We start from the raw sequence: 52726 nt of genomic DNA on the forward strand, positions 1-52726 counted from the left end.
GTCCGACCCTCAACATCACCGCTCACAGCTACGCCGTTCACAGTCATCGAAACCTTCATCAGATTTTCCTCCCTTTAATTTTCGGTTCAACCACTGAACAGGCGCTTGAACCATCCTTTTTTCTCTTCCGGCGGCGGCGCTGCCGGAGCTGGCTCAGGCGACACTTCGGACACAGCAGCGGCCGCTGCCGGTTCGGGCGCAGCCTCGGTAGGCACGGGCTGAGGTTCTTCCTCGACCGCATTCTGGAAATTTTCAAAGAACTGGTCGGCCATTTTCTTGGCCACACCATCAATGACCCGCCCCCCTAGCTGAGCCAGCTTGCCGCCCACACGCGCATCGACATTGTAGGCCAGCAATGTTCCCTCGGGCGCATCCGACAAGGTGACATCTGCTGCACCCTTGGCAAATCCGGCGGCTCCGCCTTTGCCTTCCCCAGATAACTTGACGCTTTCCTGATCCACCATGTCCGAAAGGGTCACTTCACCTTTGAAGGTCGCCTTTACGGGTCCGACCTTCTGCACCACTGTCGCGGCAAACCCATCTTCGGCTGTTCCCGACATTTCTTTGCAGCCGGGGACACATTCTTTCAGAATGTCGGCCGATAGCAGTGCCTCCCAGACTTTGGAACGTGGGGCCGCAATGACGCGGCTGTCATGTAGTTCCATGTCACTCCCTCCAGTATTTTCAGTTAAGCTACGCGGTGATCTGCCCGGTGCCTATAAGACCTTGGGTGTAGTCACCGCAGTTTCGGGGGCGAATGTGTCAGGCCATATTCCGCAAAGATATTAGCAATACGCCCGTCCTGAAGCGCTGCAAAAATGGCGTCATCCACGGCGTAGCTGAGGCCGCGATACGCAAAGTGAACGGCGACACCATTCGTCCAGGTGCTGACAGCAAACCCAGGAAGCGGTGGCGCATGGACTCCCAAGTCGGGTGTCAATCCGGTCTCAAGCTGGCCCCGAGGTCCCATAGCAGCCATGGTTTCGCCTGCCGCCAATGCCTCCATAGCTTTTTCGGCTGTCTTGAACCGACGAATGTTGCGCGAAAGTTGCCCCCCCGGAAAGGCGGATAGGTAGAAATCCGCGATTGAGTCATTTTCGACCGCTACCGAATCGAACCGGAAATAAGCCGGGACCGGAGGATCCTCGGGGTAGGCATCCCGACGATAGGCAATTGCGATTTCTTCGTCGTGGTACTGGCCAGTAAAAACAACCTGCTCGACCCGGCACGCGAACTCGCTGTCGTAGGGGATATGCAACATCACATTTGCAACTCGGCCGTTAATCAGCGGGCCTTTCCAGATCCAATTGCGCAAGTCGGCTTCAAGGTTCTCTCCGGCAGCGACCAGATTGAACCGAGCTTCGACCCCTAGATCACTGGCGATGAGTTTTCCAATCTCAATATCGACACCTTGGATAGTACCGTCTCTCTCAAACGACCAAGGGGGAAAGTCTTCGTAGGCTGCGAATTCAATATAACCGCGGTCGATTATGGTATCGAGATCGGCACCGACGATATCTCGGCTTGCGTTCTGAGGTTTGGGCTGGGGCACATGATCTTCGCACCTGGCCAAAACCGGTCCTGAAAACAGGGTGGTGGCCAACAGGGAGAAAACGAAAACGTACTTGATCATGCGCCCCATTCTGCCGCGCTACTGCGCGGCGGACAATCCAATGGTAAGTTGTTCAGCGGCTTCGGCGAAATTGGGTGCATTCCCAGATATCAATACCGCCGCACGCAGAGCCACGCTGTCGGCCACGGGCGCGCCGGATCCGGTTTCGATAGTTTCGGCGATCTGGGTCAATTCCGATTGAAGCGCTGCCGTGTCCCCCTCGGCGCCGCCGGCCATTGCTGCCAGAAGATCCCTGATTTCCTTCAGGCGGTCCGAGTGATCGTCCAGCGCGCCGTCATCCGGACGCGTTTCGATATAGGTTCGAATGGCCCACGCTGCTTTTTGTCCTAACAATTCGCCAAAGGCGGGCATCTTAGTAATACCGTTTTGCGTATAACCTTCGCGGAACCGCTCTACATACCATTCGTCGCCATATTCCTCGGCTTCAAGATACCGCAAATCAGGGGCTAACCCGCCCGATACGACACCAAGACCATGGCAACGGGCACAATTCTGGTTATAGCCGGAGTCGCCTATTTCGATTGCAGCCTGCCATACCTCTTCGCCCCGGTCGCGATAGGGGTTTTCAATCAGCCACTCTTCTCCAACATCGGGAAGGATGTCTGTGTTGACTGGTTGTGGGGCGACATCGCCATGGGCCAGCGCCATACCTCCGGCAACAAGGCCGCCCAGCAATGTGCTGTGAAATCCAAGACGCATCTTCTCCTCCTTTACGATGCTTTTCACGGTCATACCGCAGCAAGACTCAGCGTGAAATTCGACCTTGGTTGCACATCCGTGCAGGTTTGCGACTAAGGTCTTATGGTGGGCTGCATTTTGGCCGTTTTTACTAAGGCGGCGCAGGAGGAGGCGCGAAAATGATTAAGATGTTCCGTGCGGTAGCGGCACTGATACTTCTGCCTGGCACTGCGTTGGCAGAGATTGGTATTTCAGTGACTTACCTACAACAGCAGGTCGCGCGTCCACCCGTTTTATCCAACCTTGATCCGATTCCAGATGATCTTGGTTCGGCGGGTGCCAAACTGGCGCTGGAAGACAATCTGACGACCGCAAAGTTTCTGGGACACGACTACACGCTTACAGTCACTACCGTTTCTGACGGTGAGGATTGGATTACAGCAGCGCGTAAGGCATTGTCGGACAGTCCGTTTCTAATTCTTGATGCGCCTGCCTCTGCTCAGTTGCAGGTCGCGGACTTGGCCGAGGCCGATGGTGCGGTGCTTTTCAATGCATCTTCCCCTGAACTTTCCATACGCGAGCAGGACTGTCGGCCGAACCTACTGCACACTTTGCCGTCGGGGCTAATGCGCACGGATGCATTGGCTCAATTTCTGGTCAAACGCCGCTGGCAGGATCTGGTTCTGATCTCTGGAAACCACCCACAAGATCAAGCTTTTGCCGACGCGCTGAAGCGGTCATTGCAGAAATTCCGTCTTGACCTGATGGCGGAAAAGACCTGGGTTTTTGATGCTGACCTGCGTCGCAACGCAGCGCAAGAAGTTCCGTTGTTCACGCAGGAATTCGGCGACTATGACGTCCTGTTATTGGCCGATGAATTGGACGATTTCGGCCGCTACGTCGAATTCAACACCTGGAAGGCGCGCCCTGTTGCTGGTTCCGATGGTCTTAAGCCCGTCACATGGTCGCGCGTGGTCGAACAATGGGGTGCGGCCCAGATGCAGAATCGGTTCTTTGAGCAGTCGGGCCGCACCATGATGTCCAAAGACTACGCCGCATGGGCGGCATACCGGACGCTGGGCGAAGCCGTGACACGTACCCAGTCCGACGATCCTGCGGTCTTGCGTGATTATATTTTGTCGGATGAATTCGAACTTGCCGGGTTCAAGGGCAGGGCGATGAACTTCAGGTTTTGGAATGGGCAATTGCGACAACCAATCCCTTTGGTCACAGACCGCGCGGTGGTCGCCATGGCGCCGCTGGAAGGCTTTCTACATCAGCGTACAGAACTGGATACGCTTGGAATTGATGAGGCGGAAAGCCAGTGTCAGGCATTCAAGGAGTAACGGGCATGAGACTAGCGACACTATTGGCCTCTGCTGCATTGTGCGTTCCCGCAGCAGCGGATGAGATGTGGATCAGCAACGAAAAAGACGACACGCTCAGCGTGATCGACATCGAGACGCTTGAAGTCATCCGCACAATCGAAACTGGTGAGCGGCCGAGGGGAATTACGTTTTCGAAAGATTTCTCGGTGCTGTACATCTGCGCCTCTGACAGCGACTCGGTTCAGGTCATGGATCCCGAAACCGGAGAGATACTGCACGACTTGCCATCTGGCGAAGACCCTGAGCAGTTCGTTCTACATCCCAATGATCGTCATCTTTATATAGCCAACGAGGATGACGCTATCACCACTGTGGTCGATACTGAAACGCGAACGGTTATCGCGCAGATCGACGTCGGGATCGAACCCGAAGGCATGGCGGTGTCGCCGGATGGAAAAATCGCAATCACGACTTCTGAAACCACCAATATGGCTCATTGGATCGACACGGAAACGCAAGAGCTTTTCGCCAATACTCTGGTCGATTCCCGCCCACGCCACGCCGAATTCCTTAAGGATGGAACCGAGCTTTGGGTGAGTTCCGAGATTGGCGGTACTATCACTGTCTTTGATGTGGAAACCCAGACTGAAAAAGCCAAGATTGAATTTGAAGTCGAAGGTGTGCATCCTGATCGAGTTCAGCCCGTGGGGTTTGAACTGTCTAACGAAGACAAAACTGCCTTTGTCGCGCTTGGACCTTCGAACCACGTCGCAGCGGTCAATCCCGACACCTATGAGGTTGAGGATTACATCCTCGTCGGTCGTCGGGTTTGGCACATGGATTTCAACGCGGACAAAACACTCTTGTTCACCACAAATGGTGTGTCCGGCGATGTGACCGTCATCGATGTTGCAAAACGTGAACCAATCAAAACCATCAAGGTCGGGCGGTTCCCATGGGGCGCAGCGTTTCGTCCGACAAACTGATCAGGGAGAATTCAAATGAAGCGTTTATCCACGCTGGCAATTGCTGCCGCGATGATCTTACCCAGCGTCGTTAATGCCGACGATGACTCGGGGTTCGGCTTGGCCGGGTTGTTGTCGGCCAAAAACAAGGAAGACCTACCGCCCATCATCCTTTCAGCCGGAGAACCCTTGGCCGATGCTCCATGGGAACTAAAATCCGGAACTTATTACGAGTTCGAAATTCAAGGTGACGGAAGTCAGGAGCTTGCCATCATCGGCCCCGAGTTCTTTCGTGCCATCTGGGTCGATGAGATTGTGGTAGAAGGTTTAGAGATCCGGCCGCTGGGTTTGGATTCGATCGAATTCGACGAGGCCGGTGAAATGGAAATAGGCTTTGTCGCGATCAAGCCGGGCAGCTACTATCTGAAAGTGCCGGGCAGCACCGGTGAGACACAGCGGCTGGAGATTACCATTAAGTGACAGGGCTAACGGTCCGAAACGTCAGCTATGCCTATGGCGAGAAACGCGCTCTTGATGATGTGAGTTTTCACGTCCCGCAGGGCGCGTTTTGTGCGTTGCTGGGCCCGAATGGGGCAGGTAAGTCAACGCTGTTTTCCCTGCTGACACGGTTGTTCACCACCAGGCAGGGTGAGATTGAAATCGCTGGAATTGACATCGCGAAACACCCGCGGAAAGCCTTGGCTAAGATAGGGGTCGTTTTTCAACAGCCTACGCTTGATCTGGACCTGACGGTTCATCGAAACCTCAGTTATTTTGCCGCTTTGCACGGTCTGTCCGGCCGCCAAGCTGAGGGCCGCATCACGGCCGTACTAGAGCGTCTTGATATGGCTGAACGTGCTACTGAACGTGCGCGTGATCTGAATGGAGGTCATCGCAGACGGTTGGAAATAGCACGATGCCTGATACATGTGCCTTCGGTCCTTTTGTTGGACGAGCCAACCGTTGGGCTTGATGCTGCGTCACGTCATGCCATCACCAAACATGTGCATGACCTGTCTTCGCAAGACGGTTTGACGGTTTTGTGGGCTACCCACTTGACCGACGAGATCGGGCCAGACGACCAAGTGGCGATCCTTCATCGTGGTAAGTTGCTGGATCAGGGTATTTGCCGAGACATCACTGGCGGCGCTCCAATGCAGGATACCTTTTTGTCGATGACCAGAGCGGCTTCATGATCGATGCAATGATCGCTTTGCGCGCAATCTTGATCCGAGAAGCCTTGCGGTTCGTGCGGCAACGCAGCCGGTTTGTTGCGGCGCTTGTACGTCCTCTGGTTTGGCTAGTGGTCTTCGCTGCTGGTTTTCGCGCAGCATTAGGTTTGTCGATTACTCCGCCGTATCAGACCTATATCACCTATGAGATCTACATCGTCCCCGGCCTGTGCGGCATGATCATGTTGTTCAATGGCATGCAAAGCTCTCTCAGCCTGGTTTACGACCGTGAAATGGGGTCGATGCGGCTACTGCTCACCAGCCCTTTGCCGCGGTGGTGGTTGCTGTTTTGTCGCTTGTTGGCAAGCACGACGATATCGATCCTGCAGGTTTATACTTTTCTGGCGGTCGCTGCGGTTTACGGTATCGACATGCCCTGGATCGGATACGCGTATGTGTTTCCAGCGCTGATCGTCGCTGGATTGATGCTGGGCGCGTTGGGTTTGGCTTTGTCCTCGGCGATCAGGCAGCTTGAGAATTTTGCGGGCGTCATGAACTTTGTGATCTTTCCGATGTTTTTTTTGTCTTCAGCACTTTATCCACTTTGGAAGATGGCAGAAAGTTCGGCCTTATTAAGAGATATCTGCGCGCTTAACCCTTTTACGCACGCGGTCGAGCTAATCCGTTTCGCGCTCTATGGGCAGTTTAATGCTGTGGCATTGGGGTGGACGATATTGGCGGGTATTGTTTTTCTTGGGTTTGCTTTTTGGGGCTACGATCCGGCGCGTGGCATGAAGCGCGGCTAAGCATCTACTACCAATACCACAGTGAAATCGTAGGCCGACTTCTGTACACTGCCGAAAACCGGAGGGTACTGCCATGATCCGCATTGCTGCGTTTTTTCTGCTTTTGGCGTCTGCAGTCACGGCTCAGACCGTTGAGGACGAGTACGGAACGCTTAACCCGCAGGACACGGGCTGGGGCAAAGTCCTCAGCAACATCGACAATGGCGTAACCGACATGACCACCTGCGCTTCGGGTTACTACATGACAAAGTCAGGCCGCCACGATCTGGCGCGACGCTTGTTTCGCACCTGTGCCGAAGCAGGGTACACCGGTGCCATGACCTGGATGGGTCAGTTGGATAACAATGGGCTGGCCGGACCCTATGACCCTGATGCAGCGGCGGCGTGGGACAAGCGCGCCGCCGATCTGGGCGATCCGGTGGGCAAGTTCAACTATGGTCTCAACCTTTTGCGTGGTCACGGTGTGACAAGGAACGAGGAACTGGGTCGGGCCTATGTTGACGAGGCCGCACAGGACGGCCTCAGGATCGCCAAACGCCTAAGGGATTCGGGCTATGATCCTAACGAAGTCACACCCGACGCTGACGAGTGGAAATACGCACCTCTATTCTGAACCCAGTTTTTTTTCTGAGAACTACGACTAAAGGATGATGCTCTTCCTCGGTTTTCTTGACCCACGTCAAGCCGGTATCGATGGCCGCGGATTTACAGTTCGGCCAACGTTAGGAGGACCACGTGAAACATCTTACCCTGCTACTCGGCCTCGCCGTCAGTTCCGTTTCGACAGCGCCAACACTTGCTCAATCCACATTCGACCGAGTCAAGATTGAGGCGGGCGAGATGCTCTTTTTCTCTGAATGCCGACGCTGTCACGCGCCAGATGCAACTGGTCCAAGTTATGGTCCGCAACTTGACGGTGTCGTTGGGCGCAAAGCAGGTACTGTAGAAGGTTATCAGTATTCGGATGCTCTGGCTGGTTCCGGTATCGTTTGGACACCGGCCGCTCTGCGGGCATGGATGGAAGACAACGACGGCTTCATGCCGGGCACCAAGATGCGGCATGTCGGCATAGATGATCGCACGGTTCAAGACTTTATTCTGGCATATCTAAGCAGCATCTCAGACTAGAACCGAGCGTTGGCCGAAGCTGGTCAGGAAAACTGGTTTATCCAGAATAATTGACGATCGCGCTTGAAAGCCATGATTTCCGCCCTACGACCATTGTGCAATTTCACCACGAGTTCTGCCCGCCAATAATACTCTCGCCTGCAATCCCGATGCGTCGGAGATTCGGCGCGGAGGAAAGACATAAGTCTAGGGAGGACACAGATGAGCCGGTTTATCATGGCAACTGTTGCAAGTGTGATTGCAGCAGGCGCGGCCTATGCAGAAGTTACCGAAGACGATCTGGCCAATGACCAAACGATCACCACGCAAGTCGTAACCAACGGTATGGGGCGGCACCTTCAGCGCTATAGCCCACTGGACATGCTTAACAAGGACAACGTCAAAAACCTGCTGCCGGCCTGGGCTTTCAGCCTTGGAGGGGAAAAACAACGCGGACAGGAAACCCAGCCGCTGATCTACGACGGCATGATGTATATCACCGGCTCTTACTCTCGCCTGTATGCGATTGATCTTGAGACCGGTAAAGAGGTCTGGCAATACGATGCCCGTCTACCCGAAGGTATCCTGCCCTGTTGTGACGTGGTTAATCGCGGGGCCGCAATATACGGCGACAAGATAATCTTCGGAACGTTGGATGCACGGATTGTGGCGCTGAACAAGGACACTGGAGACGTTGTCTGGCGTGATAAGATTGCCGACTACAAGGCGGGATATTCCTATACCGCTGCTCCATTGATCGTAGATGGACTGGTGATCACCGGCAATTCCGGGGGCGAGTTTGGCATCGTCGGGGCTGTTCAAGCGCGCGATGTGAACACTGGTGATCTGGTCTGGGAACGCCCGGTGATTGAAGGCCACATGGGCACGTTGAATGGTGAAGAAAGCACTATGACCGGAGAGCTGAACGCAACGTGGCCCGGTGACATGTGGAAAACCGGTGGCGGGGCGACCTGGCTGGGTGGGTCTTATGATGCGGACACGGATACGCTGGTCTTTGGCGCGGGCAACCCAGCGCCTTGGAACTCGTGGCTGCGGGACGCTGGAACTCCGACTGAAGGCAACAAAGGCGACAACCTCTATGCCGCCAGCCGTATTGGGATCGACCCAAAGACTGGCGACATCAAGTGGCACTTTCAAACCACCCCGCGCGAGGGTTGGGATTATGACGGTGTCAACGAAGTCGTGGCCTATACAGACCGTGATGGCAACAAGCGTTTTGCCACAGCGGATCGCAACGGTTACTTCTATGTTCTGAACCGCGAAGACGGTGCTTTCGTCTCGGCGACGCCTTTTGTCAAAGACATTACTTGGGCCGATGGCGTGGATGACACGGGTCGCCCGATCTTTGTCGAAAACAATCGTCCCGGTGACCCGGCTGCAGCAGCCGATGGTAAGAAAGGTGAGGTTATCTTTGCCTCGCCGTCCTTCCTGGGCGGCAAGAACTGGATGCCAATGGCCTTCTCTCAAAACACCGGTAATTTCTATGTGCCTTCAAATGAATGGGGTATGGATATCTGGAACGAGCCGATCACCTACAAGAAAGGTGCCGCCTATCTGGGCGCGGGCTTTACCATCAAGCCCAATTACGAAGACCACATCGGTTCTCTTAAAGCCATCGACCCGGATACCGGGGAGTGGAAGTGGGAGTACAAAAACGACGCGCCGTTATGGTCAGGTGTGATGACCACTGCTGGTGGCTTGGTGTTCTTTGGCACACCCGAAGGCGAGTTCATCGCGCTGGATGATGAGACCGGCGAGAAACTCTGGTCGTTCCAAACAGGGTCCGGGATCGTCGGCCAGCCTGTGACATGGGAACAGGACGGCGAGCAGTATGTCTCGATCATCTCTGGCTGGGGTGGCGCAGTTCCGCTTTGGGGCGGCGAAGTGGCAAAGAAGGTTAACTATCTGAACCAGGGCGGCACGCTTTGGACTTTCCGATTGCCCAAGGAGCTGGCCTCGGCAAATTGATCTTCTTCGCAACTCATGACTTTAACGCGCGCCTCGCTTGGGCGCGCGTTTTTTATACGACTTTCCGCCAGTTGGCGTGACTCTGTTCTCTTGCTACGCTTTGGTAGGTTGGGCAACATGATTGCAAAGGCCAATGCGAATGCTTGCAAATGCCGTCGGGCAAAACGATTTCGAGAATGTGCTGATCGTCGATGATCATCCTTTGTTTTGTGACGCTTTGTCGATGACATTACAAAGCGTGGCTCATATCCGTGAAATCCACACCGCGGACCGTCTGGAAGATGCGCTTGAGATGATTGCAGGAGGTTTGAAGCCTGACGCAATCATGCTGGATCTGAACTTGCCTGACGTTGACGGATTGGATGGGCTTGTCCGTCTGAAGGCCGTCGCAAATGCGCCTGTGATCGTTGTGTCTTCAATGACGGACAATCGGGTGATTAGCCAGGTTATTCACGCGGGTGCGTCTGGGTACGTTCCAAAACACAGCCAGCGTGACGTCTTTCGAACCGCGTTTGAAACCGTTCACGCGGGCAATGTCTTTTTGCCGGATGGATGCGTTCTGATCGATCTGGACGGCGCAGATGAACAAAGCGATGCAGTCGGGCGGCTTGCAACGTTGACCAATCAGCAGTCCCGTATTCTTCAGCTGATCTGTGAAGGCAAGCTGAACAAGCAAATTGCCTATGACCTTTCGATCGCCGAAACCACGGTCAAAGCGCATGTCACTGCAATCATGCGCAAGCTGGGTGTCCAAAGTCGTACGCAGGCCGTTTTGATAGCAAAGAAAGCGTCCTTTGCCAGTGTCTTGCAAGAGTCGAGTTAAGCTGCATACTCACAGAAAATCGTCGCGCTTTAGGGAGGAGGCTCGATGGACCAAGCTGTCGGGTGGGCAACGGCTCCGACCCGCGCGCCAGGTATCGTAAGAACTGCATGTGTGCCATACGACACCGAAGACGCGGTCACCGGACTATTGAAGACTTTCGGTGCCGGAGAGTTATCTCTGGTCATTCTTTTTGTGACGGACAGAGCTGACGCTGCATCGGTTATTGCACAGGCAACCGAAGCCTTTACGCCCGCGCCAGTGGTTGGTTGTACAACAGCCGGTGAATTGGCGGGGGCCGGCTATACCGAAAACCAGATCGTGGCCATCGGCTTGCCTGCATCACATTTCGACGCTCGCATCTTGCCAGTACCTGATCTGGATACATTTTTGGCTAAGGATCTGATTCATCAGATGATCCGAAACCGCAATGAAATGACGGAGGCAAACCCTGACTGGCACCACGAATTCACCTTTTTATTGATTGATGGGCTTTCAACAAAAGAAGACGCGCTGACCTCAGAACTCGCGTTGGGGCTAGGGCCAGTTCCGTTGTTTGGGGGTTCCGCCGGGGATGGAACGGATTTCGAAACAACTTACGTCCTGCACGACGGACAGGCATTGGAAAATGCTGCAATCCTGGCGCAAATACGAACTCGATGTCCGATCAAGGTTTTCAAGACAGATCATCTGGTGCCAACAGCTCAACGGATGGTCGTGACCAAAGCCGACCCCGCCCGGCGGATCGTTCGTGAGATCAACGCAGAACCTGCCGCGCGCGAATACGCCCGTATTCTGGGCAAAGACCCCGAACAGTTGACGACCTTCACCTTTGCTGCGCATCCGGTCGTCGTACAGATTGGCGGGCAGCATCACGTTCGGGCCATTCAGCGCGTGGATGAGAACGGGGATTTGGTGTTTTTCTCGGCCATCGACGAAGGATTGGTTCTGACTTTGGCTGAACCTCGCGACATGGTCGAGCATCTCGAGCAAGAGATCGAGGGCCTAACAGAAGCCGAGGCTCCGGATACTATTCTTGGGTGCGACTGTATCCTCAGGCGTCTGGAAGCGCAGGAAAAACAGATGACGGGTGCTTTGTCTGCAATCCTCGCCGACAATCACGTGGTTGGGTTTTCTACTTATGGCGAGCAATTCAATTCGATCCATGTCAACCAAACGTTGACGGGGGTTGCGATTTACCCGCCGGAAGAGGATTGACATGATTGAATCCCTGATCAACCCGGACGATCCACCAGACCGGCAGAATGAAAAGCTGCTGAAGATTGCCGAGGCACTGATGCGCAGGGTTGAGGAATCGACTGATGCAAGCGGCGCAGCTTACGCACAGTTTCAAAGGGCTGCAGTGCTGGAACAGGAAGTCCGCGCTCGGACATTCGATCTTGAACGTGCGCTGGATCTGCTGAACGACTCCAATGCTCGTCTGGCTCAAGCCAATCAGGCAACAGAGGCGGCGCGGGCGGACCTCGCGAATGCAATAGAAACGGTGCAAGAGGGCTTTGCCCTGTTCAACTTGGAAGAGAAGCTTGTGCTGTGCAACAGCCGCTTTGGTATACACATGCCCGATATCCAGCCTCATCTGGTGCCTGGTTTGCAATTTACCGAGTACGTTGAACTGGTTAGTCGCTCGCGGTTTTTGTCACTCCCCGAGGCAGTGTCGCCGTGGGACTGGGCAAAACGTCGTATCGCGCGCCATGCGGATGACCACGTTGTTTTTAACGTCAGGTTGAATGGCAATCGTTGGATGCAAGTCTCTGAACATCGGACACCCGACGGTGGCACAGTGATCTTGCAAACTGATGTCACGGATATCATGCGTATCGAACGTCAGGAGAGGGACCGCATTCTTGACGACAAGGCCCGACTTATCCGTGCTACTCTGGAACATATCGATCAGGGTGTATGTATCTTTGACAGTAAGCTGAGGCTTATTGGTTGGAACAACCGGGCCAGTGAATTGTTGGCAATCCCAAATGCGCAGTTCCAGATGGGTGCGCAGTTCAAAACTCTGTTCAATCGCCTGAGCACCACAATCCGCTTTGCACAGGGCGTAAGTGACGCCGACCTGCTTGCGTGGGTTAACCGAACGTCCGAACGGCCACCGTTGAGGTTCGAGATGCATAGCGGTCGGGCAAAGATCCTGTCTGTTTTCGCGCAGGAAATGTCCGACCGGGGATTTGTGATTTCGTTCACCGATGTGACCGCCGAGCGTAAATCTGCCCAGGCGTTGTACGACTCCAAAGCCTTGCTGGAACAGCGCGTCGCAGCCCGCACCGAAGAGCTTGCGGATGCGCTTAAGGACGCGGAACGGGCAAATGCTTCGAAATCGCGCTTTGTTGCCGCCGCAAGCCACGACCTGCTGCAACCGCTGTCGGCGGCTAAGCTCTACGTTGCCACTCTTGGAAGTGGGTTGAACGAAACAGACGCGAGGGACGTGGCCGCCAAGGCGGAAAGTGCACTTAGCAGCGTTGAACATATTTTGGATGCGCTGCTTGATATTTCTAAACTGGATTCAGGACGGGCAACTGTTCATTTGTCGACATTGCCAATAGATGACGTGTTTTCGCAGCTCGAAGATTCCTTTCGTCCGGTTGCACAGGCCAAGGGATTGGAGCTGCGCGTCGTCTCTTGCGGCGCGCTGGTTCAAAGCGATGCAAGTTATTTGAGGCGCATCCTGCAGAACCTTCTGTCAAACGCCATTCGCTACACTGAAGCAGGCAAGGTACTGGTTGGCGCCCGGCGTCGAAAAGACTCTATCGTGATCGAGGTTTGGGATACCGGTATCGGAATTGCACCGGATCAGAGGGATATCATCTTTCAGGAATTCCAACGGGTTCATTCGGATGCCAGCGCTGCCGAAGGAATGGGACTTGGGCTGGCTATCGTTGAGCGCGCGTGTGTCCTGTTGAAACATCCTATGGAGTTACGTTCCGGATTGGGAAAGGGGTCGGTCTTCTCGGTAGAGGTGCCTTTGGCTAAACCGGCGTCTCATTGTTATGGCCGGTCTGCTGATTTGGCTTCGCCAGACACCAAGGTTCTGACACGCGCGGTTGTTTTGTTGATTGAGAACGACGAAAATCTGCGCACGGCGTTGACCATGACAATGGAATCCTGGGGCGTGCAGGTTTTGGAATGCGAAAGTCAGGCACAAGCGGTTGGCTTGCTGCAGGAAATTGGCATTCTTCCGGATATTGTGGTTGCCGACTACCAGTTGAACAAAGGTATGACCGGAACTGAGGCGATAGACGTGTTATGGCAGGAATTCGGTCCATTACCTGCCTGTGTGATCTCGGCCAATCGTTCGCCAGAATTGACCGAGTATTGTGAGGATGTGGGTCTGCCTTTGCTGCGAAAGCCGATTGACGCTCGGCACCTGAAATCAATTATCGAAATCGCACTGAAAGGCGCGTCCGCCGCTTGATTGTGCCAAGGTTTAACGACCGCGGGCAGAGAGTTTACTCTGCCCGCGCCTGACGTCTATCCGTAAACAATGTTTGGTAACCAGGTCACCACCCAAGGGAACAGCATACAGATCACCAACCCGACAATTTGAAGGAACAAGAACGGCAAGGCGGCTTTGAAAATGTCCGTCATTGGGATCGACGGTGGCGCTACTCCGCGCAAGTAGAACAGCGCATAGCCGAAAGGTGGTGACAAAAAGCTCATCTGCATGTTCACAAGATACAGAACTCCGAACCACAAGACCAAATCATTGGGATCATCAAACCCAAAGGCAGCCGCACCCAGCGCCTTGATGATCGGTACAAAGATCGGGACACACAGCAACAGGATGCCGACCCAGTCCAGGAACATGCCCAGAACCACCAGCAGAATCTGCATCACGATCAGGATACCCCAAGGGCCCAGACCCGCGCCTTGCATCGTCTCTTGGACGAATTGCTGACCGCCTTCCAGAACGTAAAGTCCCACAAAGATCGTTGCACCGAACATGATCCAAATCACCATAGCCGAGGCTTTCAGAGTGGTCAGACATGCCTCGCGCACTGTGGGCCAGTCCAGCTTGTTGTGGATCGCGGCCACGATGAAGGCGCCGAAGGTGCCGATACCCGCCGCCTCAACCGGGGTTGCAACGCCCGAGAAGATCACGCCCAGAACAATTACGATCAGCGCAATGGGCGCGGACATCTTGCCCAGCAGGCGCATTTTTTCGCGGTTCGAGATACGCTCGTCAACCGGGATTGGCGGGCCAAGCACCGGATTGATATAGGACCGCACCACCACGTAGATGATGTACATACCCGACAGCATTAGGCCGGGAATGACCGCGCCGATGAACAGCTCCCCAACCGATTGTTCGGCAACAACGGCGTAGATAATGGCCAGAATGGAGGGCGGGATCAGGATGCCCAGCGTCCCCCCGGCCATGATCGAACCCATGGCGATCTTGGTGTCATAGCCGCGTTTCAGCATGGCGGGCAGGGCGATGATGCCCATCGTCACCACAGCTGCGCCAATCACACCCACCATCGCCGCCAGAACGGTCGAGGCGATGATTGTTGCCGCAGCCAGACCACCTTTAAGCCCACCGAGCACCTTGTAGATCACATCGAACATGTCGTTGATGATCCCGGCCCTTTCCAACATCGAGGCCATAAAGATGAAAAGTGGAATTGCGGATAGCTGATAGTTCGTCATCAGTGGGAAAATCCGGCTGGGCACAATGTTCAGTGCACGCGCATCCCCCAGAACGAACAGGAAGACACAGGCCAGACCTCCGGTCACAAAGGCCAGCGGCAGACCTGCCATAAGCAGGACCAGAAGCGAACCAAACATAACGAGCGTCAACAGCTCGATGGACATATCAAGACCCATCGGTCAGTACCCCCGTGCAATCGTTCGGATGTCTTTGGACAGTTTCGACACCCCTTGCAAAATCAACAGAACCGCGCCTACGACCATCATCCATTTCATTGGCCACAGCGGGATTTCCCATTCGTTAAAGCTGATTTCACCCCAGCGAATATTCGGATCGGTCCAATCGCCAAAAGTCAGCGCTCCGAACATCTGGAAAAAGCTCATCTCTCCACGCGCCCAGTCCGAGACAACCGAGTTGCCGGTCGGAACCGCAATCGCATCCATCGCGAAGATGTAGGACGTCACCAGCAGTGTTCCCGCGAAGATGAAGAAGAAGATTGAGGTGAACAGGTCCGCCCACGCCCGTTTCGGCTTGGTCAGCGGTGCATAGAAGATGTCCACACGCACATGGCTTTCGGTCAGCATCGCATAGGACCCGGCGATCAGGTACTGCATCCCGAACATCAGATACATGGATTCATGCGCCCAGTTTGTGGGGGCGTTGAACACATAGCGCACGATCACTTCGTAGTAGTAGACGAATACCGCGATTACGGCCCAATAGCTGACGAACTCACCTGCATAGAGAGACAGGCGGTCAATCCAGTTCTCGGCATAATCCTGGTCCGCCTTGCGTGCACCGGGGTCCATTTCTGCAGCCCGTGCAGCAGTTTCTTCATCAATCTCCATTTCAGGCTCATGCGGATCCGCAGCAGCCTTGGCGCGCGCACTTGCCACTAGTCGCGGTAGCATCAGAGCATCGATCGCCATAAAGGCCAGAATTGCATAGAACGCATAACGTGCTACCGAACTCCACAAAGCGCGGTTTGCACCGCTGGCCTCGGCCAGAGGTTGCGCCTCGGCTAGGGCGGTTTCGGATTCGGCCAGACGTTCGCGCCCGGTTTCAATGGCCTTCTCGGCCCGCTCCAGAGCACGCTCGGCTCGGCGTTTTTGCAATGCTGTCCCATCCTGCGCAGCCTCGGCGGCGGCGCGCAGTTCTTCCAGCCCTTCCTCGGCGGTTGCAACCCGTTCGGCTTCGCGCGTGATCGTACGCTCGGCCTGACGGACGATATTGACCGCATTCGAGAATTCGTTGCGGGCCGTTCGCTCTTCGCCATTGGCGTAGAGGATCAGCAGGAAAACTGGCAGATAGACCAACCCCAGCAAGCTGCGCAAATAAAAGCGGTGCAGGCCCAGCATTCCTCCGGTGACAAGGATCAGATAGCCCAACGGTAACCCGTAGGTGCGCTGTTCAGGTTGGGCTTTGCGTGCCAGCACCATGGCCAGGGCCGGAAAGGCGATCAGCCCGACCCAATATAGCCAGTGCGGCAGCGTGAAATCGACGCTCGGCATAGTACGTTCCGAATTCCAAGGAAAAGGCATGCCCGCGCGAAATTCGCGCGGACTTTTGGTTAGGCTTCAGCGGACTACAGGTCCAGCGTATAGCCTTCGATCATTTCAGGCGTCACATAGCCCAAGGAACCCGACATCATGTAGTCAAGTTGGATCTTGAAGACCCGCGCCGCATCTTTGTCGCGGTTGGCATATTTGAACCAGATCGGCACGGCGACCTCGGTCATCAGCTCGACATCGTCCTGCGACAGGCGAGTGATCTCGGTGCCTTCCGCTTCGAATTTTTTCCAAGCTTCCTGGTCGGCGGCCTGAATGGCGGCGTGGTGCAAATCCGAATAGACGTGGGTTTCCATTTCCACGAATTCCTGCATCTGTGGGCTCAGCTTGTCCCACGCGGCCTTGCCCACGGTGATGTCCATGATGTCGACCGGCTGATAAACTGACATAAAGCCCGGAGGGCCCATGACGATATAGTCCGTCACCTGGCTGAAGCCCAAGGCGTGGTTCACGGCGGGGCCCACAAAGTCGGCCACGTCGATAGTGCCCTTTTCCAGCGCCGGGAAGATTTCCGAGCCCGGTAGAACGGTTGTCTCAGCACCCAGTTCCGAGAAAACCTCGGCAACCATACCGCCTGGCAGGCGCATCTTGCGGCCCGCGAAGTCGTCAACCGAGCGGATCGGAACCTTCGAGTGGATGATGTTCGGCCCGTGATGCACCGGCCCCACAAAGTGCAGACCCTGACGGCCCAGCAGCTCGCGCGCGATGTCGATGCCGCCCAGACCATAATAGAACGTGTCGTATTCATGCGGCTGACGCAGCCCCAGCGGGTATGAGCTGAGGAAAACAGCGGCAGGGATGATGCCCTGATAGTAGATGGTGAACGGGTTGATAGCGTCCAGCACACCGTTCTTCACCGCGTCGGCCAGTTGGAAATCCCCAACCACGTCATTGGCGCCAAAGGCCTGGAAGGCCAGCTCACCGCCGGTTTTTTCTTCGATCGTAGCGCACCAGTCTTTGAACGTCTGTAACCCGATGCCCCCGGGCCAGGATGTCTGTATCTTCCAGGTGGTGGTTTCACCCGCTGCGGTCGCGATATGAGGGGCCGCCAGCGTGGCCGCACTTGCACCTGCAATAGTTCTAAACGCGCTGCGGCGCGTGATTAGCTTTTTGGTCATTTCTTCCTCCCATTGATCATCGCCATGCACGTGTCAGGCCATGTCGATGCGAGGATAGCATAACCTGTGACCCAGAAATTGGTAATATTTTTTTTCCAATTAGCACTTTGCTCACTGTTGTGTGAAGAACTGAGGGCTTTGCTATCGATTACATTCGGGCATTCCGCCCGGCGTAGACGACGCGACCAATAGCTATGCCGAAAACGTGTGCGACAGTGTGGATTGGGTGTTTCGTTGCCGCTTGCCAAGTCTAAGGCCCCTGTATAACAGGGCACATCCCGGTCGCAGCCTACCCGGGTAACAAAACAAGGGTTCAAAATATGAAAACGATCGTAATCTGCTCGGGCGGGCTGGATTCGGTATCTTTGGCGCATATGATTGCGCAGGATCACGAATTGGCGGGCCTGATCTCTTTCGACTACGGCCAGCGTCACCGCAAAGAGCTGGACTATGCTGCGCTTTGCGCGCTGCGCCTTGGCGTTCCCCATGACATCATCGACCTGCGCCCCGTTGGGGCGGTTCTGACCGGTTCGGCGCTGACCGATGATGTGGATGTGCCTGACGGGCACTATGCCGAAGACAGCATGAAAGTGACCGTGGTGCCCAACCGCAATGCCATCATGCTGACCGTTGCATTCGGTGCCGCCGCCGCCCGTGGGGCGGATGCCGTGGCCACTGCAGTGCACGGTGGGGATCACTTTATCTATCCCGATTGTCGCCCCGCTTTCACCGAGGCTTTTGAAGCGATGCAGAAACTGGCGCTGGACGGCTATGCCGATGTCTCGCTGTTCACGCCGTTCGTCCATCGCAGCAAGGCCGACATCGTGACCGAGGGCGCGCGGGTGAATACCCCCTTTGCGCAGACATGGTCCTGTTACAAGGGTGGCGACAATCACTGCGGGCGCTGCGGTACCTGTGTCGAGCGGCGCGAGGCGTTCCATCTGGCCGGTATTACTGACCCGACAACCTATGCCGATCCCGATTTCTGGGTGGCAGCCACGGCTGAAAAGGAAAGCGTCTGATGTACCGGATTACCAAGGAATTCCACTTTTCTGCCTCGCACCAGCTGAGCCATCTGCCCGACGATCACCAATGCGCGCGGATGCACGGTCACAATTACATCGTCGAGGTTGAACTGGCTGCCAAGGACCTGAACGCCGACGGGTTTGTCCGAGACTATGGCGAGCTGAAGCCGCTCAAGACCTATATCGATGAGACGTTTGATCATCGCCACCTGAATGATGTGATGAATATCCTGACCACGGCTGAAAACATGGCGCGTCATTTCTATGACTGGTGTGCTGCACGTTGGCCGGAAACCGCCGCCGTTCGGGTCAGTGAAACGCCGAAAACATGGGCCGAGTATCGCCCATGAATCGCCTGCGCATTGCCGAGATTTTCGGCCCCACGATTCAGGGCGAAGGCGCGCTGATCGGTGAACCAACTGTATTCGTGCGTACCGGCGGATGCGATTACCGATGCAGTTGGTGCGACAGCCTGCACGCGGTTGATACTGCCTATCGCCATGACTGGGCGGCGATGACCACGAATGCGGTCTGGAGCCGGGTGCGCGACCTGTCGGGCGGGCGGCCTTTGACCGTGTCGCTGTCGGGTGGCAACCCGGCCATTCAGGACTTTGCCCCTCTGATCGCGTTGGGACGGACAGAGGGTTATCGGTTCGCCTGCGAGACGCAGGGCTCCATCGCAAAACCGTGGTTCAGCGAACTGGATACGCTGGTTCTTAGTCCCAAACCGCCCTCCAGCGGGGAGACGGTAGATTGGGCTGCGTTCGACGCCTGCTTGTTGGCTGCTGGAAACGGCCCCAAAACAGTGATGAAAATCGTGATCTTTGACGAACGTGACTACGCTTGGGCCCGTGCCGCGGCGGATTGCTATCCGGCGCTGCCACTGTATCTACAGCCGGGCAATGAGACGGTCGACCCCACTCAGCCTGTCGATCCGCAAATCCTGTCGGACCGGCTGTTGTGGCTGGTCGATAAAGTCACCGCAGATGGCTGGTTCACCCCTCGGGTGCTGCCGCAACTGCATGTCCTTTTGTGGGGCAACAAACGCGGGGTCTGAAACCCCATCTGGAGAAGACAATGGAAACCATCTACAGCGATCTGACCCAATTGGGCGGGAAAACCGAACTGCCTACCTCGCCCGAGGCGGCAGAACTGGAACGGGTACAGAACCCGCAGGCCGATATCGACTATTGCGTGCGGTTCACTGCGCCCGAGTTTACCTCGCTGTGTCCGATGACGGGGCAGCCGGATTTCGCGCACTTGGTGATCGACTATGTGCCCGGTGATTGGCTGGTTGAATCAAAATCGTTGAAGCTGTTTCTGGGCTCGTTCCGCAATCACGGTGCGTTTCATGAAGACTGCACAGTATCCATCGCACGTCGTTTGGTTGATTTTCTGAACCCGCGCTGGCTGCGGATTGGTGGGTACTGGTATCCGCGCGGCGGCATCCCCATTGACGTATTCTGGCAGACCGGAGCCACTCCAAACCATGTCTGGATTCCCGATCAAGGCGTGCCTCCTTATCGCGGACGCGGCTAGTTGCCAGACACGCGCCACGGAATACCCAAGCGCTCCGTGGCGCTTGTACTCCTGAGAATTCACAGCGTGGTTGTGGCTAGACGATCCAGATGGCTGTCAATAATGCTTAGAACTCGACGCAGATTTGCCGCAGGCTCAGCCTGGTTTAGGCGATGAATATAGAATTGACCGAAAGGTTTGAGCCTATCGTCAATGTAGTGCAGGTCACTGGCCACAGGTAGATTGTGAAGAAAGATATCCCCTACATACCCCAACCCAACGCCAGCTTGCACCGCATTCAGATAGTTGCTCAGGTTTTGAGTCTGGTAGATCGGCCGAAACCTGTATGATGATTTTTCGAAATACGCCGAGAAAATCTGCGCCGGCTGCCATTGTTCGTGCCAACCAACGATAGGGACAATGGGACGCGCCAGAAGGTCATCTACATCGACAGACTTGGCCGCGACCCAGCGAACGTCAAATGGCCAACTTTTTTGGGTCAGCGGGCTGGGCACCTCACGATTGCAAACATAGCACGCATCCAAATTGCCCTTTTCCACGGAAGCCAGCAGGTTTTCCGTGTCATCTGTCGAGATTGAAAGTGTCGTGTCAGCCCGGCCCAAACCGAGGCTTGCGATCGCTGAGCTCGAGCACAAGTTTTCCAGGCTGGCGGACACACCGATCCGGATGACTTTCCCGACTTGGGTTTGCGTCAGAACCGAGATCTGATCCAACTCATTCTGGATCGAAAGGCATCGTTGATACAACAGCTCGGCCTGCGCGGTCAGCCCCGAGTGCGGTGTCTTATCCTTGAACAGTGCAAATCCAACTTGATTTTCCAGCAAGCGAATCCGATTGCTGATCGTAGGCTGAGACCGTCGGAGCATCTTTGCGGTTTCTGAATATGACTTCACCTGACACAAGGTCACAAACGCTTTTACGAGGTCAGTCGATATTGGCATCTTTTTATTTCCTGATAGGGATGTGATCTAAAAAGACGAATCAAAAAAACATTTTGATATTATGAGTAAAACTATGCGGTATTGTGTTCATGTCTTTCTCCATCCCAATTACGCTAATATAGTTCCAAAAAAAATGATCCTTTTTTCTTTTCAAGGAAGCGGTCAATATAGCCCTAAAACAGATCAAACTACTTTGCGCAAATAAATAAACACGCGAGAACCAATATATATTCACGTGCAATCGAAAAAAAATTCAAAATAATTATAAACATAAACTTATCATACAGTTAGACTGCAACTCCTCCGAGCCGGAAAGCAAAGACAAGCAAAGTTTTTGATGTCTGGGGCTGGGTTAAAGTTTTTTCAATACCTCATTCAACTTTCGAATTTGACTGCTGCAGTTGCTTCGTAAAGTCTTGCCTAAAATCTACGCCACTTTTCTTTCACAAAGTTGTGGAGAGCATATGTGGTCACCTGGGTGGAGAAGAAGATGACGGTTATGCAGAATATGAACCAGCACAGAGATGGTGAAATAACTGCTTATTCTTCAAATGAAGGACCGTCTTTAATTAGCGGTTCCAATTCGAATGCGGCGGGAAAATACGGCGAGAACGAGAGATTTAAATGCCAGCAAATTGGAGAGATTTGCTTGGTATTGTCCCGTTCGCCCCACTACGCACGGATGCCCCTTCGGCACTTGGGTGAACGTTTCCTCTTTCCGATGAGCATTGGTCAAGGTCGTATTTTTAAGGATCGGAATGGAAAGCCATTTGGCATTCTGAGTTACGCCTGGTTGTCCGATGAGTTGAGCGAAAAAATGAGGCACCAGGGGCCGTTTGAGCTGCGGCCTGAGGATTGGAATTCGGGCAGTAACCTTTGGTTTATGGAATTCGCAGCGCCTTATGGGGGTACTCGAAAAATGACTCGGGTGATGCATGACTTCGTGCGCGACACGTTTCCCGACGTTCAGTTTGTTTTGGCGCACAGAGTTAAAAATCAAGGGCGCGATATCCGCGTCGCCAAGTTCCACATCATTCGAAACTAAACAACACACCACGGACACGGCCTGGCTGCGGTGATGCTGCTCACCCGTCCAGAGCGTTAAGAAAAGGGATACGGTATAATGGGTTCTTCCTACGAGTCATTCTACAGCACGACCTACGACAACGGCCGCTACGCGCATATCGACGACGTGGGCGATATTTATGTTGAACACTACGGCAGCAACAGCACCATCAGGATCACCAACACTTTCGACATCGAGAACCTGATCATCCATGGTGACAACAACATCATCTATCTGGATGATGTTGAATACATTTACAATTTTGACGCCCGGGGCAACAACCTGGACATTGATATCAGCCGTATTCGTGAAGATAATATCTCGCAGGCCGACGCCAATATCGAGCTGTGGACATCGGGGTCTGACGTTAACCTTGTGGACGGCTTCAACCTGGAGCTGTGGTTTCATGACAATGGCGCCAATGGGAACAACAATATCAGTATTGTCGACTTCTGGAATATCGATGTCGACCTTTGGGGCAACAATAACTCTCTATATGCTTACGACGTTGATGATGTATGGCTGGATGCCTATGGGGGTGGACAGACGATTACCATCATCGACGCCTTCGATATCGAACGCCTCTATATCTCGGGCGGTGACAACTATGTTTACCTTAACGATGTAGAGTTTGTGACTGTTGATATTCGCGGCGGCAACAACACCTTGAATCTATATAACGTCGCTGAGAACGGGATCTCGTTTGCAAATTCTGACGTTGATATCTACGGCGGCAGCAACACCCTGAACGTAGACGATATCTTTGACCTAGACTTGGATATTCGCGGCGGGTTCAACACCATCAGTGTCAACAACGCCACCGATATTGACATCAACTCCCACGGCTATGGCGAAAACAACATCACATTGACCGATGTGGATGACGTGGCGCTGCATTTGGTCGGACGCAACACCACCCGTATTCACTCGACAGCCGAGTTCAGCGCCGATATCACCGTGCATGGCGGTACCGGAACGAACCACATCACCACTGCGGGCGGGTTCGAGGCGACAGTCAACACCTATGGCAATACCGATGATACTGTCATTGCAGGGGCTGGTGGATCTTATATCTACACGCATGGCGGGAACGACTATATCGACTCGACCGGAGCGTTTAAGATCAATGTCTATGCAGGGGCAGGCGACGACACGATCATTGCCCGTGGAGCGGATGCCTATATTGATGCAGGCAGCGGCAACAACACGATTACCGCCAGTGGGGTCGGTGTGGGCGTTGTTGCCGGGTCGGGAAATGACACGCTGACAGTTGATGCCGCCATCGGTTACGCCAGCCTTGGCGATGGTCACAACACAGTGAATTTCAACGTGGGGGTTGGCTCGGTCACGGTTGGGTCCGGCGACGACACAATCAACGTCAACGCGGCAGGTGCTGCGATCAACGCGGGCGAAGGCAACAACACCATTCGTTTCAACGGCTTTGCCGGGGATATATCGGTGGGCAGCGGCAATGATACGGTTCACGTCAACGCAGCGGGTGTCCGCCTGAATGCTGGCGAAGGGGATAACTCGATCCATTTCAACGGGTTTGCGGGCGATATCACCGTTGGTGGGGGCAACGACAGAATCTATGTGAACGCTGTGGGTGTCGGCATTGACGCCGGTGAGGGCAACAACCATTTCGACGTGCGCGCGTTGGGGGCAAACCTGACTGCAGGCAGCGGGAATGACAGCGCTTATGTTGGTGCCGCTGTTGGTGTTCTGGATTTGGGTGAGGGCAACAATACGATCGAGTTGCACGCCATCGGAGGATCTATCCGAGTCGGGTCTGGCGACGACACGATCCTTGCGCGGGTGGTCGGAGCCTCGATCGATGCAGGTCATGGGAACAACCTCTTTGACGTTCAAGCCGCGGGCGCAAGCCTGACTGCGGGCGATGGCGACGACACCGCGTTTGTTGGGGCTGCTGTTGGCTTGCTGAACCTGGGCGGGGGGAACAACGTTGTCGAACTGAATGCAGTTGGTGGCAACATCACGGTAGGCGATGGCGACGACACATTCGTAGTCAACGCTTTGGGCGCGGATCTGAACGCGGGCAACGGTGACAATATCATCACCGCAAAGGGCTTTGGCTTTTCGGCGGAAACCGGGTCAGGCAATGACCGTATCTGGTCCTTGGGCGTAGGCGGACAAGAAATTGACAGCGGTGATGGCAATGACATTGTCACCGCCTATGGCGGAGTCAACGTGGTCCATGCCGGGCATGGCCACAATCAGGTCGAGGTCGCGGGTGGCCTGAACGTCGTACAAGCAGGCTACGGCAACAACGTGATCGACGCTTATGGCGGCGCAAACGTGGTTCTGTCGGGCCACGGCAACAACGATGTAGACGCCTTTGGCGGCGCCAATGCCGTTTTCCTTGGGGATGGAGACAACGAAGTCGTCGCCGGCGGTGGCCTCAACATCATCGCGGTAGGGGATGGTGAAAACAACATCTTCGCCGCAGGGGGTCTGAACATCATCCTCGCGGGCAACGGAGATTCCAGCCTGAACACTCGCGCGCAGGCGGTCACCAATTCGGATCGCGGCGCAAATCTGGTCGAGAACGGCTCGTTCGAGCTTGGCACCGATATCGGAACCGGTATCTCTTTCCGCGTCCCTGAAGGTTGGACGCAATCCTTCGGCCAGTTGGAAATTCACGACACTTCGATCTTTAACGATCAGGTCAGCCCGTATGGGTTCTCAGCTTCGGGCAGCGGACGGCACATTCTGGAACTGGACGGCACGCGGAACTCGGGTGTGTACCAGGATATCGACACCCGCGGCGGGGCAACCTACGAGATCACGCTCAGCTATCGCGGGACGACCACCGTGTCGGTGGAAAGCAACACGATCGAAGTCTGGTGGGATGGCGAAAAGGTTGGCGAGATCGCCTCAACCCATACCGATTGGCGCGACTATTCCTTTGCGGTCACTGGCGCCGACACCTCGCGGCTGGAACTGCGCGCAGCAGGCAACTCGGATCTGCTGGGCGGAGCCGTTGACAACGTGCGCGTGAATGAAATCCTGGGCACCCGAGACATCGGTGACGGCGTTTTGGATGCGGATTTCAACGCAACCGCCGCTGAAAACGTGCAGGACCTGTCGGAAAACATCGTTCAGAACGGGTCGTTCGAGCTGGGCACGCAGGCAGATACCGCCATTTCGTTCTATGTGCCGACGGGCTGGACACAGTCCTTTGGGCGACTCGAAGTCCACAACACCAACTTGATCAATGACAGCATTAACCAGTTTGGCCACAGCGCATCTGGCCATGGCGACCACATTCTGGAATTGGACGGAACCGAGAATTCAGGAATTTACCAGGACATAAACACGCGGGCTGGTCTCGAATATGATATCACCATCAGCTATCGCGGAACGACAACGGTGTCTGCGGAAAGCAACTCGATTGAGGTTTGGTGGGCCGGGCAACTGGTTGGGACGGTTGCAGATACCCACACTGATTGGCGCGACTACACTTTCCGGGTCACTGGGGAGGATACATCACGTCTTGAATTCCGGGCGGCGGGAACATCCGACCTGTTGGGCGGAGCCATTGACAACGTACGGGTTGTTGTGAATTCGCAAGCAACCGACGGTAACCTTCTGACCAACGGCAGTTTTGAACAAGGTAACTATGGCGATGCCAATTTCGGTCTTGGCCTGCCAGACGGCTGGACATCGTCCTTCGGCACACCCGAGTTCATTAAACTGGCAAATGCAGGGTACGGAGATGCCGCCGACGGCGACTATATCATCGAACTGGCCGGCGGTGCGGTCGACGGTGGCTTTGGTTCGGGCATTTACCAGGATGTCGACACCAATTCGGGCAGCACCTATCAGGTCTCGCTGAATTTCCGGGGACGGGATGGTGCAAATGGGGCAGACAACGCCATCGAGGTCTGGTGGGACGGCGCAAAGGTCGGAGTGATCTCCGAGGCGCATTCGGACTGGCGGACTTACACGTTCGACGTGAACGGCGCGGCCGGGGATACGTCGCGGCTGGAACTGCGCGCAAATGACAGCACTCATCTGGGCGGGCTGATCGACGATGTGCGCGTCGTCGAGACCGGCGAGCTGAACGCAAACCTGACCGCTGGCCTGAGCAATCCGGGCGCGGGTGACAATCTGATCACCAATGGCAGTTTCGAATTCGGCAATTACGGCGATGCCAATTTCGGACTGTCTCTGCCCTATGGCTGGTCCTCGTCCTTTGGCACGCCTGAGTTCCTGAAAACCAGTACAATTGGTCTGGGTGCTGCTGCCGACGGAGAGTTTGCTCTTGAACTTGCTGGCGGTGCAGTCAACGGCGGATTTGGCTCGGGCGTTTATCAGGATGTCGACACCAGCTCGGGCGAGACCTACCAGATTTCGCTAAATTTCCGAGGCCGGGATGGCGCAAACGGTGCGGATAACGCGATCGAGGTCTGGTGGGACGGCGTACAGGTCGGAGTGATTTCCGAGGCGCACACGGATTGGCGGACCTATACATTCGAAGTCTCGGGCGCGGTCGGTGACAGCTCGCGGCTGGAGTTGCGCACAACTGACAGCACCCATCTGGGCGGGCTGATCGATGATGTGCGCGTCGAGCGTTTCGTTGACGGTGCGCAGCCTGCAGCCGATGAGCCCGGCAATGACATTCAGGCTTACGGCGTTGGTAACCTTGTGGTTAGCGGCAGCGGCAGTGACCGCATCGTTGCGGGAAGCCTGTTGAACCTGGCAGCGCTTGTTGCAGTGGATGCCGCTGCCGCCAGCGACGATAGCGGGCTGGTCGGCAGCCTGTTCGGTACGTCGGATGGCACGGCCTTTGGAGAAGATCAGGCCGGGTCCATTCTGATCAACGCGCTGGCCAGCGTGACCAACCTGGCCAACGTGGTCATCGCGGGCAATGGCAACAACCAGATCAAGGCTTATGGCGGGCACAACCTTGTGCAGGCTGGAGAAGGCGATGACGACATCACCGCGATCGGCAATGCCAACCTTGTGGTGGCCGGTAATGGCAACAACGATGCGCAGCTTGTCGGCTCGCTCAACGCCTATTGGGGCGGCAGCGGCGATGATGAGATCGACCTGATCGGTGGAAACAACATCCTGCTGCTGGGCACCGGCGACAATACCGTGACTGGTCTGGCGCTGGGGCAAAACCTGATCGTGGGCGGCGGCAATGCAGGGGATACCGATGACATCGTGATCACCGGCAGCTCGAACTTCCTGTTCTTGGGCAGCGGCACCAATAACGTGCTGACCATTGGCCAGAGCAATATCGTTCTGGGCGGCGACGGCGAGGACACGATCTTTGCACTTGGCAACTTCAACTTTGTCAACGCAGCCAGCGGCACAAACAGCATCGCGGTGGCCGGTGTCACCAACTATGTGCTGGGTGGCGATGACAACGATCAGGCGCTGATCCTGGGCGGCAACAACGTCTCGTTGCTGGGTAATGGCAACAACGATGTAATCACGCTGGGCTACAGCAACGTGGTTTTCACCGGATCGCACAGCGACACGGTTTATGCCGGTGGCCGATACAACGCGATCTCGACTGCGGCAGGCGAAGACACGATCATTGCCGCGGGTCAGGCCAATGTGGTTCTGTCCGGTGCCGATGACGATTTTGTCACCATCGCAGGCCAGCGCAACTTTGCCCTTTCAGGCACCGGAGATGACGTTGTCGTCTCAGTCGGCCAATACAATATCCTTTTGACCGAAGCCGGGGACGATACCGTTCTGACTGCGGGCAAGGACAATTTCGTGCTGACAGCCAGCGGTGATGATACCGTTGCGGCCTTTGGCAAGTTCAACCTTGTGGCTTCAGGCAGTGGCTCGGACGTTGTGATTGCCTTTGGTCAGACCAACTTTGTTGTGACCGACAACGAAATCACGATCGACCCGCAAGAGATCGCCGATTACCAAAAGCGCGTCAAAGACAAGAAAGAGGCCGACAAGGCCGCAGCGGATGCGGCTGATCGAAAAGCTAAAGGCCTGCCGGAAAAAACTGCGCAGGAAACACCAACCAGCTCTACCACCAACACGGCCAATGCCACGGGTGTAAGCACCAAATACGAAGACAAGGATATCGGAGCCAGCTTAACAGCCGGTATTGCGGTATCGGGGTCGGCTTCGGTGCTGTTTCCTGATCTCGAATTCTCGACAGAAGGGGTGCCGGATGTCTACATCCCGGGGTTCAGCACGCCGCAGATCAGTCTGGATATTCCCGATATTCCGGAACTGCGCAGCCGGCCTGATTACCAATATGGTGAGTTGGGCGCCTATGGCCTGCCAGAAATCAGCCTGCCGAACCTGACAATCCCCGACCTGACGGTCGCCGGGCAGGCTCTGCCCAGCTTGTCGCTGCCCGATGTGTCAGATTTCGGGTTCCGCGATGACGGGTTGGATTTCGACTTCACGCTGGATATCGACTTTAACCCCAACGCTTACGCCGAAATCAGCAATGTCTACAAAGACCTTGTCGGCGTCGAAAGCGCGGACGGGAAGGCGGGCATCTTCAACTCGTCCAACGGAATTCGCCTCAGCCCCAACAGCGGCAATGCGGAATTCCAAGCCTACACCGAACAGCGCGGCGATGTCGGGCCTGCAAGCGGGGGCAACAACACCTTCTTTACCGGTACCGATCTGGCAAATTCGCCTTCGATCACGGGCAGTGCCAATGGCGGGTATCAGGCACTACAGACCGAGGAAGAGTTTGACGTTCAGGTCAATCCTGCCGAAGCCGCGCCAGAAACCGCTGCACCCACGACAATCAGCCTGCCAACCTTTACGCTGCCTGAAATCTCGGTGCCCTCTTTTGCCATCGGCGGAGCAGATCTGTCAGGCCTGTCGGATATCGACACCATTTTGGGAGGACGCGAGTTCTTTGGTCTGTCGATACCCGAATTCGACATTCCGGCCGAGTATCTGGAGATACCCGATTTTGATCTGGACGACTTCGCCAGCCGCGATGCGGTGACGCTTGGTGCGCAAACCTTCAAGATCCCGGAACTGGCCTTGCCCACAGTTGCAGGCGTCAACTGGGCGCAACGGTTCGGCAGCTTTAACCAAACCTACAACTTCCTGCAAACCGATGCGGATGGAGGCGAAGGTGACATTGTAGTGGTCGGTGGGCGCGAAAACCGTGTCTACACCGGCGGAGGCGACGACGCGGCGTTGGTTCTTGGCAAAGCCAACAGTGTCTATCTGGGCGCGGGCAATGACGCCGCCGCCGTGTTCGGGACCGAGCGCAACTTTGTCAACGCAGGCGCCGGTGCGGATATCTTGCTGGCCGTAGGCAAGACCAACAGCCTGAATGGCGGTGCGGGCAACGACATTGTCTTTGCCATCGGGGAATCCAACACCGTCCGCGGCGGCACTGATCCCACACCTGGCGTGACCGACGACAACATTCTGATCGCCATCGGTAAGAAGAACGACATCGACTCGTCCAACAATGGCAATGATCTGAATGACGGCATAGACGTGGCCATCGGAATCGGGGCGGAAAACAAAGTCCGCACCGGAGGCGGAAATGATACCGTCCTGAGTGTCGGGGTGAAAAACGACATCGACTCCGGTGGTGGCAACGATATCGTGGTCAGTATTGGCCAGGAGAATACTGTCAATCTGGCGCGCGGCAGCGATGTGGCGCTGGTGCTGGGGGTCAAAACCGAAATCTCCGGCGACAAACAGTCTGACTCAAATGGCGATGACATCATCTTTGCCTTGGGTGGCCGCAACAAGATCGAAGGCAACGGAGGCAATGACAGCATCTTTGTTGCTGGTCTCTATAACACGGTACTGGCTGGCGGGGACGATGATCTTGTGGTAAGCACTGGATCGCGAAACCTGACCTCGTTGGGCTCGGGTGATGATATCGGCATCACCATAGGTGTGGCCAGCCTGACAACCGGTGGTCTAGGGGATGACACCATCATCAATGTAGGCGCGCGCTATGCCAGCCTTGGGGGTGCTGGGAACGATGTGTTCCTTGGTATCGGCAACGGATACCTGGATGGTGGCGACGATCAGGATGTCTTCCTGAACTTCGGGACCGGGACGTTGGACTTCCTGTTCAACGCGGGGATTTCGGTTGTGTCGGAAGCGCTGGCAAATGTGGTTGGCGCCCTGGATACAGTGCTGGAATCCTTCGAAGTCAGCGGCTCAGCCGCGTTGGGCGGGGTCTTCAGCTTTGTCGAAAACTCGGTACTGAACGGCGGCGCGGATAGCGATGTGTTCGTGGCCGGCTTTGGCAACTCGGTGGCCTTTGGTGGCAGCGGCGCGGACCAATATATCTATACGCTGGGCAGCGGGCGCTTTGCGGTCAGCGATCAGATCCAGACCAACCTGCAGGACAGCGCATCTGCTCTGACGGGGACAACCGCCGAAGGTCTGTCGCAATTGTCCAACGGCGATGACGCAGCATTCGGCACCTATTTCGACGACGTCGAAAACGGTGTGCTAGGAGATGCCTCGGGGTCCACGGCATCGGTTCTCAGCAACGATGCTTTTGTCGATGTGCTGATCTTCCGTACTGCCAACGGGGATACCACCGATATCACTACCGACAACCTTGTCTTCTCGGATGCGGATGACACGATTGACGTTGTGGTTGACGGGGCCTCGCTGGGTCAGGTGCAGATCAACCAGTTCGGCAGTGAGGACATAATCCGCGTCGTGGATCACGACAGCACCTCAGAGATCACGTTCGGGCAGCTCATTTCAAGCTCGACTGATGCGCAAGACCCGTTCACCGAGTTTGATGTCGTTGCCGCAATCCAGTCCGGAGTTGATGCAACGATCGCGTATCTCAGTGAAGGCGTGGCCGATCTTGCAGCCAGTAACACTTCCGCAACACGCAGTATCGAAAACGGTGCTTTCCAGGAAGTTTCGTCAATATACGACGATCTGTCGATCCTGAGTAGCGACAATCTGGTCTTTGTCTGATCCTCCCGGCTCGGCGCGTTGTCCTGCGCCGGGCCACTAACATCCCTCTGCGTAAGGAGCGTTAAATGCAACACGCTTATATTGATGGCATCACGGATATCTCGACGATCAACGGAGTAGTACGTGTCACTTGTGGGTGTCTGAAAAAATCCGCGACCGAGGGGGAAGCTCCGGCAAGCGAAAATACCCTGATGATCAACATGTCGCTTCATGCGCTTTTGCAATGCCATGCGCAGATTTCAACCATGATCAAGGTGCTTGAAGAGAAAGAAATCTACAAACACGTGGAAAAAACGTCCGAAACCGATGCCTAGGCGGAGTTGGATTTTCAAAGGTTTGCGGGCAAAGGGCTCTGGCAAAGCCAGTAAGATCTTTCTGGTTTAAGGTACTGAAAAGACAGGGCTAAAAAATGGCAGGTTCAGAGGCCAGGCAGATTCAGGCGGGGCGCGCCGAATTGCGCGGTGCACGGCGTCAAAGCCGTGGCCTGTTTTGGTGTGTTGCCATTTTTAGCTTTTTTGCGAACCTGTTGATGCTCACTGGCCCGCTATACATGCTCCAGGTATATGATCGCGTCTTGGGTAGCCGCTCGGTCGAAACACTGGTCGCCCTCTCTGTGCTGGTGGTCTTCCTCTACGGTATGATGGGATTGCTGGACTACGCGCGAGGTCGACTTTTGGGCCGAATAGGCGCGCGGTTCCAATCCGACCTTGATCCTCGTGTTTTTGATGCGGCGCTGCGTAGGGCGTCAGGTCCGGGGAAATCAGATAACACTGCCGGTCCAGCTGATCTGGTTGCCATTTCGCGGTTGTTCTCGTCTCCAGTTTTCGGAGCGGTTTTTGATCTGCCCTGGACCCCGGTATTTTTCCTTGGAATTTGGGTTTTCCACCCATGGCTGGGCATACTGGCCCTCGTCGGTGGGGCCGTTCTTATTGCAGTAACCGTCATCAACCAGGTCACCACGCGCGCACCTAGTCAAGCGGCCAACCGGGCTTCGGTCGAGGCGCAAGTCATCTCGGACCAAATGCAAAATGAAGCCGAAATGGTGCAGGCGCTGGGAATGCGTGGCGCAGCCTTTACAAGGTGGAGCAAAGCGCGTGACAACGCATTGTCCGAACATATGCGCTCGGCCGATCTTGGAGGGACGTTCACCACCACGACAAAGACATTCCGACTGTTCTTACAATCTGCAATGCTGGGGCTTGGCGCACTGCTTGTGCTACGGGGTCAGATGACGCCAGGGGCAATGATTGCAGGTTCGATCCTGATGGGTCGTGCCCTTGCACCTATCGAACAGATCGTCGGCCAATGGCCAATGGTTCAGGCTGCTATGCGAGGCTGGGGACAACTGGCCGAGCTTTTGGGCACGGTTCCAATCGAAACAAAGCGAACATCGATACCAACGCCGAAAGCTCGACTTGAAATACGTAACCTCACCATTGTTCCACCCGGTGAAACGCAAGCCGTCCTAAAAGCTGTCAACTTCGCTGTTTCACCAGGGCAAGCCGTGGGGGTAATCGGTCCGTCAGGTGCTGGTAAATCAAGCCTCGCAAGGGCGTTAACCGGCGTATGGCCTTCGGCAGGGGGGTACATCCGGTTGGATGGGGCCAGTCTTGATCAATATACGCCAGATGTTCTGGGGTCGCACATCGGGTATCTGCCGCAGGAGGTGACCTTGTTTGACGGAACCATTGCCGAGAACATAGCTAAACTGGCCCCGGACCCCGAAGCTGAAAAGGTGGTATCAGCTGCGCGCAAGGCGGATGCGCATGAAATGATCCTCAAATTGCCAAGGGGTTATGACACGCCTGTCAGAGCCACGGCCAATCGTCTGTCTGGTGGTCAGATTCAACGCATCGGTCTGGCCCGAGCGATGTATAGCGATCCTGTCATTCTTGTTCTGGATGAGCCGAACTCGAACTTGGACAATGAGGGCAGCGAAGCAGTGAACAAGGCGATCCGGGGGCTCAAGGCTGATGGCAAGTCCCTGTTGATTATCGCGCACCGGCCGGCCGTTCTGGCAGAATGCGATCTGTTGTTAATGTTGGATGGCGGAACTGTACGGGCGTTTGGGCCCCGAGACGAGGTTTTGCGAAAAGTGGTCAGGAACAGCAGTGATGTCGACCGAAAAGATGCGCAGGGAGGTGTCCAGTGACCCGACCGGTTCAGCAAAACAACGGGCAATGGTCCGCGAAGGGGCCGTTAATTCTGGGCGTTTTGACACTGTTTCTGTTACTTGGAGGTTTTGGCGCCTGGGCGGTACTTGCCCGTATCTCGGGCGCGATCATCGCTAGCGGACAGATTGAGGTCGATCAGAACCGTCAGGTGGTTCAGCACCCCGATGGTGGCGTGGTGGCAGAAATTCTGGTGGATGAAGGAGACGTGGTCAGGGCAGGTGAGACCCTAATTCGTCTGGATCCAAGCGCTTTGGAGTCCGAGTTGGCCATCGCTGAAAACCAGCTCTATGAGTTGATGGCCCGCCGCGGACGGCTAGAAGCTGAAAGGGATGGGCGCGAATCCATCCGGTTTGACGTTATTCTGTCGGAAGCTGCGGCCAAAGACTCAGATGCTGCGGATCTGATTGCGGGTCAAAAGCGGCTGTTTTCCGCGCGCGCGGCATCGACGCGCAACGAGATCGCCCAACTTGAGAAGCGCGCCAATCAGATAAAGAACCAGATAGATGGTCTGGCGGCACAGGAGGCGGCGCTGTCCCGGCAGCTTGAATTAATCACACAAGAGTTGGCCGGGCAGCAACGGTTGCTGGATCGCGGCCTGGCGCAGGCGTCTCGTGTTTTGGCCTTGCAAAGAGAAGATGCCAACCTGTCGGGCCAGATGGGTGACCTCAAGGCGCGTAAGGCAGAAGCCGAGGTGCGGATCACCGAGATTGGAATCGAAATCCTCAAGCTCGCCACTGCTCAGCGCGAAGATGCTATATCCCAGTTGCGCGACCTGACGGTTCGTGAGTTGGGTTTGCGGGAAGAACGCCGGGCTCTTTTGGATCGTTTGGCTCGCCTTAACATCAAGGCTCCGGTCGCAGGCGTAGTGTATAGTCTGCAGGTCTTTGCACTGCAATCCGTTGTCCAACAGGCGGATCCGGTTCTGTTCATTGTGCCGCAGGACCGACCATTGGTGATCAACACACAAGTTGAGGCTATTCATATCGACAAGCTGAGTATCGGCCAACTGGTCACCCTGCGTTTTCCAGCGCTGGATCAGCGCAAAACACCTGAACTTAGCGGTCGCGTTGTGACAATTTCGGCAGACGCTTTCGAGGATAACACCAGTCAGTTGCGATATTACCGGGCCGAGATCACATTGAACGAAGGCGAAACGCGAAGGCTGCCGGAAGGATCGATTCTTGTACCTGGCATGCCTGTTGAAGCTTTCATCCGAACCGCGGATCGCAGCCCTTTGGGGTATTTGGTCAAACCTATGGCAGACTATTTTGCGAAGGCATTTCGTGACTAGTGTCTGGGCGATCGGACGCCGTCGTTTGCAGCAACCTTCCGTACCCATGCACAGAATTGGCAAGACCCATGATGTGCCGAGCCTGATACATCATTGCTTGGTTTGACGTGACAATTGGTTTGCCCAATGCCTGTTCTAATTGGTCGATAACTTCGACACTGCGCATATCGGTACAGGAAAGAACAATCGCATCAGCCTTCGGGTGGTCTGCAGCTCGTCCAAGTTCGAACACGGCTTGGGGGCCTATCGTGCCCTGTCCATAATTGTCCAACGTACTTGCGACTTCCGAGCGGTTGACCGTGTGGATTCCGGCCTCGGTCAAAAAACTGACGGCAAGGTCGTTGATTGCGGGGACATACGGCGAAGCAAACCCGATATTTTTCGCGCGCAGTGATCGCAGCGCAAACACGATTGCTCCGGCAGCGGTTACAGTCTCGGCTCCGCATTCGGCTTTAATCCGGGCCGCAAGTGTGCGGTCAAAGGCGAACCCATGGGTCAGGGTTGCAGATGTGCATCCATAAAGTATGACCTTGGGCCGGACCCCTTGGAGCAAACGAAGCGGCTCTTCAAGATTTGCGGCTCCAAGGCCGTGCATCTGTTCGGCATCAGGAATCTCATCCTGATCATAACCGCCCATTCTCGCGAAATGCAGCGACACCCCGTCGGGGCGCAACAAATACATATCAGGTTCAAGGTTGGTGTTCGTGAAGGGCACAAGAATGCCGAAACGAGCCAGCCCTCGGGAATGCTTCATGGTGTGTCCCCTTCGATCCATGCTTCCAACAGTTGGGCCGTGCGGTCCATTTCGGTGGGTTGGCCCATAGTAATCCGCAGGCATTCGGGTAAGCCGGCCCCGGCCTGACAACGTGCTATGATCCCGTCGGCCCGAAGCGCATCATTGGCCGACCGTGCATCTTGGGGGTTTGCAAAGCGGATCAACACGAAATTGGTGAAGCTTTCTGGAACCTCGAAACCCGCACGGCGTAGTCTTGTCGCGAAATCGTCGCGCAGTTGGATCGTTGCTGACCGCGTGGCCTTCATATAGTCCTGATCATTCAACGCGCCTATCGCCGCAGCCTGAGCCGCCACTGATATGTTGTTGGGATTCATAATCTTACGGGTCTGTGTCGCGATATCCAAAGGGAACACGCCCCAACCGATCCGCATACCCGCTAATCCGTAGGCCTTGGAAAACGTCCGCAAAACAACCGTGTCACCGCGTTCGACCAGATCAAAGATAGGCTCGTTAAGATGGTCCGCATATTCGCCGTAAGCCTCGTCAACAACCAGTAACACCTGATCGGGAAGAGCCTCACGCAAACGCACAAGATCTGCTTTCGGGATAACGGTACCAGTCGGATTTCCCGGATTGGCAACAAAAACGATGCGTGTGTCGGGTTGAACATGGCCGATCAGCGCATCAACGCATACTCCGCGCGACTTTTCTGGGGCTGTGTCAAAACGTGCACGAGCGACTTGTGCGGCGGTTTTGAAAAACGGATATGCATGTGCCGGTGCAAGTACCGAACAGTTTTCGTCTGCGTAGGCTTGGGCCAGACATGAGATCAACTCCATGGACCCGTTGCCACATAATATCCACTCGGCTGGCAGATCATGCAGCGCGGCCAGTGCCGAGCGGAGATCACGCCAATCGGGATCAGGATAAAGATGACCTGCTTCCATAGCGCCAGCAGCGGCAGAAACTGCCAGCGGGCTGGGGGGTGTCAGACTTTCATTTTGCGCCAGGGATATTAAGCGCCTACCTTCAAGATCGCTCAATTCAGCAAGCGCGTAAGGCGACAGTCTTGAAACATGCGACACTGGTTGGATCATGTTTCCACTCCATAGACGTCACGCGCGGACTGCTCCGTGATCAGGCCCGCCTCTAAGTCACGCAGAACCTCGGTTCGGCTACGGTCCTGGGGTAATCCAAAACCTCCGCCGCCCGGTGTTTCGAATACAAGAGTCTGACCCGCCTGTATTCGGACCTGACCTTTTCCAGGCAAGTCAGAACCATCGTGGCCGACCCGAATGCGCCCATTGGCACCTGCTAATCCACCTGATCGCCCACGTGCGGGGTTTTTGACCCGTTCCACGGAAAGGAATAGCAACAGGTCTTCGTCACAAGCGGATCGAAGCTCGATATGCTGTCCTAGACCGCCCCGCCTTTGACCCGCACCGCCGGAATCTGTTTTTAATTCTCGTCGGGTTATCAATACTGGTGCGACCGCTTCGGTCGTTTCGACCTGCGATCCCCAAACCCCAGATGGGAACGCAGTTGCCGAGAGGCCGTCCAAGCTGGGTCTCGCGCCAGTACCACCACTGAACACCAACTCAAGCGCGAACTGTTCGCCTCCGGTCTGCGGCGCTTCGGGCGCATGTCGCAAAGGCAGGTCGTACATGCACGACGCGCCTTCGGCAGGTACGCGATCGGGTAGGGCCTGCGCGAGGCACCCATACACCAGATCCGGCGTCATCTGGCCCAGCGTGTGACGCATTGCAACAGGCGCACCCGGCTGCGCATTCAGAATGCATTCTTTCGGCCCCGACACGAGGAAAGCCGCCAATGATCCTGCATTGTTGGGAATATCTGGGCCTATTAAGCACCGCAGGGCAAAGACCGAATAGGCGGTCGCGTAATTCAGGGGTACATTGATACCCTTGCTGGACAGTCCCGAAGTACCCTTGAAATCTAGAACGATCTTATCCGCCTCAATCGTCAGGGCGGCGTGCAGTTCAATTTCGCGCTCGTACCCGTCTACTTTCAGTACGTTATGCCATGTGCCTTTCGGCAATCCAGCGATGACGTCAAGCGTGCCGCGATACGATGTTTCGATAATATAGTTTGCCAATTCCTCCAGCCGATTGATGCCGAACTCTTGCATCATGCCAGACAATCTAACCGCTCCGGCCTCGCAGCATGCAATCAAGGCGTAAATGTCACCTTCATTTGCAACAGGTTCACGTGAGTTTGCCTTCACGATCTCCATCAGCAGAGCGTTGACAGTGCCGGCCTCTACCAGTTTGCAGGGTGGAACAAGCAACCCCTCGTCGTAAACATCTGACCCTTCCGGCCCCATTCCCAGACCACCCAAATCGACCAGATGAGAGGTGCAGGCCGTAAAACCAATCACCGTATCATCCAGAAATACAGGCATCATCAGCAGGATATCGTTCAGGTGCCCAGATGCGATCCAGGGATCATTGGTCACGTAGATGTCGCCGGGCTGCATATCTTGCAAGGCAAAGCGGCCACGCAGGGTTTTCACCGCTTCGGCCATCGTGTTGATATGCCCCGGGGTTCCTGTAACGGCCTGCGCTAGCATCCGCCCCTGCACATCGAATATCCCGGCCGAAATGTCGCCACACTCTCGCACGATCGGAGAAAACGCGGCGCGGATCAGCGCTTGTCCTTGTTCTTCTACAACCGCCAACAGGCGGTTCCACATGACCTGCAACCTTGTTTCTGACAGATTCATCATGATCCTCCAGCGTTCCGGGCCAGCCAGATGTTCCCGGCCTCGTCCAACCACGCCGAGAAATCAGCGCTGACCAAGGTTGTTGTTTGCGGTTCCATAATCAAAGCCGGTCCTGAAAGATGATCACCCGGTTTCAGGGTGGCGCGGTCATAGAGACCTGCCTTTCGCCAATCACCAGTGACGTCGCACAGGATTGACCGAAAGCCGTGAGGCTTGGCTTGACGTTTTTTTGCCGAAGCCGCAGCGGGTGTTAAAGCGGGAGGAAGCGATGAGATTTCAAGCCCCCAATTCATGATTTCGATGCGCATGCCCGGAACTGCGCGGCTAAACTGTCTGATGTATTCATTCTCGAAACTATGGTGCAGTTCTGGAATGTCTTCTTCTTGCAGTGACCTATTGGGCAGCTGAATTTCTATCTCGTGACCTTGTCCGTGATACCGCATGTAGGCCCGCCTTCGTTGCACTAGCGCGCCAGTTGGGGCGCCGCTGCGAACAACAGACCGGGCCTCTTGCAACATCAGGTCAAAAAACGCGTTGAGATCCTGCAAATCGAGTGTTTCGAGTGTTGTGTAACGCGAGCGAATGATCTCGAATGACACCGGTGCGAACAGAAACCCGACCGCTGAGCCCACGCCCGGGTCGTGTGGAATAACGATCCGGTCGACCTGCGCGCGCCGAGCCACTCGGGTGGCATGTAACGGCCCGTTGCCGCCAAAGGCGATCATAACGCGCGCAGTTAAATCCTTGCCGGACTCCACAGCATGCATTCTGCCTGCGCTGGCCATGTTTTCGTCAACGATTTCGCTAATACCGAGCGCCGCCTGATCTGCCGCCAACACCAACGATTTTCCAATGCTCTGGTCCAACGCGCAGTGCGCAGCGTGTGTGTCTATTTTTAGACGCCCTTCGGCAAACCGGTCCGGATCTATATACCCTTGCGCCACATCCGCATCAGTGACTGTAGGCTGCGTGCCGCCATTGGAAAACGCCGCTGGGCCTGGTTCAGAACCAGCGCTTTGCGGGCCGACATGCAAGCGCCCCAAACGATCAACATGGGCAATCGAACCGCCGCCCGCGCCGATCTCGATCATTTCGATAACCGGAATACGAACGGGCATACCCGATCCCTTGATAAAACGCGCTGCGCGGGCGATCTCGAATTTACGCGCGGTCTGTGGGCGAAAGGCGTCGATTAGGCAGAGTTTGGCCGTCGTACCGCCCATATCAAAGCTCAGAACTTCACGCTCGTCCGTCTCGGCGGCAACCCGCGCCGCAAGTATTGCGCCTCCGGCCGGGCCGGACTCGACCAAACGGATAGGCAGGCGCGCCGCTGTTTCCAGCGTCGTCATACCTCCGCCTGCGGTCATCATTAGAATAGGGCAATCTAAGCCTTCGGCGTTAAACCGTGTTTGAAAGTCCGACAAATAGTCTGCCATCTGCGGCTGGACATACGCGTTGGCAATGGTTGTCGACAATCGATCGAATTCTCGCGCCTCGGGGCTGACCTCATGCGACAAGGAAATCGCCACCTCTGGCAAAGCCTTGGACAAAAGCTGCCGCAGCCTGATCTCATGCGCCGGGTTGGCGTAGGCATGCAAAAGGCAAATCGCGAGAGCCTCGGCGCCACAGTCGGACAAATCGCGAACAAGCTGTGCGACATCCTCCTCTGCAAGTCCGGACAGTTCGCGGCCACGCGCATCCATCCGCCCTCGGATTGTAAAGGCGCGCGTGCGCGGCACGATCAGGTCTGGCTTGACCAGGTTGATATCATACTGGCTGTAACGGCGCTCATAAGCGATTTCCAGAATGTCCCGAAACCCTTCTGTTGTCACGGTCGCGACCCGAGCACCGCGCCGTTCGATCAGCGCATTCGTGGCAAGGGTTGTTCCGTGAATAAATCCGGTGATGTCGCGCCAATTTGCGTTGGCATCTGACATCACACGCCGGACACCTTGCAGCGCGCCCAAAGTGGGGTTGCTGGGTGTCGTAGGCGTTTTGGTCGTTGCCAAAATCTGGTCATGTTCGTTGACCAGGACCGTGTCGGTAAATGTACCACCAATATCGACAGCAACACGCAGGCCGTTTTCAGATTTCATTCAAAGCCATAAGGATTGAGTTAAGGGATTTTGAGCCTGTGTCGCGCTGACAGAGGACCCAACGACGTGTCACTTAGTGACGGTCACACGACCAAGTCACAGCCAGTCGCGCGGCGCCCCAGCTGCGCGCCACCGGCCATAGTAGGCATGTCTGAAACGAACACGATTCCCATGTTTGCAACTCTGCAAGAGGTTCTAACGCGCTGTCAATAAAACGAGCGCGGTAACCTCCCCCGGCTTACACCGTCAATCCAGCTGGTCGGAACCGCCGGATTTACGGTGGCGGACCGCCCGCATGCGATCAGTAAGGGTTTCGATCCGGTTTTGAGCGTCCTGTGCGTCTTCCAGAGCCTCGACCTTTTCAGCGTTCATCTGAAAGGTTGCGCGCATGGGCACAAATCCATCGACGACCATTACCATTTGATCTGATGGAGCGATGGCCAAAGTTCCGGTCACCCGGATAGGCTGGTGCATATAACGCGGCACCCAGTCTGAATCCAATTTCAGACGGATCATCTGATTTGGTGGTGGCGGAGGAAAATGGCTGCACATCCCCAGTTGGGGCACAAGATACGCCACGGGCTGACCATCTGAGTCAGGCGGAGCGGGGATAGCATACCCTGATACAGTGAAGGACCGACCATCCAGTTTGGGGTTTCCAGCCGTAGCGGCACGCTCGCGCCGTGCGGTCACAGCCTCGCGTTGATCCAGAAGCCAATCAATGTCCACGCCTTTCGCCGCCAAGGCGTTTTCGGTTTCTGCCAGAAGCTCCTGCCACTTCAATCTCTCGTCCGGGGTGCCGATTTCTTGCTGCAGTCTACCGCGCAATCGTACTGCAAAAACCAGATCGTCAAATTCTTCAGGGCCGAGTGTCCGAAACGGGTCTTCAAAGGCTTGCGCGGCTGGGTCCGGCATCTCGGCCCAATCCAGCGTTTCGTCAGGCATTGCGTCAGCCACGAACGTCATCATGAGCAGAGCAGCCATCCAGCTGAAACCATGTTTTCGCAAATTAGACACAAGTCACCACCGTCGGCATAATCCAACTTGAGTATTGTGGACTCTGTGCTGTGAATCCAGCCTTAGCCCAGAACAAATTTGCAGAGAATCAGCCCCGCCGACGCGCGCAATGATTTTGCTGCTGGGTAGTCTAAGTTTGAAACTGTAATGCTTCGGCTCGCGCCAACTCAAAGTATAGTTGAGCCCTGCAATGCAGCAAGCGTTCAGGATTTAGTCTAATTTTTAAGCAACCAGATCAGCATCCGAGAAACCGATGGCACCTTTGTTGTCAGGATCAAAACCTCTGAGCATTCTGAACGGGCAGGGTGCTTAGGGTTCCGCTGACATCGTCAGGTCAGGTCCAAGAAGCATCACCTTGTCGGCAAACTCCGACAAGGCACACGGCGGGCCAAAATCCCGGGAGGTTACTGCGCTGGTTTCGTCCGCGCCCGATCTCATTGTTCCGCCAGCGGTCCGGAAACCCTCCACGAATTTGGCGGGACGTGACAACGGGGAATGACATGCAAATGACTAAGCTGATGTCCGCGACCGCCCTTGCCTTGGGTGTTCTGGCCGTGCCGCTGGCCGCTCAGGAAAAGACCGAGTTCAAGCTGGCATGGTCAATCTATGTGGGCTGGATGCCCTGGGGGTATCTGGAAGACAGCGGGATCATGGACAAATGGGCCGACAAATACGGCATCGATGTCGAGATCGTGCAGTTCAACGACTATGTCGAGTCGATCAACCAATACACCGCCGGTGCGTTTGACGGTGTCTCGGCCACCAATATGGACACACTGTCGATCCCCTCAGGGGGCGGGGTTGATACGACCGCGCTGATCGTGGGTGACTATTCCAACGGCAATGATGCGGTGATCATGAAGGGCGCAGGCAGCCTGGAAGACCTCAAAGGCAAGCCGGTCAATCTGGTGGAACTTTCGGTGTCGCATTACTTGCTGGCGCGGGGGTTGGATTCCGTGGGGCTTGAGGAATCCGATCTGGCCTCAGTCATCAACACGTCGGACGCTGACATGATCGCGGCCTTTGCCACGCCTGATGTCGAGGCAGTGGTGACATGGAATCCGCTTGTGTCCGAAATCATGGGCAGCAACCCTGATGCAGTGAACCTGTTCGACAGCTCGAAAATCCCCGGTGAGATTCTGGACCTGATGGTGGTCAACACTGAAACGCTTGAAGCCAACCCATCATTCGGCAAAGCCGTGGCAGGCGCCTGGTATGAGGTCATGGCGCTGATGGCTGCGGGCGACGAAGAGGTTCTGACCGCCATGGCCGAAGCCTCGGGCACCGATCTGGTAGGCTACAAGGCGCAGCTTGCCGCGACTGAGATGTTCTTTGACCCGGCCGCCGCCGTCGCACAGGCTAGCGCCGGGGATCTGCCGGAGACCATGACAAATGTCGCCGAATTCCTGTTCGACAAAGGCATTCTGGGCGAAGGCGCTCCCAGCGCTGATTTCGTGGGCATCGCTTATCCCGATGGCACGACCACGGGCGACGCGGGTAACGTCAAGTTCCGCTTTGACACGACCTACATGCAGATGGCCGCTGACGGCGACCTGTAAGCAAGCTTCGGGGCGGCCCGCGCGGCTGCCCCGATCCCCCGACGTGCCAAGGATCGCCCACTCATGCGCCTGATCAATCACAAACCCGGACGCCCCGGAGCGTTGCTGCTGGCCGCGCTGCCCTTCGTGGTGCTGTTTGTGGCCTATGCGGTTGCCTCGGATATCCGGCTGACAGCGAACCCGCAGGACAAGCTGCTGCCCGCGCCCTCAACCATTCTGGACACGGCGCACCGGCTGTTCACGGAACCTGACCGCCGGTCAAAAGAGATCCTGCTGTGGAATGACACGTTCGCCAGTCTGGCGCGTTTGCTGGGCGGGGTCGGGATTTCGGCGGCGCTGTCTTTGGTATTGGGGCTGGCCATCGGTTTGCTGCCCTATGCGCGGTCGCTGCTGTCCAGCTTTGTTGCGGTGATTTCGATGGTGCCGCCGCTGGCCCTGTTGCCGATCCTGTTCATCGTGTTCGGGCTGGGCGAGCTGTCCAAGGTTGTTCTGATCGTCATCGGCATCACCCCCTTTATGACTCGCGATCTGGCGCAGCGCGTGATGGAGATCCCAAAGGAACAGATCGTCAAGGCGCAAACGCTTGGGGCCTCGACCTCGGTGATTGCTCTGCGTGTAGCGCTGCCGCAGATTCTGCCGCGCTTGATTTCGAATATGCGTCTGTCCTTAGGTTCGGCCTGGCTGTTCCTGATCGCGGCCGAGGCGGTGGCCTCAAACGTAGGCCTTGGCTATCGCATCTTTCTGGTGCGCCGCTATCTGGCGATGGATGTGATCCTGACCTACGTCATCTGGATCACCCTGCTGGCCTTCGTGATCGACTGGGCGCTGAAAACCACCTCGCGCCGTGCATTCCCGTGGATGGAGGCCGGACTATGAGTTTTGTATCCGTCCGCAATGTCTGGCAACGCTACGGCGACCGATCCATTCTGGAGCGGGTCAGTGTCTCGGTCGATGAAGGCGAGTTTATCTCGATCGTCGGCGCGTCAGGCTGCGGTAAGTCCACCTTCCTGCGTATGCTGCTGGCTGAAGAGCGACCGTATAAGGGCGAGATCAGTATTGATGGTGGCGACACGGCAGTCGAGCCGAACCGCGAACGCGGCGTGGTGTTTCAGAAATACTCGGTCTTTCCGCATATGACCGTGCGCGACAACCTGATCGCGGGCGAAAGCTTTGAACAGCCTTTTGGTCGTTTGCGCGGGGCTGCACGCACCGAGGCCGCAGCGCGGGCAGACGCGATGCTGGAACGGATCGGCCTGAACCATGTGGCCGATCAATTCCCGGCGGCGCTGTCGGGCGGGATGCAGCAGCGGTTGGCCATCGGTCAGGCCATGACGGCGCGGCCGCGCATTCTGCTGCTGGATGAACCCTTTGGCGCGCTTGATCCGGGTACGCGCCTGCAAATGCATGATTTCCTGATGGAATTGCGGGACGAAACCAACATGACCGTCTTCATGGTCACGCATGACCTGCAAGAAGGGTTCAAACTGGGCGACCGGGTTCTGGTCTTCGACAAACCCCGCTGGGACCCGGACGATCCGGGCTTGTTCGGAGCCACGATCACCTATGATTTCGACGCCCGTAACAAGGGTATGCCCTATCAGGACATTCTCGATCAGTACCCCTCTTTGGCAGGGGCCTGAACAGCCGCAGCATGCGCCGCCGGGCTCCGCATGCTGCGTTCACCAAAGCCCGGAGATTCCCCGCCCGACAGCGGGACACTGATTTGGGAGACATACCGTGTTTTCGGATCCAAAGCGCACGCAGTCCCATCACCCGATGGACCTGCGCACTCATCTTGAACGCCGCGAAAAGCGCCAACACCACCCTGACCTGACCAAACTGGCGGGCTGGAAGGCCATGCAGAAAGAGGCCGATCTGCCCGAAGGCCGCTGGGACGAGGAACGCCGCTGGGCCCTGCGCATGGGCCTGACCGGGGCCGACAGCATCGAGGACAAGTCGATCCCCACTTTCGCGCGGGGTGAGTTGCCGCATTTCGCAGGCATCAACACCTTCCTCAAGGCCCCCTATGCCGAAGACGTTCTGGAGGTTGCCGATTATGACGCCACCGTGTTGGGTATTCCGTTCGACGGTGGCACCACTTATCGCCCCGGCACCCGGTTCGGGCCGCAGGGGGTGCGCAAGATCTCGGCGCTTTATACGCCTTACAACTACGAGATCGGGGTCGACCTGCGCGAACAGATGACCCTGTGTGATGCGGGCGACGTGTTCACCATCCCGGCCAATATCGAGAAAAGCTTTGACCAGATCAGCCGCGCGGTCAGCCATGTGTTCAGCTCGGGCTCGCTGCCGATCATGATCGGGGGCGACCATTCCATTGGCTTCCCCTGTGTGCGTGGGATCGCCGAATGCACCTCGAAGAAAATCGGCATCGTCCACTTCGACCGCCACGCGGATATTCAGGAAAAAGACTTGGATGAGAGGATGCACACGACTCCGTGGTTTCACTCCACCAACCTGCCCAATGTGCCGGCCAAGAACCTTGTGCAGATCGGCATCGGCGGCTGGCAAGTCCCGCGTGAGGCCGTCAAGGTCGCCCGCGAGCGCGAGACCAACATCATCACTATGGGCGATATGGAGAAGATGGGCGTCGACAAAACCATCGAGATGGCGTTGGAGATGGCGTGGGACGGTGTCGATATGGTTTATATGTCCTTCGACATCGATAGCATCGACTGCGGTTTTGTTCCGGGCACCGGTTGGCCCGAACCCGGCGGGTTCCTTCCGCGAGAAGCGCTGGCGCTGGCCTCGGGCATCGCTGCCGAAGGCATCTGTGGCATGGAACTAGTCGAGGTCTCACCGCCGTATGACACATCCGATATCACCGCCCTGATGGGCACCCGCGTGATCGTGGATGTGCTGGGCGCGCTGGTGTCGAACGGCAAGATGGGCGCGCATAAGAAGTTCATCGACAAACCCGTCGCCATCCCACACGGCGAATTCGAAGGGCGGAGGTGGTCGAATGCCACATGATCACGCACACCATCACCACCACGATCATGACCATGCCCATCATGGGCATGGCCACAACCACGCCCATGGCGACCACCTGCACAGCCACATGCATCACGAGGATGAGGCAGCGGACCTGCAGGTTCTAGCCACGCAATTCATCGACGGTTTCCTGCAGGCCGGTGACAAAACCAGCTATCTGAAACTGGCCGGTGTCCCCTTTGAACGCCCGTCCAAGGACGGCGCCAAGGCGCTGAAACTGATCGACATCGAATTGAAGACCGAATGGCAGGTGGGCACCGCCTCGCCTTCATTCGGCTCGCGCGAGCTGAGCTATCTGCCCTTCCCCGGTCAGATGGTGCAGGAGCGCACCAATATGTCGCTGATCTATGTCTCGATGGATGAGAAATCCACTTTAGACATCCGCGACTTTCTTCACCAACGCAAACAGGAGATCGAAGCATGAAATCTGTAAGACTCGCATCAGTAGCCGCATTGGCCGCAACGCCCGCGATGGCCCACACCGATCACGCGTTTCACACACATGGCAGTGAGGTTTTCTTAATCCTCGCTGGCGTTGCAGTGATGGCTTTTCTGGCCTTCCGATCGAAGGGGTAAGTCTGTGACTCGTGGCGCAGTTATTTAAGCACTGCGCCACGTGAAACCTTGTGCCTGTGGTCGAAATCAAAATTTAGTATTTTCTAAATCATCAGTCCCTGTATCGTGAATTAAGCTGACCAGTGTGAAGCTCTGGGGATTTCGATATGGATATTTTAGCAGAACAACTCCGCGCGTTTCCGATTATGGCGCTTTTCCTTTGCCTGGGTCTAGGATACGGCATTGGGAAATTCAGGGTTGGAAAGTTTGAACTGGGCGGAATTGCCGGAACCCTTCTGGTCGCGGTTTTTGTAGGCCAGATCGGCGGCATTACCCTAAGCACTGATGTGCAAAACGTCTTCTTTTCCTTGTTTATTTTTATGGTTGGCTATAACGGCGGGCCGCAATTCTTTGCCGCCCTTAACCGCTCGGCTCTGACAAAACTGTTGGCGGCGTTCATGATGACGGCTTGGGGGCTTTTCTTCGTGATCGTCGTGGCTCGCATGGCGGGGCTGGACAAAGGGCTTGCGGCTGGACTGGCTGCCGGAGGGCTGACGCAGTCGGCGATCATCGGCACAGCGGGCAACGCGATTGACTTGCTAGGGCTCGCGGCAGATGAGGCGGAAAAGCTAAAAACCAATATCGCGGTTGGCTACTCGGTCACCTATATCTTTGGTTCAATTGGGCCGATTCTGGCCGTCAGCGTCATTCCTATCATTCTGCGCTGCGATCTTCGGCAAGAAGCGATCAAACTGGCCAGCAAACTCAGCGGCGGCGGTCGCAAGCTGGAGGAGGGTGAGTTTCTTCCAATGAACCGGTTTGAGGCGCGCGCCTATCAAGTGACTGCTGATGCGCAACTTGCCGGGCAATCTGTCAAGGCCATCGAGGAACGTTATGGCGGCGATCTGATTGTCGAGAAGCTGATGCAGAACGGAACTCCGGTAGAGCCTGAACCTGAAACCGTTGTCGGGGCAGGTGATGTAATCGTTGTCTCGGGCCTTGTCGCCTCACTTACCAGTTTCGAAGACACCGCAAGCGGCGAAATCGGGGAATATCCGCCGGAATTGGTTGTCGTGGAGGAACGCCGCAACGTGATCATCACCAATCGCAAACTGACAGGAAAAACTCTGGCAGAACTGAGGGCTGCATTGACCGCCGATCAGCGTCGTGGAGTTCACATCTCAAAGATCACGCGTATGGGTCATGACGTGCCGGTACTGCACAATACGGAACTCCACGCTGGTGACGAGATCAGCATCGTTGGCCACAAAGATGACCTGAACCGGGCGGCCAAATTGGCAGGCTACGTGCCGCCCTCGGCCTCGGCTACGAACTTCATCGCTCTGGGTATTGGTGTTGCCATCGGTTACCTGATTGGTGAGATCAGCTTTGTCATTGCAGGAACGAAGGTCGCGCTTGGGTCGGGGCTTGGCTGTCTAGTGACCGGATTGATCATTGGCTATCTGCGCATTCGTCGACCCAAGATTGGTGGCATCAACCACGGCGCTGCAAACTTCCTTCAGAGCTTTGGACTGGCGGTATTTGTCGGCGTTGTTGGCTTGAATGCTGGCAAACCGGCGCTGGAAGCCATCCAGCAATACGGCATTACCTTGCTCCTGCTGGGTGTCGTCGTCACCTTGATGCCGATGATTGTGCAGTTCACGATCAACTACTTTATTCTGGGCATAAAAAACCCGGTCGAGGCATGCGCGGTCGTAACCGGATCCCGCTCAGGCAACCCAGGCTTTGCGACGTTGTTGGAAAAGACCGGAAACGCGACGCCAACCCCCGCGTTTACGATGACTTACGCGGTCGCCAATATCTTTTTAACGCTCTGGGGCCCGCTCGTTGTGGCCTTTGTTCCCTGATCAAAGCGTTCGTAGTCGCAAACTAACCGTGAATTGGCAGGCCATTCGCGGCGCGGTAGGCTTGCACATAGCCAACCGCCACCGCCCTAACTGCCCGGCCGATCTGGCGATAGGCGCTGTCATCTAGATTGGCAAAAGAGACACGTGCCGACCAGTTTGGTGCGTCAAAGCCCGACCCATTGAGCAGAACAATCCCATGGTCTTGCGCCAGTTTGAATGAGATATCCAGAGGGTGAACGTTCTCCTTAATCCACTCCACAACCTCTTCACCTACATATTTCCTTAGCCAGAATTCAAAATCGATAATGCCGTAATACTTGTCGAAAAGCGGATTGTCAGAAACCTCTATCCCCAAACCTTCGACCAGCTCATTGAAACGGTGATCGAGAATACCCCAGCAAAACGCCTGATACTTTTTCTCTTCGTCCATCAGTTCAACAAGTGAAAACAGCGTCATCATAACTTGCTGTGGCAGAGACAAACCCGCAGTATGATTCAACGCGACATCTCGGCTGTCCGCCACAATTCGATCGATGAATTTGAACGAGGACGGATCAGGGGTAAGCGTTTCGTATCGCGCTTCAACGACTGCACGCGTATCCGCTGGGGCTTGGGCGATCATTTTGTCGAAGATGTTGTTTTCAGACACTAAGATTGCGCCGAGACGCCAACCGGTACACCCAAAATACTTCGAAAAAGAATAAACGCCGATCGTGTTTTCAGGCAAATGTCCCATCACCGACTGAAAGTCTGGCACGAAGGTGCCATAGACATCATCGGTCAGGATAATCAGATCCGGACGTCGAGTATTGACGAAATGCACCAGCCGGGCCATGACCTCGGGGCTGATCGCAACCGACGAAGGGTTGCCTGGATTGACAAGGAAAAGTGCCTTGACCTTCGGGTCGGCCAAGAGCTCCAGATGATCATCCGTCAACTGAAAATGGTGTTCTTCCTCTGACGATATGTCGACCACGTTCAACCCGTAGTCTTCCAAAAGCGGCATTTCCAAATAAGGCGTAAAGATCGGTGTGCCCAAAGCTATTGTATCGCCTGCGTTAAGCAGTCGCTGGTTTTTAAGCGCCTTGAAAATATAGCACATCGCGGCGGTACCACCTTCGACAGCATATATGTCGAATTTTGCCTCGGGCCGATGCCCGGCGCACATCGCCCACATTATGTATTCGTGCACAATGGCTTCGTTGTGTTTCATGCATCGGTCAGGCATTGGATAGTGGTCGCCCACAATGCCATCGGTTAGTTCAAGGACAAAGTCGTCAGGCGTGAAATCAAATTTTTCAACGGCGTAATCCACCATTGCCGCCAGCGTGTCGGCACCCGGAGGTCCATTCTGTTCCAAAGAATCGGTGCAATAGGCTTTCAACCTCTCGTAAGAACCGTTGCCTTGAGGCATTCCGGCCAACCCGACCTGTGGTTCATCGCGGTGCCGTTTTGCTTCGGTCATCGCAAACTGGCCCAGCAGGAAGAACGCCTCGCGTGCTTTGGTTGCGATCCAGTTGGGATTCCCACGCCCTGCATTCAGATAGGGCAGTGCCATCTGCTGCGACTCTTTCTGAGCCAGCTTGATGAGTTCGTCTTTAATCTGAAAAGGGCTAAGATGTTCAAATTTGTGCAAGTTGAGCGTCTCGGGCATGACAATAAACCTTTCGTAAAAACTTCAGGAAAATTCATTGAAATCGTAGGCAAACCATAGGGCCAAAGTAAACAACGCTCTGATCGAAGGCACGGGCGGTGTCACAAACTCTGGTATTCAAGACTTGGCCTTAGAACAGGGTATTGAATGCCCAACCCACGGTGAGCTAGGCCATTTTCGGTGTGCTTTGGATGCCATCTTGTCAGAATTAAGCACAGACGCCATAGTTGCCATTAGAAATTTATTTATTCGATTATTTTTTGAAGCGCTTTTGCAAGGAGCTGAACAAAATCGAAACGCAACAATCTCGGTTTTTTCAAGAACTCCTCTGGTTCCTGCTGTTTATTGGCTGGGTCCCTATGTTGGCGTCCTATGCATTTGTGCTGGACCCGGTGGCCACTGGCAAGACGGGTGTTCTGACGACGATTACCGATCAAATAACGCTTTATCAGCAGCGCGGTTGGGGGCATCCGGCCATCGGTATTTTGGGGTTGGCAGGGCTTGTTTCCGCGGGCCTAGTCATCCGGCTCGGGCGTTTGTCGCTTTGGCCAATTCCGGCCTTTTTGTTGTGGTCGTCGCTGATTTATCAGTTCAACTCGATGGGGGCCGGCGGCGCATTTGAGATGACCACGCACGTGATTTATGCCGCTCTTGCCGCCGCATGCACCTATCTTTTTCTGCGCCACGGTCATTTGCTTTCCACGTCATTCACAGGGTTTACCACTATTCTGTTTCTGGATGTAGCTGGGTCACAGATTGCGCAACTTTTCGGTGCAGCGCCGGGTACCAGCTTGCTGGGTATGATGTTTCTTGGCTATCAACCCAAACTGGTGAACGCACTGTTGTTCCTGACGATATCGGTGCTGGTTCGAATGCTGTGGATGATGGTCCGTGACAACTGGCAGTTTGTCACAACGCTTTCTAAATCGGATCTACGCTTCGCCAGTCGCAAGACATTACGACTCTGGAGCCCTGCGTTGGCTGTTTTTGTTTTTTTCGGTGGGTTTTGGTGGGGACTCGTAAATTTGTGGATCGAACCACAGATGGTTGCCGATGTTGAACGCCGGACGGCCGAGTTAGAAAGCCGGGCAATCATCTGGGTGATCGAAAACGAGCCGATGGCGCAAGACAGCCATGTTCCGTACGTCAAATCCTGGTCCCGTAGCTATCCAAGCGCGGACCCGCTGGAACGCGCTATCAATCAGTGGTCGGATCTGTATCTGATTTCGGTGCATAAACGTGTGAGTCTCAACCTGAAGACGGTTGAACGGGACGCAAAGAACGACCTTGCTCGTGTACCCCTAGCTGTAAAAGACCAGATGAATACAGCCTTTCCCAAAGAGGTCTTGCCCTTGTTGGAAAAGCCGGGCTGGTGCTTTCCACTTGATCCTGTCTGCAAGACAAAGGAATGGATCGTCGAAGGGGCCAACCAGATGATGGTGGATGCGCGGACCGGAATGATAGACGGCACCACCGATTTTGCGGGATGCATTACTCTGGCATCGTCTGACCCGAACAGGCCCCGAAACTGCCCCAGCGATGTCGCTCTGGCTGATGACGTATCAGATGCTTCAACCCGGGTTCAAAGCTACTACCAACAGGTTTATCTAACCACGCACACGACAACCACATCGACCGTAACAGGCGGCTTTAGAACCTGGCGCAACGTATCGCTGCTTTTGACGTTGTACAGTGTCATTATTCTGCTCAAGACTTTCCTTATTGTTTTCTCGCGCGTGATATTTGCGCCAAACGGGGCCGCCAGTCTGCATGCACAGTTTCTGCCAGATGACCCCCCATCTTCAGCGTCTGTTTTGGCTAACCATGGGCAGCACTACCGCATCCCCATTACCGAAAAAGATGCGTATTTTGTAGCGCGTTGGGGCGTAACGTTGGAAGGGCCTCCGCCCGCCCGACGCCGCCCGCTTGGGTTTCGAATGCCTGTCGCACGCATTGCCAGCGGTACATGGGCGATGAATCGGATTGAGGGCAACCGCGCAGAGAAACCCGATGAATTTGACGCGGAACTGAAAGTCGACGAGCCTGCAGAACTTGTTTCTTGGTCCCTTCAACCTGGTGAGCGTGTGATTTTCAGGTTTTCAGATTTCGTCGGAATGAGCGAAACATTGAAAATGGGACGCATTGCCAGTCTGGGTCTTTCGACGCTGATACTGGGGCGTATGATCTACTATTATGCAGAAGGTCCAGGAACCCTGATCCTTCGAACCACCGCGGCTGCGCGTCTTACGCCTTCATCTGAGGCGGAAAAACCTGCTCCAATGCCCAAGCTGGTCGCCTGGGGTAGCAGTACAAGATTCAGCATTTTTGCCGCTCTTACAACGATGGACACGTTCTTAAGTGGATACAATCTCAAAACAGCGCCAAAAGATGTAGTCGTCTGGGATAGTTCAACCCGCCGTGGAGATGGTCCGGGGACAGGGATCATGCGATTTATGAAAAGCTTCTTGCTACCGCTATAAATGGCGCAAGCATAGTGGTGGACCAGTTCAGTTGGGGAAGCTCAATACCTGCTGCCAATGTCAGCTTCAGCGAATACCGCATCGCGGCGACCCAGACCCCACTCAAAGCCCGGTTTGGGCCGAATATGACTTGTTGCATTCAGCCGTTAAACCAAATCGGCGCATCGTCTT

41 protein-coding genes and 1 riboswitch are annotated in these 52726 nt (G+C 55.6%); of the genes, 28 read left to right on the forward strand and 13 right to left on the reverse strand.

Annotated elements, in window-relative coordinates; translation table 11 throughout:
• Positions 1–86 precede the first annotated feature (86 nt).
• From GOW48_RS20840 to pedF, 3 genes are all read right to left on the reverse strand, one after another.
• Complete coding sequence (locus GOW48_RS20840; protein ID WP_170756014.1) at positions 87–665, reverse strand: CoxG family protein; 579 nt, start codon at positions 663–665, stop codon at positions 87–89.
• 71 nt (positions 666–736) lie between these two features.
• The gene (locus tag GOW48_RS20845; RefSeq protein WP_414478925.1) at positions 737–1633 is read right to left on the reverse strand and encodes a substrate-binding periplasmic protein; all 897 of its coding nucleotides are present in this window, start codon (positions 1631–1633) and stop codon (positions 737–739) included.
• Positions 1634–1651: 18 nt separating this feature from the next.
• Positions 1652–2332: a cytochrome c-550 PedF gene (pedF, locus tag GOW48_RS20850; RefSeq protein ID WP_170756016.1), complete on the reverse strand. Its 681-nt coding sequence runs from the start codon at positions 2330–2332 to the stop codon at positions 1652–1654.
• A gap of 158 nt (positions 2333–2490) precedes the next feature.
• On the opposite strand from pedF, the gene GOW48_RS20855 reads away from it, so the two are divergent.
• The 11 genes from GOW48_RS20855 (at position 2491) to GOW48_RS20905 (ending at position 13937) form a co-directional block, all read left to right on the forward strand.
• Complete coding sequence (locus tag GOW48_RS20855; RefSeq protein ID WP_170756017.1) at positions 2491–3657, forward strand: ABC transporter substrate-binding protein; 1167 nt, start codon at positions 2491–2493, stop codon at positions 3655–3657.
• Between the two features lie 5 nt (positions 3658–3662).
• Complete coding sequence (locus GOW48_RS20860) at positions 3663–4625, forward strand: YVTN family beta-propeller repeat protein (protein ID WP_170756018.1); 963 nt, start codon at positions 3663–3665, stop codon at positions 4623–4625.
• Positions 4626–4640: 15 nt separating this feature from the next.
• Positions 4641–5084 carry a cupredoxin domain-containing protein gene (locus tag GOW48_RS20865; RefSeq protein ID WP_170356215.1) on the forward strand — a complete coding sequence of 148 codons (444 nt, stop codon included), beginning with the start codon at positions 4641–4643 and terminating at the stop codon, positions 5082–5084.
• Positions 5081–5800 (forward strand): ABC transporter ATP-binding protein, encoded by a 720-nt coding sequence (locus tag GOW48_RS20870; protein WP_170756019.1) that lies wholly within the window; start codon positions 5081–5083, stop codon positions 5798–5800. The genes GOW48_RS20865 and GOW48_RS20870 overlap by 4 nt, the downstream gene beginning before the upstream one ends.
• On the forward strand, positions 5797–6582 hold the full coding sequence (locus tag GOW48_RS20875) for an ABC transporter permease (protein ID WP_170756020.1): 786 nt from the start codon (positions 5797–5799) through the stop codon (positions 6580–6582). Before GOW48_RS20870 ends, GOW48_RS20875 begins: the two co-directional genes overlap by 4 nt.
• 73 nt (positions 6583–6655) lie before the next feature.
• Positions 6656–7195, forward strand: a complete 540-nt coding sequence (locus tag GOW48_RS20880) for an SEL1-like repeat protein (protein ID WP_234899563.1) — start codon at positions 6656–6658, stop codon at positions 7193–7195.
• 122 nt (positions 7196–7317) lie between these two features.
• Positions 7318–7710, forward strand: a complete 393-nt coding sequence (locus tag GOW48_RS20885) for a c-type cytochrome (RefSeq protein WP_331251846.1) — start codon at positions 7318–7320, stop codon at positions 7708–7710.
• A gap of 201 nt (positions 7711–7911) precedes the next feature.
• On the forward strand, positions 7912–9678 hold the full coding sequence (locus tag GOW48_RS20890; protein WP_170356219.1) for a PQQ-dependent methanol/ethanol family dehydrogenase: 1767 nt from the start codon (positions 7912–7914) through the stop codon (positions 9676–9678).
• Between the two features lie 133 nt (positions 9679–9811).
• On the forward strand, positions 9812–10501 hold the full coding sequence (locus GOW48_RS20895; protein ID WP_170756021.1) for a response regulator: 690 nt from the start codon (positions 9812–9814) through the stop codon (positions 10499–10501).
• 45 nt (positions 10502–10546) lie between these two features.
• Entirely contained in the window at positions 10547–11716 is a 1170-nt protein-coding gene (locus tag GOW48_RS20900) for an FIST N-terminal domain-containing protein (protein WP_170756022.1), read from the forward strand.
• Between the two features lies 1 nt (position 11717).
• Positions 11718–13937: a hybrid sensor histidine kinase/response regulator gene (locus GOW48_RS20905; protein ID WP_170756023.1), complete on the forward strand. Its 2220-nt coding sequence runs from the start codon at positions 11718–11720 to the stop codon at positions 13935–13937.
• Between the two features lie 56 nt (positions 13938–13993).
• Here GOW48_RS20905 and GOW48_RS20910 read toward each other — a convergent pair whose 3' ends face one another.
• From GOW48_RS20910 to dctP, 3 genes are all read right to left on the reverse strand, one after another.
• Positions 13994–15349, reverse strand: a complete 1356-nt coding sequence (locus tag GOW48_RS20910) for a TRAP transporter large permease (protein WP_170356223.1) — start codon at positions 15347–15349, stop codon at positions 13994–13996.
• Between the two features lie 3 nt (positions 15350–15352).
• Positions 15353–16684 (reverse strand): TRAP transporter small permease subunit, encoded by a 1332-nt coding sequence (locus GOW48_RS20915; RefSeq protein WP_170756024.1) that lies wholly within the window; start codon positions 16682–16684, stop codon positions 15353–15355.
• 74 nt (positions 16685–16758) lie between these two features.
• Entirely contained in the window at positions 16759–17859 is a 1101-nt protein-coding gene (gene dctP / locus GOW48_RS20920) for a TRAP transporter substrate-binding protein DctP (protein WP_170356225.1), read from the reverse strand.
• 320 nt (positions 17860–18179) lie between these two features.
• Between dctP and queC the strand changes: the two genes are divergently transcribed.
• Genes queC through queF form a run of 4 tightly spaced genes read left to right on the forward strand, consistent with a single transcriptional unit; the run spans position 18180 to position 20423 of the window.
• Complete coding sequence (queC, locus tag GOW48_RS20925) at positions 18180–18881, forward strand: 7-cyano-7-deazaguanine synthase QueC (protein ID WP_170756025.1); 702 nt, start codon at positions 18180–18182, stop codon at positions 18879–18881.
• Positions 18881–19234 (forward strand): 6-carboxytetrahydropterin synthase QueD, encoded by a 354-nt coding sequence (gene queD / locus GOW48_RS20930; protein WP_170756026.1) that lies wholly within the window; start codon positions 18881–18883, stop codon positions 19232–19234. Before queC ends, queD begins: the two co-directional genes overlap by 1 nt.
• On the forward strand, positions 19231–19941 hold the full coding sequence (gene queE / locus GOW48_RS20935; RefSeq protein ID WP_170756027.1) for a 7-carboxy-7-deazaguanine synthase QueE: 711 nt from the start codon (positions 19231–19233) through the stop codon (positions 19939–19941). Before queD ends, queE begins: the two co-directional genes overlap by 4 nt.
• A 20-nt stretch (positions 19942–19961) precedes the next feature.
• Entirely contained in the window at positions 19962–20423 is a 462-nt protein-coding gene (gene queF, locus GOW48_RS20940; RefSeq protein WP_170756028.1) for a preQ(1) synthase, read from the forward strand.
• A 59-nt stretch (positions 20424–20482) separates the two neighbouring features.
• Here the strand turns inward: queF and GOW48_RS20945 are convergent, their stop codons facing one another.
• Positions 20483–21364, reverse strand: coding sequence for a LysR family transcriptional regulator (locus GOW48_RS20945; protein WP_170756029.1), 882 nt, complete (start codon positions 21362–21364; stop codon positions 20483–20485).
• A 466-nt stretch (positions 21365–21830) separates the two neighbouring features.
• On the opposite strand from GOW48_RS20945, the gene GOW48_RS22530 reads away from it, so the two are divergent.
• The 5 genes from GOW48_RS22530 (at position 21831) to GOW48_RS20970 (ending at position 34835) form a co-directional block, all read left to right on the forward strand.
• Positions 21831–22409 carry a toxin-activating lysine-acyltransferase gene (locus GOW48_RS22530; protein ID WP_170756030.1) on the forward strand — a complete coding sequence of 193 codons (579 nt, stop codon included), beginning with the start codon at positions 21831–21833 and terminating at the stop codon, positions 22407–22409.
• Positions 22410–22487: 78 nt separating this feature from the next.
• The gene (locus tag GOW48_RS20955; RefSeq protein ID WP_170756031.1) at positions 22488–31370 is read left to right on the forward strand and encodes a beta strand repeat-containing protein; all 8883 of its coding nucleotides are present in this window, start codon (positions 22488–22490) and stop codon (positions 31368–31370) included.
• Between the two features lie 65 nt (positions 31371–31435).
• The gene (locus GOW48_RS20960) at positions 31436–31684 is read left to right on the forward strand and encodes a hypothetical protein (RefSeq protein ID WP_170756032.1); all 249 of its coding nucleotides are present in this window, start codon (positions 31436–31438) and stop codon (positions 31682–31684) included.
• A gap of 95 nt (positions 31685–31779) precedes the next feature.
• Positions 31780–33522: a type I secretion system permease/ATPase gene (locus GOW48_RS20965; protein WP_170756033.1), complete on the forward strand. Its 1743-nt coding sequence runs from the start codon at positions 31780–31782 to the stop codon at positions 33520–33522.
• Entirely contained in the window at positions 33519–34835 is a 1317-nt protein-coding gene (locus GOW48_RS20970; protein ID WP_170756034.1) for an HlyD family type I secretion periplasmic adaptor subunit, read from the forward strand. Before GOW48_RS20965 ends, GOW48_RS20970 begins: the two co-directional genes overlap by 4 nt.
• On the opposite strand, the gene GOW48_RS20975 is transcribed toward GOW48_RS20970, so the two are convergent.
• From GOW48_RS20975 to GOW48_RS20995, 5 genes are all read right to left on the reverse strand, one after another.
• Positions 34798–35589 carry a maleate cis-trans isomerase family protein gene (locus GOW48_RS20975; protein WP_170756035.1) on the reverse strand — a complete coding sequence of 264 codons (792 nt, stop codon included), beginning with the start codon at positions 35587–35589 and terminating at the stop codon, positions 34798–34800. The genes GOW48_RS20970 and GOW48_RS20975 overlap by 38 nt on opposite strands.
• Positions 35586–36668, reverse strand: coding sequence for a pyridoxal phosphate-dependent aminotransferase (locus GOW48_RS20980; RefSeq protein WP_170756036.1), 1083 nt, complete (start codon positions 36666–36668; stop codon positions 35586–35588). Before GOW48_RS20980 ends, GOW48_RS20975 begins: the two co-directional genes overlap by 4 nt.
• Positions 36665–38314 (reverse strand): hydantoinase B/oxoprolinase family protein, encoded by a 1650-nt coding sequence (locus tag GOW48_RS20985; protein ID WP_170756037.1) that lies wholly within the window; start codon positions 38312–38314, stop codon positions 36665–36667. Before GOW48_RS20985 ends, GOW48_RS20980 begins: the two co-directional genes overlap by 4 nt.
• Entirely contained in the window at positions 38314–40410 is a 2097-nt protein-coding gene (locus GOW48_RS20990) for a hydantoinase/oxoprolinase family protein (RefSeq protein ID WP_170756038.1), read from the reverse strand. The genes GOW48_RS20985 and GOW48_RS20990 overlap by 1 nt, the downstream gene beginning before the upstream one ends.
• 246 nt (positions 40411–40656) lie before the next feature.
• On the reverse strand, positions 40657–41394 hold the full coding sequence (locus GOW48_RS20995) for a DUF3299 domain-containing protein (protein ID WP_234899565.1): 738 nt from the start codon (positions 41392–41394) through the stop codon (positions 40657–40659).
• Between the two features lie 331 nt (positions 41395–41725).
• A riboswitch (guanidine-I (ykkC/yxkD leader) is annotated at positions 41726–41832 on the forward strand.
• A 95-nt stretch (positions 41833–41927) separates the two neighbouring features.
• Here GOW48_RS20995 and GOW48_RS21000 point away from each other — a divergent pair.
• From GOW48_RS21000 to aspT, 7 genes are all read left to right on the forward strand, one after another.
• Positions 41928–42986: a putative urea ABC transporter substrate-binding protein gene (locus GOW48_RS21000; protein ID WP_214648697.1), complete on the forward strand. Its 1059-nt coding sequence runs from the start codon at positions 41928–41930 to the stop codon at positions 42984–42986.
• Between the two features lie 63 nt (positions 42987–43049).
• Entirely contained in the window at positions 43050–43862 is an 813-nt protein-coding gene (locus GOW48_RS21005) for an ABC transporter permease (RefSeq protein ID WP_170756040.1), read from the forward strand.
• Complete coding sequence (locus GOW48_RS21010; RefSeq protein WP_170756041.1) at positions 43859–44626, forward strand: ATP-binding cassette domain-containing protein; 768 nt, start codon at positions 43859–43861, stop codon at positions 44624–44626. The genes GOW48_RS21005 and GOW48_RS21010 overlap by 4 nt, the downstream gene beginning before the upstream one ends.
• Positions 44627–44723: 97 nt before the next feature.
• The gene (locus GOW48_RS21015; RefSeq protein ID WP_209196120.1) at positions 44724–45977 is read left to right on the forward strand and encodes an agmatinase family protein; all 1254 of its coding nucleotides are present in this window, start codon (positions 44724–44726) and stop codon (positions 45975–45977) included.
• Positions 45967–46422, forward strand: coding sequence for a hypothetical protein (locus GOW48_RS21020; protein WP_170756042.1), 456 nt, complete (start codon positions 45967–45969; stop codon positions 46420–46422). Before GOW48_RS21015 ends, GOW48_RS21020 begins: the two co-directional genes overlap by 11 nt.
• A complete protein-coding gene (locus tag GOW48_RS21025; protein ID WP_170356243.1) occupies positions 46419–46574 on the forward strand; it encodes a hypothetical protein in 156 nt (51 codons plus the stop codon). The genes GOW48_RS21020 and GOW48_RS21025 overlap by 4 nt, the downstream gene beginning before the upstream one ends.
• A 146-nt stretch (positions 46575–46720) precedes the next feature.
• Positions 46721–48421: an aspartate-alanine antiporter gene (gene aspT, locus GOW48_RS21030; protein WP_170756043.1), complete on the forward strand. Its 1701-nt coding sequence runs from the start codon at positions 46721–46723 to the stop codon at positions 48419–48421.
• Between the two features lie 22 nt (positions 48422–48443).
• Here the strand turns inward: aspT and GOW48_RS21035 are convergent, their stop codons facing one another.
• A complete protein-coding gene (locus GOW48_RS21035; RefSeq protein WP_170756044.1) occupies positions 48444–50075 on the reverse strand; it encodes a bifunctional aspartate transaminase/aspartate 4-decarboxylase in 1632 nt (543 codons plus the stop codon).
• A gap of 359 nt (positions 50076–50434) precedes the next feature.
• Between GOW48_RS21035 and GOW48_RS21040 the strand changes: the two genes are divergently transcribed.
• Positions 50435–52555 (forward strand): hypothetical protein, encoded by a 2121-nt coding sequence (locus GOW48_RS21040; RefSeq protein WP_170756045.1) that lies wholly within the window; start codon positions 50435–50437, stop codon positions 52553–52555.
• Positions 52556–52726: the final 171 nt, after the last annotated feature.

This window comes from Ruegeria lacuscaerulensis (assembly GCF_013033355.1).
Lineage (GTDB): Bacteria > Pseudomonadota > Alphaproteobacteria > Rhodobacterales > Rhodobacteraceae > Ruegeria > Ruegeria lacuscaerulensis_A.

What these genes read in the sequence shown, in the direction of transcription:
- GOW48_RS20840 (WP_170756014.1), bottom strand. Translation starts at nt 665, where the DNA reads ATGGAACTACATGACAGCCGCGTCATTGCGGCCCCACGTTCCAAAGTC.
- GOW48_RS20845 (WP_414478925.1), bottom strand. Translation starts at nt 1,633, where the DNA reads ATGATCAAGTACGTTTTCGTTTTCTCCCTGTTGGCCACCACCCTGTTT.
- pedF (WP_170756016.1), bottom strand. Translation starts at nt 2,332, where the DNA reads ATGCGTCTTGGATTTCACAGCACATTGCTGGGCGGCCTTGTTGCCGGA.
- GOW48_RS20855 (WP_170756017.1), top strand. Translation starts at nt 2,491, where the DNA reads ATGATTAAGATGTTCCGTGCGGTAGCGGCACTGATACTTCTGCCTGGC.
- GOW48_RS20860 (WP_170756018.1), top strand. Translation starts at nt 3,663, where the DNA reads ATGAGACTAGCGACACTATTGGCCTCTGCTGCATTGTGCGTTCCCGCA.
- GOW48_RS20865 (WP_170356215.1), top strand. Translation starts at nt 4,641, where the DNA reads ATGAAGCGTTTATCCACGCTGGCAATTGCTGCCGCGATGATCTTACCC.
- GOW48_RS20875 (WP_170756020.1), top strand. Translation starts at nt 5,797, where the DNA reads ATGATCGATGCAATGATCGCTTTGCGCGCAATCTTGATCCGAGAAGCC.
- GOW48_RS20880 (WP_234899563.1), top strand. Translation starts at nt 6,656, where the DNA reads ATGATCCGCATTGCTGCGTTTTTTCTGCTTTTGGCGTCTGCAGTCACG.
- GOW48_RS20890 (WP_170356219.1), top strand. Translation starts at nt 7,912, where the DNA reads ATGAGCCGGTTTATCATGGCAACTGTTGCAAGTGTGATTGCAGCAGGC.
- GOW48_RS20895 (WP_170756021.1), top strand. Translation starts at nt 9,812, where the DNA reads ATGCGAATGCTTGCAAATGCCGTCGGGCAAAACGATTTCGAGAATGTG.
- GOW48_RS20900 (WP_170756022.1), top strand. Translation starts at nt 10,547, where the DNA reads ATGGACCAAGCTGTCGGGTGGGCAACGGCTCCGACCCGCGCGCCAGGT.
- GOW48_RS20905 (WP_170756023.1), top strand. Translation starts at nt 11,718, where the DNA reads ATGATTGAATCCCTGATCAACCCGGACGATCCACCAGACCGGCAGAAT.
- GOW48_RS20910 (WP_170356223.1), bottom strand. Translation starts at nt 15,349, where the DNA reads ATGGGTCTTGATATGTCCATCGAGCTGTTGACGCTCGTTATGTTTGGT.
- GOW48_RS20915 (WP_170756024.1), bottom strand. Translation starts at nt 16,684, where the DNA reads ATGCCGAGCGTCGATTTCACGCTGCCGCACTGGCTATATTGGGTCGGG.
- dctP (WP_170356225.1), bottom strand. Translation starts at nt 17,859, where the DNA reads ATGACCAAAAAGCTAATCACGCGCCGCAGCGCGTTTAGAACTATTGCA.
- queC (WP_170756025.1), top strand. Translation starts at nt 18,180, where the DNA reads ATGAAAACGATCGTAATCTGCTCGGGCGGGCTGGATTCGGTATCTTTG.
- queD (WP_170756026.1), top strand. Translation starts at nt 18,881, where the DNA reads ATGTACCGGATTACCAAGGAATTCCACTTTTCTGCCTCGCACCAGCTG.
- queE (WP_170756027.1), top strand. Translation starts at nt 19,231, where the DNA reads ATGAATCGCCTGCGCATTGCCGAGATTTTCGGCCCCACGATTCAGGGC.
- queF (WP_170756028.1), top strand. Translation starts at nt 19,962, where the DNA reads ATGGAAACCATCTACAGCGATCTGACCCAATTGGGCGGGAAAACCGAA.
- GOW48_RS20945 (WP_170756029.1), bottom strand. Translation starts at nt 21,364, where the DNA reads ATGCCAATATCGACTGACCTCGTAAAAGCGTTTGTGACCTTGTGTCAG.
- GOW48_RS20955 (WP_170756031.1), top strand. Translation starts at nt 22,488, where the DNA reads ATGGGTTCTTCCTACGAGTCATTCTACAGCACGACCTACGACAACGGC.
- GOW48_RS20960 (WP_170756032.1), top strand. Translation starts at nt 31,436, where the DNA reads ATGCAACACGCTTATATTGATGGCATCACGGATATCTCGACGATCAAC.
- GOW48_RS20965 (WP_170756033.1), top strand. Translation starts at nt 31,780, where the DNA reads ATGGCAGGTTCAGAGGCCAGGCAGATTCAGGCGGGGCGCGCCGAATTG.
- GOW48_RS20975 (WP_170756035.1), bottom strand. Translation starts at nt 35,589, where the DNA reads ATGAAGCATTCCCGAGGGCTGGCTCGTTTCGGCATTCTTGTGCCCTTC.
- GOW48_RS20980 (WP_170756036.1), bottom strand. Translation starts at nt 36,668, where the DNA reads ATGATCCAACCAGTGTCGCATGTTTCAAGACTGTCGCCTTACGCGCTT.
- GOW48_RS20985 (WP_170756037.1), bottom strand. Translation starts at nt 38,314, where the DNA reads ATGAATCTGTCAGAAACAAGGTTGCAGGTCATGTGGAACCGCCTGTTG.
- GOW48_RS20990 (WP_170756038.1), bottom strand. Translation starts at nt 40,410, where the DNA reads ATGAAATCTGAAAACGGCCTGCGTGTTGCTGTCGATATTGGTGGTACA.
- GOW48_RS20995 (WP_234899565.1), bottom strand. Translation starts at nt 41,394, where the DNA reads ATGGCTGCTCTGCTCATGATGACGTTCGTGGCTGACGCAATGCCTGAC.
- GOW48_RS21000 (WP_214648697.1), top strand. Translation starts at nt 41,928, where the DNA reads ATGCAAATGACTAAGCTGATGTCCGCGACCGCCCTTGCCTTGGGTGTT.
- GOW48_RS21005 (WP_170756040.1), top strand. Translation starts at nt 43,050, where the DNA reads ATGCGCCTGATCAATCACAAACCCGGACGCCCCGGAGCGTTGCTGCTG.
- GOW48_RS21010 (WP_170756041.1), top strand. Translation starts at nt 43,859, where the DNA reads ATGAGTTTTGTATCCGTCCGCAATGTCTGGCAACGCTACGGCGACCGA.
- GOW48_RS21020 (WP_170756042.1), top strand. Translation starts at nt 45,967, where the DNA reads ATGCCACATGATCACGCACACCATCACCACCACGATCATGACCATGCC.
- GOW48_RS21025 (WP_170356243.1), top strand. Translation starts at nt 46,419, where the DNA reads ATGAAATCTGTAAGACTCGCATCAGTAGCCGCATTGGCCGCAACGCCC.
- aspT (WP_170756043.1), top strand. Translation starts at nt 46,721, where the DNA reads ATGGATATTTTAGCAGAACAACTCCGCGCGTTTCCGATTATGGCGCTT.
- GOW48_RS21035 (WP_170756044.1), bottom strand. Translation starts at nt 50,075, where the DNA reads ATGCCCGAGACGCTCAACTTGCACAAATTTGAACATCTTAGCCCTTTT.
- GOW48_RS21040 (WP_170756045.1), top strand. Translation starts at nt 50,435, where the DNA reads ATGTTGGCGTCCTATGCATTTGTGCTGGACCCGGTGGCCACTGGCAAG.